The organism is Paenibacillus gyeongsangnamensis (assembly GCF_027533625.1).
Classification (GTDB): Bacteria; Bacillota; Bacilli; order Paenibacillales; family NBRC-103111; genus Paenibacillus_G; species Paenibacillus_G gyeongsangnamensis.
In genome coordinates this window covers 173,015-230,088 of the sequence record NZ_JAQAGZ010000003.1, presented here as the reverse complement: position 1 = coordinate 230,088, position 57,074 = coordinate 173,015, and the positions used below count along the sequence as shown (strand labels likewise).

Here is a 57,074-nt window from a genome sequence, read left to right as displayed (position 1 = left end):
ACTTCTCGGGAATGCCGAGCGCCTTGTTCAGCTTCCGAATCGCCTCGATAAGGCTGTTTACGCCTTCCTCCGTCGTGCGGGCCGGCAGACCGAGGACTCGGGCGATCTCGGCATAGCGCTCATCGGCGACGAAATGCCCGTATTTCGGGAAGGAAGCGAATTTCGTGGGCTTCTGCGCATTGTACCGGATGACATGCGGCATCAGGATGGCATTCGTGCGGCCGTGTGCGGTGTGGAATTCGCCGCCCCATTTGTGCGCCAGGCTATGATTGATGCCAAGGAATGCATTGGCGAAGGCCATGCCGGCAATGGTTGAAGCGTTGTGCATTTTCTCGCGGGCTACCGGATCCCCTGTTGTGTACGATTTTTCCAAATATTGGAATACCAACTGAATCGCCTTGATGGCCAGACCGTCCGTATAATCGCTCGCCATCACCGACACATACGCTTCGATCGCATGGGTCAGCACATCCATCCCCGTATCCGCGACGGCCGTCTTGGGCAGGCTGTACACATACTCGGGATCGACGATGGCCACGTCCGGCGTCAGCTCGTAATCGGCCAAAGGATATTTTGTATTCCCTTTGTTCTTATCCGTAATGACGGCGAACGACGTCACCTCCGAGCCCGTCCCCGACGTCGTCGGAATAGCCACGAACTTCGCCTTGCGGCCCAGTCTCGGATATTTGTACACGCGCTTGCGGATATCCATGAATTTCTGCTTCAGCGAATCGAAGCTCGTATCCGGATATTCGTAGAACAGCCACATCGCCTTCGCCGCGTCCATCGGGGAGCCGCCGCCGAGAGCGATGATGCAATCGGGCTGGAACCGTGCCATCAGCTCGGTTCCCCGGTCCACCGTATCGACCGACGGATCCGGCTCCACATCGCTGAATACCTCGATGTGAACGGGCTGCTTCCGCTTGCGCAAATAATATTCGACCCGCTCGACATAGCCGAGCTTCACCATCATCGGGTCGGTTACGATCATAACGCGCGAGATGTCCGGCATTTTCTCCAAATATTGAGTGGAGCCTTTCTCAAAATAAACCTTGGGCGGCAGCTTGAACCACTGCATGTTGACCGTCCGTTCCGCGACCCGCTTCACGTTCAATAGATTGACCGCCGTTACATTGGCCGTAGTCGAGTTGTGCCCGTATGAGCCGCAGCCGAGCGTCAGGGACGGGAGGTTCGTGTTATAAATATCGCCGATGGCTCCGTGTGTGGACGGCGAATTGACGATGACGCGTCCGGTTTGAAGTCGGGCGGCGAAAGCACGGATGACTTCGTCATTCTTGGAGTGAATGACGGAGGAGTGGCCCATCCCGCCGTAGGCGACCACCTCGGCGGCACGCTGGATACCCGCCTCGGCGTTTCTCACTTTGTAGCAGGCGAGCACGGGGCTCAGCTTCTCCGCCGACAGCGGGTACGCTTCGCCTACGCCCTGAAGCTCGGCCACCAGCACCTTCGTATCCACCGGAACGGCGATTCCGGCCATCGACGCGATCCGGACGGCCGATTGGCCGACGATTACGGCGTTGACGGCGCATTTTTCCGGGTTGATCACCAGCTTGGATACCGCTTCGGTTTCTTCCTTATTGAGAAAGTAGCAGCCGTAACCGCTCATCAGCTTCTTTACTTTATCGTAGATCGGTTCCTCGATAATGACGGCCTGCTCGGAAGCGCAGATCATGCCGTTGTCGAATGTTTTGGACAAGATCAAATCCGTAGCCGCCTGCTCCAGATCCGCAGTCTTCTCGATGAAGCAGGGTACGTTGCCTGGCCCGACGCCAAGCGCGGGCTTGCCGGTGCTGTAAGCCGACTTGACCATGGAGGACCCGCCGGTGGCGAGAACCAGGGCGACATCGGGATGATTCATCAGCAGCTGCGTAGCCTCCACCGAGGGGTGCTCCACCCATTGGATGCAGTATTCGGGAGCGCCGGTGGAAACCGCCGCCGCACGAAGCGTCGCGGCCGCTGCAGTGCTGGAGAGCTGGGCGGACGGATGGAATGCGAAGATGATCGGATTGCGCGTCTTGGCGGCAATCAGCGCTTTGAACATCGTCGTGGACGTCGGATTCGTAACCGGAGTTACACCGGCAATGATGCCGATCGGCTCAGCAACCAGATGGTAGTGCTCATAGGGATTCGTCTCGATAATGCCGACCGTTTTGTTGTTCTTGATGCTGTGGTAAATGTATTCCGTTGCGAAGATGTTCTTGGTGATCTTGTCTTCATACACGCCGCGTCCGGTCTCCTCTACCGCCAGCTTCGCCAGCTCCATATGCCGATCAAGACCTGCCAGCGCCATTTGCTGAACAATCACGTCAACCTGCTCCTGGTTCTTCTCCAGCCATTCCTTCTGAGCTTGCCTCGCCTGCGCAACCAACCGGCCTACTTCCTCCTGAGCCGATACCCTCGTCTCTACCTTCGATTCCTTTACAGCCATGGTCTTCTCCTCCTCCGTCTAACCGTTCCCAATTTATTACATCCTCTATCGTATATGTTCAGAAGACTCCCCACTATGATAAACATCACAGAAAACTATTCCTGCCGGCCGAAAGGATTCGTTCCCTTCACCGTCAACCGGCCGCTTCCCATCAGGTTCTTCATTGGGAATTACGCGGCAATCCGCGCAAATCCAGTTCGTACCCAGCTCCCCTTCTCTGTTCTGCTTACCGCAGGTATCGCAGGTGACCATGGCCGTATCATCTCCTTTGTCTCTTATGAGAATAAACTGTCCAGATCGGTTAAAATTTGCTCGGTCATCGGATACACGACCTCTTCCTCCAGATTCAAATGCTCCGTGAGAATGAGGCAGGCTTGCACAAGATGCGATACCGTTTCCTTGACCGGGATCGGCTGCCCCGCCAAATACCCGTTTACGGACTCCATAAACGATTGGACGAACAGCTCCGCCAGCTGGTGATCCTTCTCCATGACCCAGATGGAAGGCAGGATGGACGGCGCATACATCCGGTGAAAATACCGGGACAGCATCGGAAACAGCTCGCGTTCCTCCCAGTCCGCATGCTGCTGAAGCTTCTTCATCATCGCCGTAACGTCGGAGCGAAGCTCCTGAAGGCGGGCACGGGCGGCAGGGATCGTGCTGGCGGAAGCGACGCCGTTTCCTTTGTTTCGAATGTTGTAGAGAAGGGCTCTTAACTCGTCATGCTCGGCTTTGAGCCGATCCATCGCCTCGACGAACAGGGTAGGGCGGGCGCTTTGCATCATCGGTGACTGCTCTATTGTCATAAGGACTCAGCCTCCTTTAACTTCGGATGACCTTATTGTAATCCTGTATATGCTGGAACGCTGTGAAAATAATCACAAGACGACGCAAAAAAAAGCCTCGCCGTCCGGGTACGATCCCGGGCCGTCGAGGCCGGCACTCACCCGTCTTGACGCTCATTGCTTCTTAAGCAGCTCTTCCTGCGCCATTCGGATCATTTCCCGCACCATCGTACCGCCAATTTGTCCGCCAACCTTGCCTGCCTGCTCCGTCGTCAAACGTCCGTTGTTGCCTTCCTGCAGCGGAACGCCCAGCGTCTTCGCGACCTCGTACTTCACGGCATCGGGACGCGCAGGGTCCGCCGCATAGCCCTCGCGCCGCATCACCTCCGCTTTGAAACGGTCCAGACCGGGACCGGCATTCGGTACGACGGGTCTTCGGTTTCTTCTTCTGGCCATCGAACTTCCCTCCTTTTTACCTTAAACTTGACAATTTATCAAATCTTTATGTATGGCTGCAGCATTGTGGTTTCAGATAAGCTCGGGTATAATAAAACAGGAACATACATTCGTATAACGAAGAGGTGACCGAATGCCATCACGAATGACGTATGCTCCTATGGAGGTAAAGTCGGTACTTAACCCGGTCAAAGCGCCTTCCATGCCCTTCGAATGGTCCATTAATCCTTACCGCGGCTGCCAGCACGGGTGCAGCTTCTGTTATGCCCGCTCAACGCATGCTTTCCTCGGCATGGATACGGACGATACGTTTCAGCACCATATTTTATATAAAGAAAACGCCCGCGAGCGGTTGTCCGCGCAGCTGGCACGGATGAAGAAAAACCAGCGCACGAAGTCGATCCGCCAGATTGCAATCGGCACCGCTACCGATCCATATCAGCCGCTGGAGGCCAAGGCCCGGTTGACGCGGGAATGCCTCGAGGTGCTTGCCGAATATGAAGTATCGGTCAGCATTACGACTCGGTCCCCGCTTATCTTGCGGGATGCCGATCTTCTAAGAACGATGAAGGGAAGCTCCGTGAACATCTCGCTGAATACGCTGGACCGGACCGTATGGCGGCAATTCGAGCCCGCTACCCCATCGCCGGCAAAGCGATTGGAAGCGATCCGGAAGCTGTCGGATGCCGGCATTCCCGTTACGGTGTTTATGGCACCTATTCTCCCACGGCTTACCGATTCCGAAGGGCAAATAGAGTCCGTCGTCAAGGCCGCAGCCCAAGGGGGCGCCGAGCGGATCATGGGGTCGGTGCTGAGGCTGAATTCGAGCGCGGTGAAATCGTGGTTTTTCCAGACACTATCGAACCACTACCCGCATTTGACGTCATCTTATGCCGGGATGTATTCCTCCGGCGCCTATGCTCCCGGCGCATACCGCACCAGCATCCGAGAGCGGCTGCACCGTCTGGTCGAAGCTTACGGCTTGCCGTCCTACGATCCTTACCGTCAGCGGGAAATGGATGAATCTTTAAGCGGGGCGGCGCATCCCCTCGCACAAGAGCAGGAACAGCCGGTACAGCTGACCTTCTCTTTCGACTAGCAGCAGGAACGAAAAAACCTCCAAAACCGCTTCCATGAGCGATGTTGGAGGTTTGTTGTCAACTTGTTATTTCCGTGCCTGCAGCCAGCGGATGCCTTTTTCGCTCAGCTTATCGAGCTCGGCCGACGATGCCCCGTCGTCGGTAATGACGGTAAGCGTCGGTCGCCAGTCCGATACGTGAGCAAAGGCTTGCTGCCCAAACTTGCTGTAGTCGGCAAGCACAAACACTTGATCGGCGATATCGATCATCTTGGTCTTGATCAAGGCCTGCATTTCATTCGATTCGCTAAGGCCCCGCTCCGAATGCAGCCCCTTGCAGGAAATAAAGGCTTTATCCACGTGATAGCTTCGCAAGGAGCGCTCGGCGAGCGGCCCTACGTAAGACAAGGAACGGGAGGACAGCAATCCGCCGGTCGAGATGACCTGCACCTTCTCCTTCTGGCTCAGCTCCATGGCTACCTTGATCGAGTTGGTCAGTACCGTCAGCGGCCAGTCGGGCAAAATCTGCGCCATGTACCAGGCCGTGGAGCTTGCGTCCAGAATAATGCGGTCATTCTCCCGGATTTGCCGGATCGCCTCTTCCGCTATAATCCGCTTCTGCTCCGTATTCATCGTCTCGCGTTCGGGATACGGTATTTCCTGCACCTGCTCCGTCTCCGTGCGGATGCTTACCGCGCCGCCGTGGCTGCGGAGCAACTTGCCTTCGTTCTCGAGCTTATCCAAATCACGGCGGATCGTTTCCTCCGTCACTTGAAAAATTTCGCTGAGCTCCGTAACCCGGATGCTTCCCCGCTCATTGACCAACCCAACTATTTTGTGCCACCGCTCTGCTACCAGCATGGATGCCCGCCTCGTTTCCTTTCATGCTCCTGACAATGCAAGAATGATTTATTCGCCGATGATTCCGCGAAACCGTTCATAAGCCTCGGCCCATCCGTCGACGTTCTCCGGTGAATAGGTTCGTACCGGGAACGAGCTGCGGATGACCTGACGGGCTTCATGCAGCGTATTCCATACGCCCAATGCCATATATTGTACAACAATATTGCCGATCGCACTACCTTCTACCGGTCCGGCCCATACGGGCCGCTGCAGCGCGTTTGCCGTGAATCGGCAGAGCAGGCTGTTCTGAATGCCTCCCCCGACCATATGAAGCCCATCGAACCTCTTGCCGGTCAAACGTTCGGTTCGCTCCAGCACGAACCGGTATTTCAGAGCAAGGCTTTCGAGCACGCACCGTATAATTTCTCCTTCCGAAGCCGGAACCGGCTGACCCGTACGCGCGCAATATGCCTGAATCGCTTCGGGCATATGGCCCGGATTCAGGAAGGCATCGTCATCCGGATCGATGAACGAGACGAACGGTGCCGCCGACTCCGCGGCCTGAACCAGCTGAGGGAAGGATAAGCGGCTTCCCGCCTTCTCCCACGCTCTGCGGCTTTCCTGCACCAGCCACAGCCCCATAATATTTTTGAGCAGGCGGGTGGTGCCTTGAACCCCCCCTTCATTGGTGAAGTTCCAAGTCAGCGCCTGTTCCGTCAAGACGGGAGCAGGCAGCTCCGTTCCGAGCAGCGACCAAGTGCCGCAGCTGAGGTAAGCGAAATCCTTGCCTTCGGCAGGCACGGCGACGACTGCGGAAGCGGTATCGTGTTCGCCTACCGTCACGACCGGGATGGGGGGCACGCCCAGCTCCGCGCATACTTCGGGCGACAGTGTCCCCGCCCGAATCCCGGATGCTTGCGGCGGGAGCAGCAGCGAAGGGGACAACCCTAAATCCGAAAGCAGTCCCGCATCCCAGGTTCGGGTCACCGGATTTAACAGCTGCGTAGTCGAGGCATTCGTATACTCGCTGTGCATTTCGCCCGTAAGAAAATAACGCAGCAGATCCGGAATCATCAGCAGCTTATCGGCCCGGTCCATCAGCCCGGGCTGCTGCGCTTGCAGCGCGGCAAGCTGATAGATCGTGTTAAACTGAAGAAATTGAAGACCCGAGGCCGCGAAGATTCGCTCGCGGCCCAGCCTGGCGCATACTTCCTCCATGACGCCGTCCGTATGATGGTCGCGGTAATGATACGGATTGCCGAGCAGCTGCCCGTCCGTACCGATTAATCCGAAATCGACCGCCCACGAGTCAATGGCGATGCTCCCGAGCCGATCTCCTTCCAGCTGCACGGCCTTCAGGATCGCTTGCTTAATCTCGTGCAGCAAGCGGAGAATATCCCAGTGAAGGTGCTTGCCGACCCGCACCGGGTCATTCGGGAACCTGTGAATCTCCTCCATGCTGAGCCGAAGATCATCCGGGCCCCCTCCCTGCGTCAACCGGCCGATCACCGCCCGGCCGCTGCCCGCGCCCAGGTCGATCGCCAGCACCGATTGCGCCGTCCGGCTCACCAGCTGGCACCGCCCTTGCCGCGGGCGAGAATGTCCTGCCCATAGCTGTCCTCCAGATAAGCCTGCATCGGATCCGCCGGCACGCCCATTTCTTCCCGGACCGCCTGCAGCAACGGAGTGACGTCGAACTCAAACGCCTTGCGAACCGCATTCTCCGCGACCAGCACATCCTGCGCCTCCTGCGCTTCCCGCACCTCGTCCAGATTGATCAGCAGCGCCTTGGCATACTGCGTCTGCACGTTGAGGACCGAGCGGATCATGGCCGGGATCTTCGCTTCGATGTTGTGGCTTTGGTCAATCATGTACGCAATGTTGTTCGCCGTACGGCTCACTCCCGGATCAACGTCCGCAGCCGCATCGAGGATCTGATAAAAAATCAGGAACAGCTCGTAAGGGTTGACCGAGCCGACAATCAGGTCGTCATCCCCATATTTCCGGCTGTTGAAATGGAAGCCTCCCAGCTTCTTCTCCCCGATCAAATAAGCGACGATATGCTCGATATTCGTGCCCTGCGCATGATGTCCCGTATCGACAAGCACTTCCGCCTGCGGTCCCAGCTTGTTCGCCATGTTGAAGGCCATGCCCCAGTCCGCCAAGTCGGTATGATAGAAGGCCGGCTCATAAAACTTGTATTCGATGAGCATGCGCATGTCCGGCGTCATTGCGGCGTACATTTCCTTCAAGCTTTCGTACATCCATTGGACTCTCTTACGGATGTCAGCCTGACCCGGATAGTTCGTGCCGTCCGCAAACCACAGGCTCAGGATGTCGGAGCCTACCGTTTTGGCGATATCTACGCATTCGAGCAGATGCCCGGTCGCTTTGCGGCGGATCGCTTCCTTAGAATTCGTCACGCTGCCCAGCATGTAATCGTCATCCTGGAACAAGTTAGGATTTACCGCACCTATCTTGATGCCCAGATTCGCGACATGCTCCTTCAAGTGCGCATAATCGTCCACCTTATCCCACGGAATATGAACGGCGACGGAAGGACAAATGCCCGTAAATTTATGGACCTGTGCCGCATCCTCCATTTTCTCGTACGTATTGCGGGGCACGCCGACTTTCTGGAACGTTTTGAAGCGGGTCCCTTGATCGGCATAGCCCCAAGAAGGCGTTTCCACTTTTAACGCTTTCAACCGTTCCTTCACTTGGTCCAGATCGATTCCCCGGTTACGCTGCTGTTCTTCGAACAACACATACGCTTTATCGCTCACGGTTAGTCACCCTTTACTATTTAAAATGTAGCCGAGGAACCGGCCCGCAGCCGCGGGCCCCCTCGGAGGATTGCATAATCAGGAAGGAAAAGCGATAACGGACATCAGCGCATTCGCGGGCTGGGTCGCATCCAAACGGCTGTACTGCACGATAATCGGCAGACTGGCCTCTACCTCCATGGCGTAAGGAACCCCCTTCGGAATGGATTCGCCGTCCTTCTGCAGTCCGGCGGTGCGGATATGCTTCGTACGCCGTCCTTCAACCACAACCTCGATCCGTTCGATCGGCGGACGATCCTCGAAGAAGACGGTGATCGCCACCGTTACGTCTTCCTTGTTGCAATTCAGAACGCATACGGATTCATGGCTTTCCAGGCTGCCGGAGCTTTCCGGCGGAATGTACCCGTCCGGGATAAACCATAACGAATGCCCTTTGGGCGCTGCTTCGCGGTTCATGCGGTTCGCGTCCTTTCCTTATATTTATTGGAGCGTTATCGCATAAATGCTGCCGGCACGCCGCCGTCGACGGTCAGCATGCAGCCCGTCGTCTTCTCCGACTTGGAGGAAGCGAAGAACGCGATGGCGTCGGCGATATCCTGCGGATAAATGTTCACGAGCAGCGTTGTCCGCTTCCGGTAATATTCCTCGAGCTGGTCCGGCTCGATTCCGTAAGCCGCGGCCCGTTCGTTCCTCCAGCTGGAGTTCCAGATGGCGGAGCCTTGCAGAATCGCATCCGGCAGCACTGTATTGACGCGAATGCCGAACTCGCCGCCTTCCGCCGCGATGCAGCGGGCTAAGTGCACTTCCGCCGCTTTGGCCGTGCTGTAGGCGGAGGCGTTTTTCCCCGCGTAGACGGAGTTTTTGGAGCCCACGAACACCATGTTACCACCGATCGCCTGTTTTTTCATGATCTTGAACGCTTCTCTCGCCACGAGGAAATAACCGGTGCCGAGCACGTTCATGTTCAGGTTCCATTCTTTCAGCGACGTCTCGTCGAAGGGGCTGGATGTCGCAAGTCCGGCATTGTTCACTACGATATCGACGCCGCCGTATGCCAGCACCGTTTCGCGGAAGGCCGCCACCACTTCCTCTTCCTTCGTTACGTCAATTTTCACGGCAAGCACGCGTCCTGCGCCGTACTGGGCATTCTGCTCCTCCGCAAGCTTCTGCGCTCCCTCGATATTCAGATCGGCGATCACCACGTGCCCGCCGTCCTTCAGGAACTGCTTGACCGTAGCGCTTCCGATGCCGCCGGCGCCCCCGGTAACGAAGGCCACCTTACGGGAAAATTCCGCTTCGGCCGGAGCGAGCGTCAGCTTGTAGAGCTCGAGCGGCCAATATTCCACGTTGTACGACTCATTTTCGCTAAGCGAAACGAACTTGCCGAGCGAAGTGGCGCCGCGCATGACGGAAATCGCCCGATGGTACAGCTGCCCGCTGACGTCCGCCATCGCCCAGCTCTTACCGGTATTCAGCATGCCGATGCCCGGAATGAGGATGACGCGCGGCGCGGCTTCGAACATGCGGTCGCCGTCGTTTTTGTTGCGTTCGAAGTAAGCTTTATATTCTTCCTTATAAGCCGCTATGCCTTCCTTCAAGGCCTGCAGCAGAGCTTCTGCGTCTTGTCCGGCCGGGTCCCATGCGATAAAAAGCGGCTTCATCTTCGTATGCACCAGATGGTCCGGACAAGCGGCGCCCACCTGGGACAGCGCGGCGGCATCCTTGCTGTTGACGAACTGCAGCACGTCGGCTCCGTCATCGTAGGTGACGATCATCTTCTTGCCTTCGCTGACCGCGCCGCGAACGACCGGAAGCACCTGCGCCAGAATGCTGCGGCGGTCTTCCTCCGCCAGCGTCTCGTGCTTCGCTCCTCCGAACAGCGACGCTTCCTGCACCCGTGATTCGATGAAGCGCTCGGCTTCCCCGATGATCGCGAGCGTCTTCAGGTAGCAGTCATGGGAGTTATCGGCCCAGGTGACTAGACCATGTTTCTCCATCAGCACCAGCTCGGCTTTGGGGTTGTTCTTCACGCCTTCGGCGATCATCTTGGACAGCGTGAAGCCGGGACGCACATACGGAACCCAGACAAAACGGTCGCCGTAAATCTCCTTCGCCAGCTCTTTGCCGTTGTCTGCGCAGCAGAGCGAAATAATCGCATCCGGATGCGTATGATCGACATGCTTGAACGGCAGGAACGCATGCAGCAGCGTCTCGATCGAAGCCCGCGGATGCTTGCTTTCGATCATGCAGTTGGCAAGATAAGCGACCATGTCTTCATCGGTCATCGACTCGCGGTCAATCAAGGGACGGATGTCTTCCATCCGAAGGCCTGTGAAATTGCCCGCTTTCATCGTCGCAAGATCCGAGCCGCTGCCTTTCACCCACATAACCTCCACCGGACGGCCGCGGAAGTCGGTCTCGATCGTCTTCATCGACGTATTCCCGCCTCCCCAGTTCGCAACCGAGCGATCGGTTCCGAGAAGATTGGAGCGGTATACGAGCTCTCCTAATCCGTTTCCTGCCTGCGATGCCTTGTCGTCATTCCATAAGTTAGCAACCACTTGTCTGTTTCCTCCCGTTTCCCATTGTTTTGTATGTTTTATCTTTAGATATCATAACACCAATGTCCGTATTTGTATATTTATTTTTGTTTATTTTTGTTTTTAGCCGTAAAATGGACAGTCATGCGGATCGTTTATCTTATGATCAAGGAGGTCATATGATGGATTTGCTTAAGAACATGAATGGAGTGATAAAGTATATTGAAGAAAACCTTACGGGCGATATTGATTTTAAAGAGGTCGCAAGATTGGCTTTCTGCTCCGAATATCATTTTAAAAGGATGTTTTCCTTCCTAGCAGGTATATCGCTATCGGAATACATCCGCCGCAGACGGCTTACTTTTGCAGCGTTTGAGCTAAAAGACAGCAGCGTAAAGGTCATTGACATTGCGATAAAATACGGATACAACTCGCCGGATTCTTTTGCACGAGCTTTTCAAAATTTACATGGCATAACACCGTCAGAAGCCAGAAATAGCGGCCATTCGCTTAAAGCTTATCCACAAATGACCTTCCAGCTATCAATTAAAGGAGGAAGTGAAATGAACTACCGAATTGAAGAAAAAGAGGCATTTCGCATTGTGGGTATTAAGAAAAGAGTTCCTATTATTTTCAAAGGGGTTAATCCGGAGATTGCCTCAATGTGGGAAAGCTTAGATGGTGAAACGATAAATAAACTAAAAAACCTTTCTAATGTCGAGCCTATGGGACTGCTTAATGCATCCGCGAACTTTTCGGAAGGCAGGATGGAGGAAAAAGGGGAGCTTGATCACTATATCGGCGTAGCAACAACTAATGCGTGTCCAGATAACTTAACACAGCTTGAAGTTCCTGCCTCAACATGGGCTGTATTCGAAGCCATCGGGCCATTCCCTGATACGCTGCAAAATGTATGGGGACGCATTTATTCCGAATGGTTTCCGTCCTCAAACTATGAACAAATCGAAGGTCCGGAGATCCTGTGGAATGAGAATAAAGATGTAGCTTCACCATCTTTCAAAAGTGAAATATGGATACCGATTTTGAAAAAATAATAAAATGCTCAAGATGATTAAGAATCCGTGTAACTGCTTCGGCAGCTCTATTTCCATACGATTTTCCGATTACCAGAAAAAAAGAAGGTCGCCCTTAAAGCAGCCTTCAGATTGTTGAGAAACCCGGATATGCAGAAGATGCAAGGGTATAAGGTGGGGTATCCCCCGTAGGAGCGATAGCGTCCGCCTTTGTTATCGGAAAATGACCGCTGCATAGCAGAATAAATTGAAAATTTTCCGATAACAACAACGGCCGAAGGGGGGTACCCCACCGGAGTACCAAGGCAGATCTCTATTTAAGTGTTTCTTTACAGCCTGAAGGCTGCCCTTAAGGCAGCCTTAGCTTCACAGCAAATGCTCCAGCTTATAAAAGCGCGCCGCGTTCAAGCCAAAGATATTGGCCCGCACAGCGGGATCGGAGACCTCGGGCAGCGTCTCCTCCACGATCCGTACCACTTCGTCGTAGCCGGCGGCGAGCAGGCAAACAGGCCAGTCGCTGCCGAACATGATCCGCTCCGTTCCAAAAACGCTCGCGATGTGCCGCACATACCGGGCGAAGACGTCAGGCTCCAGCCGCTGCGGGTCCGCTTCCGTCACCATGCCGGACAGCTTGCAATAAATATTGCCTTGCGATGCGATTTCCTCCATTTGCGTACGCCACGGCTCCCACTGGTCATGCGCAATATCCGGCTTCGCGATATGATCAATAACCCCCCTTAGCCCGGGTATGGCCTTCAGCAATTCCAACGTTTCCGGCAGCTGATGGGAACGCATCAGCAGATCCACAGGCAAGTCCTCGGAGGCCAAGAACCTCAGCGCCTCCACGATGGCAGGCTGCAGCGCTTCCCGGGCATCGGGCATTTCCTGGATCATCAGGCGGATACCGACGAACGCACGGTGCTTCCGAAAGCGCTCGTAATCCTTCTTATAGCCGGGACTTTGCAGGTCGAGCCAGCCTACAACGCCCGCGATTCGATCCGTCCGTTCGCTCAGCTCCAGCATAAATTCCGTGTCGCGCACGGTCGGAGCCGCCTGGACGACGATCGACTTGTCGAAGCCGTTACGCTCCAGCTCCGGAAGCAGATCCTCCGGCAGAAAGTCCCGATAAATCGGTTTCATCTCCGGCGAGATCCAGTCGTAATCCCCGCGTTCCCTTACCCAAAAGTGCTGATGCGCATCGATCCGCATTCCCATGTCCCCTTCCCCATAATAAGCTTCTTCCTTACCCGTGATAGCTGCCGGTCGGTTCGAATAGAACCCATTCCAGAAGCATCATTTTGTCCTCCAAATGATGAATGTCCCGTTCGATCCGCTGCCGCTCCTCATCCGCTTCGGCGGCAGCCAGCCGGGCTTCCGCCGCTTGAAGCTGCTGCTTGAACTCGTTAAGCTTTCTTTGAATTTGGTTCTCGGTTCTCATGTAACGCAGCTCTCCTCATGAATGGTTATCTTGGTTCGGCTATCATGGTAAGTCCGCCGCGAATCCGCAGCGATACGAGGGGCTCCGGCCGGACCGGAGCCGCGTCCGCGCGGCGGAAGCGAAACCTCCGCCCCAGCACGCTCAGAATCAGCGCCGCTTCCATCAGAGCGAAATTCGCCCCGATGCAGCTCCGCGAGCCGCCTCCGAACGGAAAATAGGAGAACCTCGGCCATGGCCCGGCCCCTTCGCGGAATCGTTCTGGACGAAACGCCAGAGGATCCTCGAATACGTTCCCGTTGCGGTGCATGGCGTAAGGGCTGATCATAAAAAAGCTGATCTCCGGAAACCGATGTCCCAGCATCGTAACTTCCCTGTCGCTCTCCCGCAGGATCGTCCAGGCCGGGGGATAGAGCCGCAGCGTTTCTTGGATGATCTGCTGCGTGAAGCTGAGCGACCGGTAAGCGTCATAAGCGCCCTCCGGATCGGCAGCCGCCCTGTCCGCTTCTTCGTGGAACCGCGCTTCCGCTTCGGGGTGCTCCCCAAGCAAATACCAGATCCAGCAGAGCAGGTTCGCCGTCGTTTCATGACCCGCCAGCAGCATCGTCATCATCTGATCGCGGATTTCGGTTTCAGCCAGCGGCCGACCGGCCGTATCGCGCGTATCCATCAGCATTCCGAGCAGCGTCGGATGAAACCGGTCAGGGTCGCTACGGGCTTCCGAAATCACCTCGTAAACCATCGATTCGAGCGTTCGGATTGCGCCTCGATGTACCCGGTTGCCGGGGGTTGGAAAGCTCAGCGGAAGGATGACCGGCGAGAACAGTGTCCGTGCCGTACGTTCGATCGTAGCGTTCACCGCAGCGGCAAGCTCCTGTTTACGGTCTTCCAGATCGGCAGCAAACATCGTACGGGCAATAATGGTCAGCGTGAGCTGCATCATCGATTCGCTGAGCGATACCGGTTGGCCTACAGGCAGCCGCTCCGCCGCTCGTTCGGCTTCTTCTACAACGGTCCTGGCGTAGGCCTGGATCCGTTCCTTGTAGAATGCGGGCTGCAGAAGCTGCTTCTGCTTGTGATGCGTTTCGCGCTCGGTTGTGAGCAGACCGTCGCCTATCGTCCGGCGGAGCACCTGAGAAGAACGCCCTTTCACGAAGGACGATTCCTGGGCTACCAGAATTTCATAAACAAACTCGGGCGAATTGACGATATAGCTCGGCCGTTTGCGGCCGCTGCGCAAGGAGATGACATCCCCATCGTGCAGCACCTCGACCAGAAATCCGAGGGGATCCCGCTGAAACGCAAAAAAATTCCGGATCCGAGACGATTGGATATCCACGACTCGCGACAATGCAATCCCCCTCTTCCACCTTTACCGAAGGTTCGCCAATTCTTTTTTTCCATCATACCTCAACCGAAAAACCTCAGCAAACCCGAACACGGGATCCGCTGAGGAATATCGTCTAACTTATTGGACCGAATGCGGCGAATCCGGCATTAACAGTGCTGAAGGTACCTTTCTTTCATGAGCGAGAGCACTTCGTCGCCGGGACGATCCCAGATGGCCTGATTGAAAATTTCCACTTCGATCGGCCCGTCATACCCTGCGTCCTCGACGGCATGGCGTATTCGGCGGAGATCGATGACGCCGTCGCCCATCATGCCCCGGCCCATCAAGAGGTCCGGCGTCGGGACGATCCAGTCGGACACATGGAAGCCGAGAATGCGGCCGCGCGCACGTTCGATCTGGCTGTAGAGCTCCGGATCCCACCAGACGTGGAAGACGTCGACTACAACCCCTACTTGATTCGGGCTGTACTGCTCCGCAATCGCATTAGCCTGCGCCAACGTGTTAATCACTGACCGTTCGGCCGCATACATCGGATGAAGCGGCTCAATGCCGAGCCTGACGCCGCAGGACTCGGCGTAGGGCGCAAGCTTCGCAATCCCTTCCTCCACCATCCTGCGCGCGCCGGCGATATCCTTATCGGGTGCCGGTCCGCAAACCAGCACCAGCACGTCGGCTCCGAGCTCCGCCGCTTCATCTACGGCCCTGCGGTTATCGTCGATTTTGGCTCTCCGCTCCTCCACCGATGCTGCCGGAAACATGCCGCCCCGGCACAGGCTCGAGACGCGAAGTCCGGCATCCCTTACGAGCCGCCGGCTTTCGGCCAGCCCGGTTTCAGCCACCTTATGCCGCCATAAGGCGATCCAAGGAATATCGGCCCGGACGCTGCCTTCCACAGCTTCCCGCAGGCTCCAGCGGTCCGTCGTAATTTGATTCAAGCTGAGTCGATCGATGGACGTTAACGGTTTATGTTCCATAGCTTCCTCCTTGGCTAGGTTACTGTATACCGGACAAAGCCAGTACATGCTTCATGCGGCGAACCGCCAGCTCCGGGTCGGACAACAATCCGGCTTGATCCGCCAGCACGAACAAGTTCGCCAGATGCACCATGGAACGCGCGCCCTCAGCCCCGCCGATCATGCGGAAATGCGATTGATGGCCGTTCAGGTACGCCATGAAGACGATCCCCGTTTTGTAAGCGAAGGTCGGCCTCTGGAAAATGTGCCGGGACAGCGCGATCGTCGGCTCCAGCAGCGCCACATAGCGCTCCATGTCGCCTTCGTCCATCGCCGCAATCGCCGCCGCCGCCGCGGGGGCAATCGCGTCGAAGATGCCAAGCAGCGCATGGCTGTAGCCTTGCTCGTCTCCCCGGATCAGCTCCGGATAATTGAAATCGTCGCCGGTATACATCTTCACTCCCTCGGGCAGCAGCCGGCGCATGCGGATTTCCTTCTCGGCGTCGAGCAGCGAAATCTTGATGCCGTCCACTTTGTCCGCGTGCTCGCGGATCACCCGCAGACAAACCTCCATCGCCCGGTCGAGGTCCTTCTCTCCCCAATACCCGGCCAGCGCAGGATCGAACATATCCCCGAGCCAGTGCAGGATGACCGGCTGGGAAACTTGGCTTAGGATACGGCCGTATACCCGTTCATAGTCTTCCGGGCTCTTCGCGCAGGCGGCAAGCGCACGGCTGGCCATCAGGATGACTTGGCCTCCGAGCCCTTCAACAAACGATACCTGCTCTTCATAGGCGGCCTCCACCGCCTCCAGCGTCACCTGCGCGCTTGGGGCCAGATGGTCCGTCCCTGCTCCGCAGGCGATCCGGCCGCCGGCCGCGCGGGCTTCGGCGACCGATCGGCGGATGAGCTCCTGCGCCCCGGTCCAATTCAGCCCCATCCCCCGTTGGGCGGTATCCATCGCCTCCGCCACGGATAATCCCAAGGACCAGAGATGACGGCGGTAAGCCATCGTCGCATCCCAGTCGATCTGCGCATTGCTCAGCGGATCCGTATCGGCGAACGGATCGCAGACGACGTGCGCGGCCGAGAAGGCAATACGGCTCGTCAGCGGCCGGGCGGGCGGAAGAATCGGCGCCGCGTGCCGCGGGGTATACACATACAGCTCGCCGCCCGCACGGGGCAGCTGCAATATCGGAATCATGCTCATCCCTCCTACAGCTTCAGCTCTGGCACATCGATCCAGCGGCGCTCGCTCCAGGACTGGAGGCCGAGCTCGGCCATTTGCGTACCCTTAGCCCCTTCGAGCAAATCCCAAGGGAACGGGGAATCCGTCGCTACATGCTTCAGGAACAGCTCCCACTGTACCTTGAAGCCATTGTCAAAAATCTGGTTGTCCGGCACTTCCTGCCACTGCTCCAGGAACTTGAACGGATTCGGAATGTCCGGATTCCATACCGGCTTCGGCGTATTGACGCGGTGCTGCACCTTGCAGTCGCGGAGTCCTGCTACCGCGGTGCCTTCCGTACCGTCCACCTGAATCGTCAGCAGATCGTCCCGGTTGACGCGGACGGCCCAAGAGGAGTTCGCTTGCACGATAATGCCGCCTTCCAGCTCGAATGTCGCATAAGCCGCGTCGTCCGCCGTAGCTTCGTACGGTTTGCCTTGCTCGTCCACCCGCTCCGGAATGTGGGTGACGCCAAGGCAGGAAACCGATTTCACTTCTCCGAACAAATTGTCGAGCACATAGCGCCAGTGCGCGAACATATCGACGATGATGCCGCCGCCGTCCTCCTTGCGGTAATTCCAGGATGGGCGCTGTCCCGGCTGCCAATCGCCCTCGAACACCCAATAGCCGAATTCCATCCGCACGGAAAGAATGCGCCCGAAGAAGCCCGAATCGACAAGACGCTTCAGCTTGATGAGTCCCGGCAGGAACAATTTGTCCTGTACAACCCCGTTCTTCACTCCCGCCTCGCGTGCCAGCCTGGCCAGCTCCAGCGATTCCGCCAAGCTGTCCGCCGTCGGCTTCTCGCAATAAATATGCTTGCCAGCTGCAATCGCTTTCTTAATACTTGCTGCGCGATGCGCCGTCGTCTGTGAATCGAAGTAAATCGTATCGGAATCGTTCGCAAGACAAGCATCAAGGTCCGTGCTCCAGCGGGAGATGCCGTGCTTTTCGGCGAGCGCCCGCACCTTATGCTCCTGGCGGCCCACCAGAATCGGATCGGGCATCAGGATATCCCCGCTTGGCAGCGTCACGCCGCCCTGCTCGCGGATCGCCTTAATCGAGCGGATCAGATGCTGATTGGTCCCCATCCGTCCTGTAACCCCGTTCATAATAATGCCTATGTTATGCGTCGTCATTGGATCGTAATTCCCCTTCCATAAGTTGAAATGCGATAAGCTTACGTTCAGTTTAGACGAGGGCACTCCCCTTGTCTTACGAAAATAAGCATTCGTTTCTCACTATTGGAAGGCATTCGCGATTTCTTGGTGCTGCTGTCGGAATTTGTTGGGAGAAAGACCGACCGTGTTCTTGAACGCCCGGTAAAACGTCGGAACCGATTCGTACCCGACCTCGAAGCAGATCGAGACGATATCTTTGTCCGATTCGACCAGAAGCTTCTTCGCCACCCGAATCCGGGCTTCCGTTAAATATTGCATCGGCGTAATGCCATACCGCTCTTTGAAAATATTGTTGGCGTGCCGCGTCCCCACCCCCAGCTTGAATGCCAAATCATCGGCCGTCAGCGGCTCGTAATAGCGCAAATCGATGTAGCTGTGGATGCGTTCCGCCCGAAGCGCATTGGCATCCGCCGCTTGCGTCGCCCCGCGGGCCCGGGCCAGCAGGAGCAGCAGCTCCTGCACATACAGCTTCATCTGCAGCCCGCTGAGCGGATCCTTCTGGCTCTGCTCGTACAGCAGCTTGCGAAGAAGGAGCCTCAGCTCGTTGGCGCTGAAGGCGTTCAGCCGGAGCAACTCCGATTCCGCGAAGAGCGGACGCGGCGTCTCAGAACAGGCCGGCTCGTAAGGCATGCCGTCGTCAAAGGCAAGTACCAGCACCGTAAGCTGCGCATCCGACGACACCGCATGCTCCGTATAAGGCTGTATCAGCACGGCGTGATCCTGTCCCAGCGGGTGACTCCGTCCATTCAAGAGCAGGCTGCCTGTACCCTCGATCACATAAAGAAACTGGAAATTAGGATGATGGTGGATCCGAAGCGCATAACTCTCCTGATGCTTGCTTTCATACAGATGGATTCCGCTCAAAGGAAAGCACGTCCTTTACGTTTGATCCCCTTCATTATACCTTGGCCCTGCATTGAATTGTACTATTCCGGTTAACAGCAAACCCTTTTTCCAGGAATATATTTCAAAGAAGATCCCTTCGTCTCCTGTTGACCTGTATGAAGAACAATCCCCTGCGCATTAATAAAAGCTTCCGCATTTGGTTAAAGTAACCATGGCGTCATTGCCCAAACCACTTTAACTGTCAAAGGAGCTGTTGTTCCCATGCCGTTCGGCGCACACGAAACCTTGGAAGCTCATGAAATTTTGAATGAAAAGATCAATCTGATCAATCACTTCTCGCTCTATACCCAAATGGTCCAAAACGGCCAAATCCGCAGCATGATCGACAGGCATTTGCAAACCGCCGTCGCATCTTACAATCAGCTGGTCGGCTATACGCACGATTACAGCGCTGCCCGTCCGATGCAGACTTCCGGACCGGGTATCCTTTCCGGCACTCAGCCGCAGCAAATCCAATATGGACTTCGGCAGCCGCAGCCTGTGGCTCCCGTCCTCCAGGGTACGCTAAACGATAATCAGGTGCTCTGCGCCATGCTGTCCTGCCACAAGAGCTCGGCCAAATTGCACATGCAAGCGGCACTGGAGTGTGCGGACCCGAACGTCAGACAAATGCTGCAGCAGGGAGCGAACCTGTGTGCCGAACAAGCTTACGAGGTGTTCATGCTCATGAACCAACTAGGACAGTATCAGGTGCCTACTATGAATGACCACACGGCGAAGACGTTCCTTCATACGTATCAGCCGATGCAGCAGCAGGGCGCAGCCCCCTTCGCCCAATAGCAGCCGACCGAGCATCCAAGTGCAGCCCGCCTGCTCTTGGATGCTTTCATTTTACAGGACGGCTTCCCCCAGACACCGATGAAAATTTTTTTTATTTTCTTTGAAATTTTTTTTGACTTCGACATATTGAGACATCATTTTTAGCAATGTTCCTTTATGATTATTTGTAATCCATATTATGGAATTCCGCGGATTGGGAGTCAACTAAATCATGGTTAGCAATGTGATATTTCAAATTGATGAATCGAAAGAGCGTTGTAAATGTTCAGGACTTGACCCTGATGCCATCCCCAAACCTACCCAAAGATTGTCCGATCGCGAATTGTACATAAGAAAGATGAAGTATGACGAGCTGCTGTCCGTCATGAGCTTGTTCGCAGGCCGCATCATGCATCTCCTGAGCCATACCCCGCTTCTTCTGGTGCTGACCGATGAAGAAGGCTTCGTTCTGGAAATGTACGGAGATCAATTAATTAAAAAAACGATTATGGATCTGGGCATCATCAAAGGCATTCAATACAGTGAAGACGCGATGGGAACGAATTCCGTGTACCTGGCTTCCAAATTGAATAAACCCGTAGCCCTGCTCGGGCCGGATCATTTCCACAAAGCGCTGCACAATTCCGCCTGCTACAGCGTACCTTTTTATTTCGAGACTGCCCTTCCGCTTTCCGGTACCATATCGCTCATGACCAGCCTGGAGCAGAATAACCCCGTTTATCTGACTCTGTTAAGCAACATCGTCGACTCCATTGAACGGGAATTGCTGCTTCGAAGAAACAACCGGCAGTTGGATCTCCTCAACCGCATCTTGATCGATAGCATGAGGCACGGCATTATTATTACGGACAATTACGGACGTATTACCGAATGCAACAATTTTATCGAACAAGCTACCCAGCACAGCAAGTCGGAGCTGATCGGCAGTTCCGTATTTGATATTGAGCCGTTCGGCCGCAAAATGTATGAGGTGCTGGAGCAAGGGAAATCATTCGAGAATCTCGAAATGACCTTCGGCAATCCGCTGAACGGAGGACTCGTCTGCCAGTTCGACAGCTCCGTGATCTATGATAATCAACTGCGGGTCAAAGGCATGTACGCTCAATTCCGCGATATTACGGAGAAGCATATTCTTGAGAAGCAGGTTATCGCTTCGGAGAAATTTTCCGCCATCGGGAAGATGGCCGCCGGCCTCGCGCACGAGATTCGGAATCCGCTTACTTCCATCATCGGTTTTATTAAGATGATCAAGGCCGGCACGATCCCGCAGGAGAAAGAACAACTGTATATCGAAATGGTGTACAATGAGCTGCTGGGGCTGAATGAATTGATTTCGCAATTCGTGATTATGGCCAAGCCCAGCGTACCAGACCGCAAGCAGGTCGACATCCACAAATTGGTGCAAGAAACCGTGAAATTTATGGAAAGTCAATTCATTATGAAGAATGTGAATGTCGGGATCAGCGTTTCTCCGCAGCTGAACAAACAGCTGATTGTAGATGCGGATCCGATTCAGATTAAGCAAGTGCTGATCAATATTTTGCAGAATGCCTTGGAGGCGGTCGAAGAACGGGGCATCATTCAGTTGTTCATCGAAAAAGACCATAAGAACATACGGATCAAGATCCAGGATAACGGCATCGGTTTAAGCGATCATGAATTGAAGCAAATTCTGAATCCGTTCTTCACTACCAAGGAGAACGGGCTCGGTCTGGGGTTATCGGTCAGCTACCGCATCATCGAAAACCACGGAGGCACGATCGACATCAGCTCGATCAAGCATGTAGGATCCACGATGACGATCGTACTTCCTTTGCCTTAGGGCTGCAGCAATCGAATCGTCCAGGATAAACGGCTGCGCCATCCTTGTCTTACAAGGACCAGCGCTTTTAGCAAGGTTGATGCGAAGCTATAAGTTGCGAAAAACTTATAATTTCTTATCAACTAAAAAAAGCCTCGAGGTTTCGCTTAGAAGCGAAGCCGCGAGGCTTTTTGCCATTCTCACACCGGTTGATGGACCGAGATATTCCGCTCCTGATAGATGCGCATCACGACACCCATTGCACTGATCGCCTTGGGAAAACCGACGTAAGCCGAGCAGTGCATGACAAGCTCAACGATCTCTACGGGGGACACCCCTACGTTCAGCGCGGCGTGGATATGAAAGTCCAGCTGATCGATAGCGCCCTGCGTAATGAGCGAGGACAAGGTAATCAGCTCCCGCTGCTTCTCGTCCAATCCCTGCCGAGAATAAATGTCGGCGAAGCCGTTCGCCACGATCATATCGGCAAAATCAGGATAAAAATTGCGGATCGCCTCCAGCGGCGGAAACGAATCCAGCCCCGTCAGCTTCGTCAACACTTGGGTTCCCTTTTGTACTCGATTATCGCTCATCTCTTGTCCCTGCCTTTATTTATGTAGGTTTACGATTCTAAGGTTAACAGACGGCTGAGGATCGGCGGAATCTCCAGAGGATCGACCATGATCTCCAGCACGGTCGCGCGGTCGCTTGTCAAAGCGGCCTGAGCCGCATCTTGAATTTCCTTGACGTTCGTGCAGCGATAAGCAAGTGCCCCCATCGATTCAGCGAATCGGCTTACATCCAGCGGAGCTTGGTAAATAGCACCGACGCTTCGCCCCGTATTATAGGACATGCCCTTATCCACCATATCGAGCCGACCGTTATTGAGCACTACAAAAATCACCGGAAGTCCGTGATTCACAGCTGTGGAAATTTCCGTTCCATGCATCATGACACATCCGTCGCCCGTTAAGCAGACGATCGTACGCTCCGGATCGCCAGCCTTTGCGCCGACGGCATAGCCGATGGCATGTCCCATCGCACCGAAAACATCATCGAAGTGGAAAGTACCCGGTTCCATAATCTCGAAATGCTGAATCGCGTAGAACGTGTGGCTGCCGTCATCCCCGAACAGGACCGCGTCAGCGGGCAATGCCGTGCGGAGCGCTTTAACCGCATCGACTGCCGATAACTCGCCATGTTGCGTTGGCGTCTCTTCTTCAAGCACTTCGGCGGCCGCAGCCGCTTCAAATCCGCTGTGCGAATATTCCGGCAGCAGCTGAAGCAGCCGGAACAAATTTTGTTTGGCGTCCCCGAGCACAAGGCAAGTAGGTACCGGGAGCGCCTTCCCTACGAACGTCGCCTCGTAATCGAAATGGACAACCCGTTCAGGCATCATATCCGGAGTGAATCCGGACAAGGACATGTCGCTGAGCTTCGTTCCGATAACGATCATGACGTCCACGCCCGATTTTAAATATTGATAGGCTGCCTTCGTTCCTCCCAGACCGAAGTTGCCCAAGTTCAGCGGATGGAGAGTCGGGATCACGCCTTTCCCCCCGGGGGTCAGAATGACCGGGATTTGGCAGCGCTCCGCCAGCTCTTTCAGTTCCCCATATGCTTCGGAAATGGCGACGCCCTTCCCCGCAACGATCACGGGCCTTCTGGCTTCCGAGATCACCTGGACAGCTTCCTCCAGATTCGGCGAGATGACTCTAGGCACATGAGTTGGCAGCGACAGTGTGAAAGGCTCAATGGAGGCCGTCAAAATGTCAAAGGGAACGCACAAATGTACCGGTCCACGAATGCCGGTGCACGCCTTCTCCACGGCATGCTGCAAATATCTCTCCAGCAGATCCGGCCGCTCGACCCTTGCGCTGAACAACGTTACCGGCTCGAACATCTTGACGAGATCGGTCCCGAAGGAGCTGGAATCCTGCCCCATCGCCTTGCCGGAGTCTTCAGCCGATGGCTGGCCCGTCAGGATGAGTAAAGGAAGATGATACGCCTTGGCTTGCCCTGCCGCCGTCAGCAGGTTCGTTCCGCCAGGACCGGAAGTGCCGATCGCCACGCCAAGCGTTCGTTTCATCAGCGAATAGCCGGCTGCGGCGAACCCCGCTCCCGATTCATGACGGGTCAACACAAACTCGATTCCTTCGCTGTCCACATCGAGCATCAGCGGAGAAATGGATTTGCCGGGAATGCCGAACACATGTTCAATTCCCCAACGTTTGAAGTTGGCAGCCAATACTTGCGAACATCTCATCATTATTCTATTGCCCCCATTTTGCGAATTGAGTTCGACTGAAGGTATTTCTTCTCGAACTGTTCGGCCGTTAACGGCGAACTGTAGTAATATCCTTGAATCGCGTCGCATCCTTGCTGCCTTAAAAACTCCACCTGCTCTTCCGTTTCGACGCCCTCCGCCACGACATCCAGACCCAGATGATGGGCCATGGACACGATGACACCGACGATTCTCGCATCGCTCTCCTCGGTCGTTATATCCTTGACGAAGGAACGATCGATCTTCAGCCGGTGAATCGGGAAATTCTTCAAATAATTCAGCGAGCTGTAGCCTGTCCCGAAATCATCCATGCTGATCTGTACGCCGATGCGGTTTAATTCGTTCAGAATGTATCTCGTTTTCTCCACATCGGTCGTCATCGTCTCGGTAATTTCAAGCTCCAGACATTCCGGGTCCAGCCCCGTTGCTTTCAAGACCTCTTCGATGGATTGGGTAAAATTGCTCTTGGAGAACTGCGCCGCGGACAAATTCACCGCGACCCGCATCCGGGGATAGCCCGCATCCTGCCACCGCTTATTTTGCATGCACGCTTCCTTCAGCACCCATTCGCCGATCGGGACGATAATACCCGTCTCTTCCGCAAGCGGGATGAAGTCCTTAGGCGGAATGGACCGGCCCTCCGCATCAACCCAACGTATCAGTGCCTCAACGCCAATGACGTCTCCGCTCTCAACGTGAATTTGCGGCTGGTAATGCAGCACCCATTCGTTGCGCTCAACGGCTTTTCGCAGCGCGTTTTCTTTGGCCATCCGCTCATGGGACGATTGGTCCATGGAAGGCTCGTACAGTAAATAATGATTCCTGCCCGATTCCTTCGCCTTGTACAGCGCCCGGTCGGCATGAACGAGCAGCGACTCAGAGTGCACCCCATCCTCCGGGTAATAGGCGATTCCGATACTCGCGGTAATGTGAAACTCCTGGTTGTCGATCGTGAAGCTGGGCTGGAAATTTTTCATAATCCGGTCCGCAATCTTGACCGCGTCCTGCGATTCGGAGCCGGAGGGAATCATAATAATGAACTCGTCCCCGCTCATTCGGGTCAATAGACCGTTGGGAGTCAAGCTCATTCGGAGCCGTTCGGCCACCTCCATAAGCAGGAGATCCCCATTCTTATGGCCCAGAGAATCATTCACCAGCTTGAACCGGTCCAGATCGACATAAAGAATCGAGAACGTGCTTAAATCCTGCTGCTTTGCCGTCTCAAGCCACTCGTTGATTTGTTTGTAAAAGTATCGGCGGTTCGGAAGCCCGGTCAAATCGTCGTGGTAGGCCAAGTGATTGTACTTTTCTTCCGCTTCGTACAGCTGGGTCACGTCCCTGAATTGAGCGTACGCCCCCGTAATGCGATAATGCTCATCGTAGATCGGCATGGCGTCCAGCAGGCAAACAAATTTGAAGAACGTATTCTTCCGGTCGAACATGAGCTGGATATTCTCGTATTTGCTTCCCTTCTGAATGACATCGGAAATATATTGGCCGATCGGCTTGAATTTGGTAATAATCTGAGTGCGTCTCAAGCCTTTGCCCAGCCCTGTCAATTGGGCCGCAATGTCATTGATTTCGGTGATGGTGCCATCTTTATCGGTTACAATGATGCCGCTGTGATTGGAATTCAGCATAATCTGATTAAAGAGATTCAGCCTATGGTTTTGCTTCACGAGCAGAAGCTCGCGTTCGATGGAATCGACGGCCATCTCCAGCATGTTCAAATAGAATGGATTGGCCATGTCTATTGAAGTCATAATCGAGATGCTGCCCAGCTGATAATCGTCCAGGTCTTTATAATGGAACGGTACGGCGTAGCATGCCGAGGTATGTAAATAATGGTGGAAGTGATCGTCTCCGATGAGCGCGACGGAGCTGCCGAACAGGAGACTGAGGTTAATCACGTTGGTGCCGCAGCAATCCTCCGTGAAACGAACGCCTGTCGTGATGCCCAATTGATTGACCGTCTGCTTAATTGTATCGTCTCCGTCCATTTCCAATACGGTGCCCTTTTCATCCGTAACCACGATGAGAATCGGGTTCCCCTTCAAGGAATTGAGCAGCTTCTGAACGAAAAAGCGAACTACAACCAGCACATCCTCGTACTCGTTTAATCTGCCCTTTAATTCTGCTGCGGACATCCGCTGGTCAAACACCGGCAGGATGGCAGGATCAAGCCCGTATCGAAGGGAACGAAGCTTGGACTCCGTAATATCGGAAGACTTAGAGGCGGCTTCGATGATCGCTTTCTGTTCCGAATGATCATATGGCATTCTTTCCAATGAATGATAACCCTCCTAGATCATGTTCTCTATGGGATGGACCCCCTCATCCTATTTTATTTCCACCTCGATCGTGCAAGTTCCTCCCGGATTTCCTATAAAACAAAATTATTTTACAATTTTCTACACAAGGGATCAGAACTCAACATGGCCTTTCGGCAGCATGCGCCATTAGCCATCACTTCATCCGCCACTCCATCAGCCAACAGTCTCTCCGCTCCCCTTCATGCTGCTCATGCTCCGGCAGCCGCTTTAAGATCCGGAAGCCGACCTTTTCGTAGCACGCTACCGCCCTTTCGTTCCACGTTTGAGGATCCAGCATGATGCTCGCAGCCTGGTGCCGCTCCGCCACATGCTGAAGCGCAGAGCTTAACCACATCTGCCCGATGCCTTGGTTCCAGTAAGCGGGCTCGCCGATGAATTGATCCATTCCAAAGGTGATCTCCTCCGTGGCGCGTTCGTTCAGGCCCCAACGGACTCTCGCTTCTTCATCCAACGGATAATATTGCATATACCCGATCGGCTTGTCGTTATGCTCCAGAATACAACGAAAGATGTCATCATCATCCGGATTATAGTACTCCCGGACCATGGCAGGGGTATGAGGGCGGTCTCTCCCCTCGTAATACCGGAGTACTTCCGGGTCATTCAGCCATTTCAGCAGCAGCGGCGAATCGGCCAGCGTCATCCTGCGCACGGTCAGAGGGTTGCTGCGGAATACGATTCCGCTACGGCCGAGCATCACCATATCCAGCAAGAATCTCCGGTCCTCCGGGTAAGTCAAAGCAAGCGTCTCGATGTCCTCGGCGCTTTTCCACCCAACATCATGTATCAGCCCGTCGGGATCCTGGATCGAAGGCGCCCCGCCTGTGATCTCGGCCTCATAGTAGTTGACCTTGTACAACGTTCCCCGGCTCACGCCGCTCTTCTGATGCAAGTAACTGCCGATGTTCACGGTGTAGCCCGTCTCCTCCCAGACCTCCCGTGCACAGCAAGCCTCGTAAGATTCCTCGTCGTTCGCTCCGCCGGACGGGACGGACCAACGCTTCTCCTCCCCCGGCCTGCCTTGCAGTACCATGAGCAGCTCGTTTCGGTCATTCAAACAAATCGCTGCCGCTCCGCGCCAACTGTTCATCTTTTTTGCTCCTTCGTTAAGCGTAGCTGCGCTCAGACTTAATCCGATTATAGCTCGAACTATTTTCCATTTCTACCCATTTTTATTGTTTTTTACATTTTCTTTAGCTGTTTCTCGACAGAGTGGACTTTTTTTTGTCACAATTAGACCGGAGTCTCGCCGTTTTCCGCTAATAAATGCGGTGCACCACTTCCTCAAACTCCGGTTCCTCCATATGCACATCCGAAATCGCCACCCAAGCCTCTATAAGAAACGAGGACCATCGTGGATTAGTTGATATAGTAGCTAATTCACACTTCTGTTTGCTAATGCCCAAATTCACCTGTAGAGGTGTTTTTTTATTTTCATGAAGTTCATTACACCAGGATAAACGGCTACGCCGTCCTTGTCTTACAAGGACTAGCGCGTTTATCAAGGTTGATGTGAAGCTATAAGCTACAAAATTTATAAAGTCATATCAACAAATAAAAACAGGCCGCCTTCACAACGAAGACGCCTGTTTTTTGTTTAAAACATTCGTTCCCGGCTCATCCCGAAGGGCTGATCGGTTGATTATCCGTCCGAGGCCGCTTGGCTTCGGAGAACGAAGGCAGATAACGGCTCGCTACATAGAAACCGGCCGTCGAGACCGCCGCAATGATGACAAGCAGCACAAACGCCAGATGGAAGCCGAAGCTTGCCGCATAGAGTCCCCCAAGCATGCCGCCGATGATTTTGCCGACGCTCAGCTGAATGACCGAATTAAGCATTTGCCCCGTGGCTTTCAGCTCGAGGATGACATGCTTGTTCACATACTCGGCGAGGCACATGTAGAATAAGATGTACGTTCCTCCGTGCAGAATCCAGCTGATCACATAAGTGACGGGAGTCAGGCCAAAGGCATAGAGCGCCCATCGGAGCGTATGGACGAGTCCCGAAACCAGCAATATGTTGCGGATGCCGAAGCGGTCGTAGAAGCGCTGGAAAAAAATCATGAACGGAAACTGGCTGAACGAGCCGATGGCCAGCCCGATGCCGATCACTTCCATGCTGATGCCCTGCTCTTTGCTGTAAATGGCCTGAAACGACCACAGGAACCCCATGGTAGTAGACAGCAGGAGCGTAAAGGCATACAAAACGACAAGCTGCTTGTCTTTGAAAATTTCCGTTATGCGGACCTTCTTCTTGCCGCTCTGATGCCCCTCTACCTTCGGTATCCCGATAGACAAGGCAAAGCACCCCATCATGATGACCGAGGTGACCAGAAAGATCGAATCGATATGCCGTGCGAACAGCCATCCCGCTGCGACGGAAATGAGAGCATAGCCGACGGAACCGAAGGTCCGGATGTTCGAGAACTTCACGATACCTTTGGAGGAAAGCTCAAGCGTAATCGCATCGCTGAGCGGATTGATCGGCACCTGAAACAAGCTGAACAGCGCCATGGCGAGCAGTAGCGGAAGGAAGAAGGTACCGGCCCAAGGTACGAGCCATACCGTCAGTCCCGAGCACAGCGTACAGATCATCAACACGCCGTTCTTCGTTCTCGACCGGTCTCCTGCCAGTCCCCACAGCGGCTGAGCGATCAGTCCGATGACCGCACCGATTGATGTAAGCACCCCGATCTCGGTATGACCGATGCCCACTTCTGTGAAATAAACCCCGATGTACGAAGAGAACGAACCGGTGCTCATATAAATAAATGCGTAAAAAGCAGCAAGGATCGCCACACTCTTGTTCTGCATATCGTATATTCCGCCTTGATCTCTCGTTTTCCATCATTATACTCCATGAGGATGGCTCCGGCATACCCCTATTCCAATGATTTAAGGAAAAGAAAAACGGGTAACCTCAAACGTTGACCGCTAAATCAACGAGAAGAGTTACCCGTCTTTATACTCCGCAATATTTTCTGAAATCAACTATCTGTTAACTAAATTAGCACTCCTGGCAAGAATGGTCCTCAACACTCGAGCTGTATGTCCTTTTTTCTTCAATGCTCTCAATTTCATACGAATCGATCGCAATGACCTTTTGTATGCTTCCGGCCGTTTTCTTTTTGCAAATTGTTCGGCTGCAATTCGCAGCGTGTTTTTCATCAACAGGGCAGTGGATCGTTTAGACTTTGACTTCATTCCCCGACTTAAAACACGAAGCGTGTCTTTGTAATTTGCAACATCCTCCCATGCCGGCATAACGGCGAATAAGTTCAATTCCGGATCCATGAAGCCATGCGTTTTGTACATGATTCTCAAGTTTTCTTTATTTCCCATTTCCCCTCTATAAACATTCGGATGTTCCTGATGATACCCGAGAACCCGCCTGATGCTGTGAAAACGAATTTTCATTCGATGCAGCCTGTAACCAAGCTCCCAGTCTTCAAGCCCATATTTGACAAATTTTTCGTTGAAGCCGCCAATCCGAGTCAAATAAGTGCGTGGTATGGAAACACAGCGAGTAATCAGCATAAGCCACGGAGCCACGTCCGACTTCGCAAATTGAATTCGAACATTCGGATGGAATCTATCTCGAATGACAAGCTGCGACAGTCTCCCTGTCCGATTGATCAGGTCATCCGGGGTGAGGAGCGGGACGATACGATCGACCGTATCGAATTCGTCATTCCACAAGCCGACTTGTACGAGAACTTCACGGCACTTTTGCTTTTCGACGTTGGAAAAATCAGGGTGGAAATGGGTATAGGCATCGTCCCATGAATTAGGAATGCCGGATAGTACGGCTCTCGGATAAGCTCGATGATCATCATCCAGTACTTGAAAAAATTCAGGAAGAACGATAAAATCAGCATCGCAAAAGACCACATATCCCCCCTTCGCATGTCGCAGCCCCAAATTCCTGGTGACGGACCTCCCTCTTTGCACCTCATTCGCAAAATAGTGAAGACGGAGTCCTGACCGGAAGCCCTTAACCAGCTCTCGGGTTCCATCAGTAGAACCGTCGTCTACTACAATGATTTCGTATTGATCCTTCAGATAATTTACTCTATCGAACGAAACGAGAGTAAGCAGTAGCTGCTCGGCTCGATTAAAGGTTGGAATAATGACGCTGTATCGAACAGCCATAGTTGAACTCCCCCTTTCCGGCCCTTGAATGGGGATGCGTCTCGGAAGCTTATGTTATTGTATTCAATGCTTAAATACCAAGCTTAGACAAACACCTGGTAGGCGCAAATAATTGTCGATCTGCCGGAGCGGTAACGGCGATGGGCAGAATGACAAAAAAAGCTCCTGCTTTGGCAAGGAGCTTTTCGCTAAAGCTTTCCAACTTTTTACCGGAACTGGCCGGTCCAGGCACGATCGGAGCCTGCCTGTGCCGCGTTACGTGGCTTCATAGGCCTGCTTTAGCTTTTCAATATCGATCTTATCCATCTGAAGCATGGCCTGCATCACTCTTCCCGATTTCACAACATCCTCGTCCTGCAGCATCTCTCCCAGAACCGTAGGGACAACCTGCCATGACAGCCCAAATTTGTCCTTAAGCCAGCCGCATCTTTGCTTCTCTCCGCCTTCGGACAGCTTCTCCCATAGTTCGTCCACTTCTTGCTGCGTCTCGCAATTCACGAAGAACGAGATGGCCGGCGAGAAGGTGAAATGCGGGCCGCCGTTGATTGCCATAAATTGCTGTCCGTTAAGTTGAAATGTACAGGACATTACCGTCCCCTTCGGTCCAGGCCCTGCTTCTCCGTAGCGAATCACACTTTCGATCTTTGCATTTTTGAAAATGGAGGTATAAAAATTCATCGCTTCTTCCGCATTGCCGTCGAACCACAAGAATGGGCTGATGGTTTGCATAGGATCGCCTCGCTCCTTTTTTTTAACGCACCGGCTCGACCGCCGCCACCACCGCAGTGAAACCCAACCTTCTTACCGCTTTTGTACGCTTCTACAACATGATTAATCGCCTTCAGGTACAGTTCTTCTTGCGGACCATCCGCATTGTCGCCGAGGGGGATGTTGATCCACTCTACATGGGCATCCGGATCGGCGCATTCCGTTGCTTCGCCGCGCAAATCCACGATAACTTCAACGCCTTCATGCTTCACCATATCTTTGACGTCCGCGGCACCGCCAAAAAAGATTTTATTATCAACCAGGCTTTGGTAGTTTTTAGGCATCTTAGTCCTCCATTTTTTTCTTAAAGGATGTAAATTCAACAGCCACCGGAGCAGCAGGCGGCGCGCAGCAAAGGGAAAGATCCCTTGCATCGCCGGCCGACTCAAATTCGCTGTCCGCGCTGGTATAGAAAACCTCCCAGGCGTTGCCGTCCGGATCATACACCCATACCTTATCTTGAACCGCATAGCAGCAGGTGGTGTTCATCTCATCGATTAATAGCAGTCCCGACTTGCGCAGCCGATCGCCCATTGCGAGTACTTCTTCGGTATTGTTCACTTGAAATCCAAGGTGGTTAAGAACGCCTTTTTGCTCGAAAGGACGTACGTTTAACGAAAAATGCAGCGCCGGATCGTCGAGTTCAAACTTGGCGTAATTCTCTTTGACCTTGGTCGGCTCATTTCCGAAAAAAGCACGGTAAAACTCCAGCGATTTCTCTAAATCCGTGCAGTTCAATGCTACATGCATCCGTTTGATCATGAGAATCAGCCTCCTTATTTACCTTCTTTTACAAATTGCTCAATGCGGCGTTTAATGGAATCCCGGACTTCTCGGAACTTCGCGACAATTTCTTCCTCCGTGCCTGTCGCTTTGGCCGGATCCTCAAAGCCCCAGTGCCACTTCATAACGTTCTTATTTGATATCGCGGGGCAATGCTCATCCGCATGGCCGCAGAGGGTAATGACATAATCTGCGCGGTTTAACAGTTCAGGATCGATTGTGTTGGAAGTATGGGATGAAATATCCACTCCCGCCTCCTTCATGATTTGAACCGCGCGCGGGTTTAAGCCATGCGCCTCAAGACCGGCACTTTGTACTTCGTATTGTTCACCGCCCAACGCTTTTAAAAATCCGTCAGCAATCTGGCTTCTGCATGAGTTCCCTGTGCACAAAAAGTAAACGAGTGGTTTTTTCTCCATGAGGATTAAGCTCCTTTTATTAGCTCAAGATTGAATTAAGCTCCTTGATGTACTTTTTTGGGTTGTTTTTTTCCAAGCATGGCTTTGATCACCATGGCTATCGCCGCAATAACAAAGCCAATGACCACAATCGGCAGCCATACGCTCACTTGTAAGGTTTGGATGAAATACAGCCACAAACAAAGACCTGTCAGCGTGATGAACAAGGTTGGGACGGTGAGCAGTATCCCGATTTTGAAATAATAGCCCCAGCCGATGTTGACGCCTTTGCGGGAGAGAACGTGCAGCCACAGCAGGGTTGCCAGGGACCCGATCGGGGTAATCTTGGGACCCAAATCCGAGCCGATCACATTGGCGTATACCAGCGCCTCACGGATCACGCCTTGCGTCTGCGTCCCCTTTATCGCAAGCGCATCGATCATGACGGTCGGCATGTTATTCATGACGGACGACAAGATTGCGGCAATGAAACCCGTTCCGACCGCAGCAGCGAAAAGTCCTTTGTCCGCGACCGCTTGAATCACACGGCCAAGGGCATCAGTGAGCCCCGCATTTCGCAGCCCGTAAACGACCACATACATTCCAATGGAGAAAACAACAACCGCCCACGGGGCGCCTTTCACGAGCTTCCATGTATGAATGACGGGGCTTTTTCTCGCGGCGAGAAGAAACACAACGGCAACGATCCCCGCGATGAGGGAAACAGGGATGCGGAACCATTCACTGACGAAATATGCAGCCAGCAGAATCGCTAAGATCACCCAGGATAATTTAAACAGCCGTACGTCCTTAATCGCATCGTTCGGCTTTTTTAGCTGCTCAAGCTTGTAGCTTGCCGGGATGCTCTTGCGAAAATACAGATACAGCACGAGCAGACTGGCAATAATGGAAAAAAGGTCCGGAACGATCATGCGGCTTGCGTACTCTGCAAATCCGATGCCAAAATAATCGGCAGACACGATATTCACCAGGTTGCTGACTATAAGCGGCAGCGAGGACGTATCGGCGATAAAGCCGCTTGCCATAATGAAGGGCAATACCATCCTTTCCTCAAGCTTCAACGCCCGGACCATCGCCAGAACGATGGGCGTTAGAATAAGCGCCGCCCCGTCGTTAGCAAAAAGGGCTGCAACCGCCGCACCAAGCAGAATGATGAAAACAAACATCAGTAAACCGTTTCCGCGCGCCAACAGCGCCATATGTAAAGCAGCCCACTCAAAAAATCCGATCTCATCGAGCACCAGCGAAATCAAAATAATGGCGACAAACGTCAATGTGGCATTCCATACCATGCCGGTTACGGTCCCGACATCCGCAAAGCTGACAACGCCGAAGATCAAAGCAAGTATCGCCCCGCCGCTTGCGGACCAGCCGATATTCAATCCTCTAAGCTGCCAGATCACGAACGTTAAGGTCACTAAAAAAATAATAAATGCTATCGTTGCCATGTAGTTCCTCCAAGCTTAATCGCAGCAATGATTTTGGTTTTCAAGCTTTTCTTTCAAGGAAGGGATGTACTCTAATAGCTCCTTGACATACGGTTTGTCATCCAAACTTAAAGAATAGTAAATCCACTGGCCTTTTCGTTGTTCATTCACAAGTCCGCCATCCTTTAACTTTCGCAGATGCTGACTCACTCCGGGCTGGGAGATCCCTACCGCTCCGACGATGTCGCATACGCAAAGCTCTTTTTCCTTTAGGAGAGCGACAATGGTCAGCCTTGTTTTATCGCCTAGCAGTTTAAACATGTCGGACATTTCGTGTATTTGTTCTATATTGTTTTTCTCCGTTATCATCATGTTGTTATCCTCCCCCCTCAAATCACCTCTTAAAATCAATATATAATAATTCAATTATATAATCAATCGATTATATTATGTATAGCTGAGTTAGCTCATAAAAAAACGCCGCTACGATAACGTAGCGACGTTTTCTTCATAGAGCCAAGTGCTTATTCAACGAGGATTTCATTTAACGAACAAATCGATCAGCATCACGGTGCCGAAAGCAATGAACGATAGCATTGTCTCTAAGACGGTCCACGTCTTAAAGGTTTCTTTGACGGATAGCCCCATATATTCTTTTACCATCCAGAAACCCGCGTCATTGACGTGCGAGAACATTAACGATCCTGCACCCGTTGCGATGACGAGCAGTTCCAGGTTCACGCCGGTCATATGCTCCACGATAGGAGAAACAATGCCCGCCGCTGTCGTTAAGGCCACGGTCGCCGAGCCTGTCGCAATCCGAATGAGCCCGGCAACTATAAACGCGAGTACAATCGGTGAAAGCGAAATCTGTTCGGACATTTGCGCAATGGCTGTACCGACGCCGCTTGCTACAAGGATTTGTTTAAAGCCTCCGCCGGCACCGATAATTAGAATAATCGAACCTACCGGCAATAAGCATTCTTCCGTCAGCTTGTAAATAAAGTTTTTATTCATTCCCTGACGAATGCCAAGGAAGTAGAACGCCGCAAATACCGAGATGAGAAGCGCAATGACCGAGTTTCCGATAAACGATAAAAATTTCACCATTCCGGCAGGCAACGGCATGTAAGGGGCAGCCACCGACAGTACCATCAAAAAGACGGGCAACAATATAATGAAGAATGAAATGCCTGTGCCGGGCAAGGTTTGCGCTTCGGGACCCGAGCTGAGCAGCGTCGGCTCTCCTTCCGGAGTCACGCGCTTGCTCACCCATTTTGCAAACAACGGACCCGCGATGATGGCTGCAGGCACCGCAATGATAAGCGAGTAAATCAGCACTTTTCCTAAATCGGCTTTATAGATGCCTATCGCTGTCATGGCCCCCGGGTGCGGCGGTACAAGACCATGTACAATTGATAATCCGGCGATAACCGGCAATCCGATCAATAAAATGTTTTTTCTCGTTGTTTTGTAGATTGAAATGACCAGCGGCAGTAACATGACGACACCTACGTCAAAAAATACCGGAATCCCGATAATAAAACCGGAGAGCAGCATAGCCCATGGCAGCCGTTTCTCGCCAAAGACGCGGATGAAGAAGTTGGCCACTTGTGTGCCTGCGCCTGAGTCGGACATCATTTTCCCTAAGATCGTACCTAACGCAAGAATCCCGACCAAATGGCCTAAAACGCTTCCAACTCCCGTCTCATAGGAGCTGACGATTTTGTCCATCGATAAACCGGACATCAGCGCCAAGAACAAGCTTGCAACGGTTAAACTGATAAACGCATGCCATCTCCACCAGGCTACTCCTAAAATGACAATTACGATCGCCAAAAATGTAACCATCAACAGGTACATATTCATATGAATTCTCCTTTTCCATTGTGAAGTAAGCGTTTTCATGTAAGTGTGGCGAGAAAAGGAAAGTACCTTCTCACGGTTCCATTATGCGTCATAATGAATGACGTAATTTCCCATTTGCGTATTGTAATACCCTTTGCTGTATTCGATCACTACACCCCTGTCGTCATAGGAGTAACGCGATCTTTGCAATAAGGCGGTTCCATTCGGCACGCCCAAGATTTCCTCCACATGAGCAGGAGCTACTGCGACAGCAAACTCATCCCGGTACTTTTCCAAAGAGATATCATGATCTTCAATGAGACCGTATAAGGACTCCTGATTCAAATCCGACAGCTCCGCATCTTCCAATAGGGTTGTAAGATAATGTATATAATGGATATAGGGCTTGCCGTTCAACCGATAAATCCGTTCGATGAGGAGACACCGCTCTCCGAACAAGCGGTATGGTTCCGTCCCCTCTTCATTGGATACGACTTTCGCCTGCAATAATTGCTTTTGAATTTGGTGGCCTTCTTCCACCAACACTTCCGTGAACCGCTTCCATTTGGACAGCTTTGAAGCGGAAGTATTTCGGATCACCTTTGTTCCTTTGCCGCTGCTTTTTTCAAGGTATCCTTCTTGAGCAAGTTCTTTGATCGCGTTTCGGACGGTAATTTTGCTGACGTTGAATTCCGTTTCCAATTCCGGTTCCGAAGGGATATTCATGCCAAGAGGATATACGCCGTGCAAAATTCGATCCTTTATAATATTTTTAATTTGCAAATATAACGGCCTGCTGCTCCGAGACAATTTCATATCGGTATTCACTACCTTTCTACATCACCCAATGATTCTGTCATGGCCCGGAGAATATCGCTCTCCGAGGACATCGGGGTGTCGCCTACAACCGTATGCGCAAGCATTCCTGCCGCCGCCGCAAAACCGACCGTCTTGTCCGGTGAGTATCCTTCCGTCTCGCCATAGACGATCCCGCTTGTGAACGCATCTCCCGCTCCTATTCTATCATAGACCGAAAACGTGAGCGATTTCGAAAAAGTGAACGTTCCGTTCTTAAACATAAACCCGCGCAATGAATGCGTATTGTCGCCGTTGATGGAACGGTGGGTGCCTGCGATGACCGGAATATGATATTTCCCGGCAACCGCCGGAATCAGATCCGTCAACTGCTCCTCACGCGTTTCCTTCTCTGTTGTCATGCCAAGGACATGGATGGCGTCTTTCTCGTTCATCATGACGATATCCGCCAAATGCAGCATGTCTTCAACATGAGGCTTCGCCTTTTCGTAGCCGTTCTCACCCCAGAGGGATGGACGATAATTGCAGTCGAAAACAACCGTGCCGCTATGTTCCTTCACCGCCTTGGCAAACCGCTTCATGTGCCGCCGCACGGAATCGTTCATGGCCAGTGTAATTCCGCAAAAATGAACGATATCCACATTTTTTGCAATCTCATTAAAATCATACGTTTCTTCCGGCGCCGTATTGAAGCTGCTTTCCTGCCGATTGGTATAAGTAACGCGGCTTGGCCTCACACCGAAACCATTTTCCAAAAAATACATTCCTACGTAGTTTCCGCCGCGGACAATGTATTTTTGTGTGATGCCCAGTTTGCTAATATACGATACGGCCGCATCCCCTACTGGATTGGCCGGCAATCGGGACACAAGGAATCCCGTATGTCCGAAGCGAGCAAGAGCCGATAACACATTCACTCCCGTACCGGAGAATGAATAATTCAAGGTGCCGGCTTGGGACAGCAATTCATATCCCGGCACCTGGAGTCGCATCATGACTTCGCCGAAAGCGGCAATCCTCTTAGCCATGATGATCGACCAGCTTCTTCATCGTGATCAGCAATTCGCGCACATCACCAGCGTTGGTTTTCCCCGTTTCTTTGTCGATAATCGAGGAATACACGTGAGGAATGACCTGCGGAACGTTAGCTTCCAGAGCAATACGCAGGATGGCCTCGAAATTCTCTTTATCGATGCCGCCGGTCGGCTCCAGCGCAAAGCCCGCTTCGCCGCACGCCTGCGCCACAGCCCTGAGCTCATCTTCGCAGGCTAAGCCTTTCATCGGAAAGTATTTCAAGGCATTGCCGCCCATGTCGCGTACAAGCGCAATAGCAGTTTTGACAGGTACAATTGCATGCTCGTCTTGAGCAGCGCTTACAGGGCCTGTCGAAATATTCACATAACCGACGCGTCCTGTTGGAGACACCAAGCTGTTAATCCAGCTATCTTTGCCGCCTAGATTGGCGCGGGTTGCTCCTACTGCAGGAAACACTTGGTTGATATGACTGCCGGAATAGTGCTTCGCAATCTCCGCTACAACAGCAGCTTGACGATTGTCGCCGGCGCCTAATCCGATCGATACCGCTTCGTCGATTTCTTTGCCATATTGTTTCATTGCGGCGATGGCCGCTTCGACCGTCGGATAGTCTTTAGACAGTACACCGACTAAAACATGGCCTTCCGCGGCTTCAAACACCTCTTTGGCATTCTCTATGCTATTAGCCAGTACATTTAATGCGGCCCGGTTTTTATAAAATCGCTTTGCAATCGTTGACATCTTATTTTCCACCTGCCAATTCACGTATTCTGGATGCGATGATCTGAATGTCATCCCCCTGAAGCGGACGGGGATCGATATCGAAATAGCCTTGTCTTACGCCATAATCACGCGTATAGATGGCAATCTCGCCTTCACGCAATCCCTCCACGACTTCCTTCGCGGTCGTTTTCGCCTGCCCCGGATCAATTTGGATACGGGCACGGAATATGGCTCGCCCCGCTTCATCCTGAACGATGGTTACCTTGACGCCATCCATTACACCAAGCGGCATTAACGCTTGCAGCGCCGCTTTTTCCTGCTCGCTTTTATCTTCCTTTACGCCGTATTCATCGAGCGCTTGAAGCAAGCCGAATGTCGTTTCTTTCCCTACTTTCATGCTGCGTCCGATGCCATGCAATTGAACCTTTAACCATTCAATGTAGGTTCGCTTCCCGCCGACTATTCCAGACGTAGGGCCTTCAATGGCCTTGGAGCCGCTGTAAATCGCCAGATCAGAGTACTTCACATACTTTTGAATTTCTTCTTCTGCAGCGGCATCTACGATAAGCGGAATATGATGACGTTGTGCGATCTCCCATGCTTCCTCGACGGAAATCATATTTTTTTGGACGGCATGGTGCGATTTTACGTAAAGAATGGCGCACGTGTTTTCGGTAATCGCTTCTTCCAAATGCTCCGCTTTGCCTTCGTTGGCGTAGCCAACTTCAACGAGCTTCCCTCCGCCCAAATAAACCATGGTTTCAACGGGCGCCCCGTATTGGACGTTATGGCCCTTCAGTATAAGGATTTCATTATTTGGAATAGGCTCTTGATGCAGCCGTTCGCTCTTGCGGCGATTTCCCCTGGTAACAAGGGCCGCAACGGAGAGCGCAATGCCGCTGGAGGCCGAGTTCACAATGACGGCTGCCTCCGACCCCAGGATCCGCGCTACATAATCTCCGGCTTTATCGACCAGATCCGCAATCTCCACGTAGCTTTGTCCGCCATGCTTCATGGCATCCATGACCGTATCCGTCGGAGCCGACACCCCCAGGATACTCATGCGTCCGCTGGCATTGATAACGCGTTTCAGTCCATACTTAGCATTCAATGAACTCGCCATTGACAACAACTCCCCATGCTTCGATTGTTCTTTCCGCCACTCGCGTCTCCCCTTCGGAATCAAGGAGTGTAAGCGGTTTATTACTAACGGTAAAGAGCGTTAAATTAGCAGTATCGCCAACCTGTACTCTGCCAAGCTCCGGCTTCTGAAGCCAACCCGCTGCGTTGATGGTGACGGCTGCAATCACTTCTTCAAGCGGATATCCTAAATATAAAAACTTCGATAGAACATTCGCCATGCCGTATACCGGGCCGTTCAACCGATTCCCGCGGTAAATGTCCGTACTGATCGTATTTAAAGCGATACGATGCCTTTTGGCTGCTTCTGCAATTTGAAAAGAAAAGCTTGCCGTGCCGTGACCGACATCCAAATGCACACCTCTTTTAATCGCATCAAGCAATACCTGGAGCGGTTTTCCATCATCTTCAAACAAATTATTTTGTTTCCCGTTGAGGTAATGAGTAATGATATCTCTTTTTTGCAGGAGCGGTACGATATCCTCGATGCTCGGAGGTCCGGAACCGATATGCACCATTAACGGAAGTGACGTTTCGTCGGATAGCGTTCTTGCGATACGGAGCGGTTCAATTCCGCTATCACGGACAACACTTTTGCTGATGCGCGCCTTCAAACCGACAATAAATCCCTTATAATCTTTTACTGCTTGTACGACCTTATCTTTATCCAACCAGTCCAGATTGGATAATTCATCGACTCTCGATAAACCGATTCGTGAAATATTCAAAAATGCGAACAAATTTGTTTTGGCCCGTTCTTTGCTGGCCGCCAGCTCCGCAATTCGGTCCGCTCCGCAGCTTCCGGCATCTACGATGGTGGTGACGCCTTGTTTTACACCAATCTCATCCATTTCATCGCCGTACGGATCAAAAGCAGGAAATGCATGGACATGCAGATCAATCCAGCCGCTCGATACAAAAACGCCTGAGCAGTCTATAACACGCTGAGCTTGGCCGCTTCCCGCCTTTGCCACCTCTGAAATGCTGCCATCCTTGACGACGATATCGACCGTTTGTCCATTCACGAGATTTGCATTACGCAAAACGAAGTTTTCCTTCATTGAGCTCACCATTTTCTATAGCGTTGAAACATTATAACGTTATACATTTAAAATAACACAGAAACTCAACATTGTAAATATAACGTTATAATGTTCTTAGTAGATACCATTGTCTAATGACGAACCGGACGACTTAAAAAGAAAACGCCACTACGAATAACGTTGTGACGTCAGATTGACGAGTAACCCGGATATGCAGAGAAATGCAAACATTTTCCGATAACAACAGCCGCCGGAGGAGGATACCCCACCGATGTACCAAGGCAGATTTCTCTATTTCATGGGTTTCTCTACAGCTCCTCTATCTGCCACTCCGGATTCCAGACTACTTCCCACAAATGGCCGTCCGGATCCAGGAAGTGGCCGGAATAGCCTCCCCAGAAGGCTTCATGCGCGGGGTCAGTTATAATAGCTCCTGCCTTTTGGGCATGTTCCATGATCTTATCCACTTCTTCTTTACTGCCAACATTATGACCAATCGTCATTTCGGTCGAGCTCGGCGCTGTCAGGGGAACCTTGGCCTCATGGGCGAGATCCCGACGATTCCAAATAGCGAGCTTTAAACCAGCTTGCAAGTCGAAAAAGGCAACCGCTCCATGTTCGAACTCTTTACCTATTATCCCTTGTGTCGGCAAACCCAATCCGTCCCGATAGAAAGTCAACGACCTTTCCAAATTATCTACTCCCAATGTGATTACGGAAATACGTGGTTTTATCATCATTTGTCCTCCATGAATTATTAATTTTTATACGCTTGATGTATATGATCGCTTATTCCAGTCCATTAATATCCGTGAAATGAGATTTGGGCCAACCCCAAGCTCGTTCTAAATTGCGGAAATAATTTACACAAAATGCAAAAAGCCCGCCGTTGACGGCGGACCAGTTGCTTTCTCCTTAGATACGAGAACCTATTTACGATTCATGGTATCCCGCCACCTCTTGAACGAACCTTTCCAATGCGGTGACATCCGTGATGTTCTTGTTGCAAACGTCGCTGTTCACACACAAATAGTTGCCGATCGCTTTATAGTAATCAGGTGAAGCGTTAGCCGGTTTCGATTTCGAGACTGCTGTAAATAACGCGACGTCTTCATGCCGGTTGCACAAAAAGCATACGCCTTTATTCGTCGGGGTATATCTTCCTTCGATGCCGACGAATTGCCCGTTTAGATGATAAACGAGGAACAATCTATTTGTCGCGATGTCGACCCAGCCAACATAAGTGACATAGCGGTAATCGATAGCGGTTAAATCGGGAGCCTTCAGTTTTTTGATTTTGGGGAACAGCTTGTTAAGCTGCTTTCCCGTTAATTCCGAAAATGGTGCCATGTAAGGTTCCAACGAATGCAGATAGTTCTGGAATTCTCCCGGCGTACGTAACGCCGCAATCTGCTCTAACGTTTGTTTTTGAAGCTCCGTGGTATCCGGAAACGCTTCTATAATTTTAGATTGAGCGCTATATCTTACCGATTCCACCACTTTCGGATCGGAAACGGTATTGCAGGCATTCTGCAGCAGACCGACCTGCTTTTTGATTAAGTTATATTGATGGTTTCTAATAAATGGTTTGACCATTGCTTTCAGCTCCTTATTTTTTATAAAAACAAAAATAAGTGCAAAGCCCATTATTAGAAACGATATAAGCTCTCTCAGGCGACAATGTTAACGAAAACTGTCCGCCCATGCAAAGTATCGCCCTAATGCCAGGCCTTGCATGAGCCGCTTCTTCTTCCGGCAAAATGATTTGCCATCTCTACCGACCTCCATTCACCAATTATTATAAAAGCAATTCTGCGTTCACTGCAAACCCAAAATCAAATTTAAGGAATATTTACCTCTTATTAAACGCAAAAACACGCCGCATTGGGCGTGTTCGGTTAATATCGTATAGTGGCATCAAGTTTTTGCTAAATTACCTCTCACTCTAGCCAATAAATTCTTGAACCCACTCGCTGTTATAGTAAGCTATTCCAATTTGGGTATAGCTGTTATTCAGGATGTTGGCACGATGCCCAGGGCTGTTCATCCATTGATTCATCACTTCCGTTGGGCTCGTCTGGCCTTTAGCGATATTTTCTCCCGCTGAACTATAGGTGATCCCGTATGACTTCATCATATCAAACGGGGATCCATAAGTCGGAGACTGATGATCAAAATAATTGTTGTTGTACATATCCTGTGCTTTGTCCATGGCCACTTTCGAGAGACTGCTATTCATGCTAACGGGCTGCAAGCCCGCATTCGTTCTTTCTTGATTCACCAAGTCCAATACTTGCTTCGCAAATTGGGATGTATCGGCCGGCTGTTGCGGATTTACAGGCTGACCATCCGCCGGGTTTAACAAATTCGAAACGCCATCGGGTGCTTGTTTCATCTTGATCGATGATACTTTCCCTGCATCCGTTGTAGAAATGGATGATGCTTGTGTTAAAGCTCGCGTTGGAGCAGCTGTACGGGATTGAGTTTCAACCCTTGTTTGTTTAGGAGTCATTTGCTTGTTTGTTAAATTATTGCCCGAACAACCTGCAACGAGTAATAGTGCTGCGATTACGATAAATTGTTTGATAACAATACCTCCTTCTTGAACGTCAAAGTAACGACCCTATCGAACAAAGGTTTTGCAAAGTGGCTTTGAATTATACAGACTTCATTTCAAAATCATTTTGTCAACCCTAGCGGTAGGATTCAACGCCGTGCTCCTCCATCGCCTCCCTCACCCCAGGATAAACGGCTACGCCGTCCTTGTCTTACAAGGACCAGCGCGTTTATCAAGGTTGAATGCGAAGCTATAAGCCTTCGAAAACTTATAAAGTCTTATCAACAAAAAAACGCAACCTCATCAGGTTGCGTGCTGTGCTTCGTTAGGTTTAGTTATCATGTTCCACCGTGATGACCACGTTTCCCTTTTTGTGCCCTTGTTCAACATATCGATGAGCTTCGGGAGTTTGTTCCAGCGGATAGCGTCTATCTATGACCGATTTTATCTTCCCCGTCTCCATAAGCTCTTTGAGGAAAATTAAATCTTCCGTACGCACCTTTGCAATCCCTTGCCCATCAACTGTCACGAATGTCCCGTTCGGCGTCAGTGCTTTCTTGCCATTGGATTTCGAGCTTTTTCCAACTGCATCAAAGATGATATCGTAACGCTCTTCTCTTTTCGTATAATCTTCTTTTGTATAATCCACGACCTTATCGGCTCCCAGAGACTTCACCAAATCAAAATTCGCGCTGCTGCATACCCCGGTAACTTCTGCCCCAAAATATTTGGCAAGCTGTATCGCGGAAGACCCTACCGCTCCGGAAGCTCCATAGATCAGAACCTTTTGTCCGCTCCGGATATTTCCTTTTCTAAGAAAATGCAATGCTGTAGTTCCCCCAAAAAGAACGGCAGCGGCTTCCTCATAGGTTGCATTCGCCGGTTTTAATGTCACCAACCCGTCTTCAGGCAGACATAAGTACTCGGCATGAGCACCAAGCCGCATCCCAGTGAAAGCAAAAACCCGGTCACCTTTCTTAAATCGCTTTACATCTTTGCCTATTGCTTCGATTTCCCCGGCTAGCTCCGTCCCAAGAATAGATTTTCTCGGTTTTCTGAGACCAAAGATGATTCGCAGTGGAATCCAATACAAGGTAGGACCTTCGAAATTTCGAACTCTACAGTCCCCTGATGTTACTGTTGTCGCATGAACTTTTATTAGTACCTCATTGTCCTTGGGAGCAGGTTTTTCTACTTCTTTGAGCTCCAGAACATCCGGCAATCCGTATTTTGTGCATACAATTGCTTTCATGGGTTCCCTCCAAACCTCAATCTGCAATAAGTATATCTGCAGCACGGTATGGACATATAGATACTAAAGTATTGTTTAAAAAAATCACAACAGACCCAGCATGCGGGCACGCGCTACAGCTTCGGTGCGCCGTTTTACCTGCAGCTTGTCAAAGATCGTCCGGTTATGCCCTTTAACCGTAGGGAGCGCGATGAAAAGCCGCTCGCTAATCTCACGATTCGAGAGCCCTTGGGCGATGAGGTGCAGTACTTCCAACTCCCGCTCGCTCAGCGGCTCGATAAGGGGCTTGGTAGGCTGGGCTGGGCGCTGATCCGATTCGACTTCACTTTTCAGTCCCTCAGCTTCAAATTCAGCCAGCAACTTGCCTAGATAGTCCGGCATCATTCCAAGAGCAGCTGCTTCCCGCAACAACTTATACATTGAAATACCTTCGTCGACAAAGGTACGGATGAAACCGCCGGGCTCGGCCATCGTCAAAGCGTCTCTCAGTGTTTGCACGGCCTCGACCTTGTCACCATGTGCATGCAGAGCAAACGCCAGTAGAACCATGATCTTGAGCCGTTCATCCTCTAGGCTCATTGCCTCCGCCTGCCCGCGCAATGGCCCCAGCACCGCCAGCGCTGCGGACGTGTCTCCCTGTGCCAAGTGTACCCTAGCCTGACTGATATGAAGCTCGTGCTTCTGCGCCAGATGAGCGGCGGCTGCCAGATTGCCCTGGCAAAGCAACACAAACACCTGTGCGGCAGCGACATGGGGGAATTGGTGAACGAATTGCTGCCGGCGAGCGTAATGGTCAGCCTTAGCTATAATAGCGGCCGCTCCGCTCACATCTCCCTGCGCAAGCTTCAGCCTCGTGAGAAAGACCTCACCCGCAACGACTCTATCCGTATGTTCAAACTGCTTCGCCAGCCGGACGGTCTGTTGACCGTGGTGCATTGCGGCATCCAAGTCGTTCCATTCATAACATATACGGGCTAAGCCTAGGTGCGCTTCGCAAGCAACCGGCAGCGGCGGATCACCTGCCATCTTCAATACGCTCCGATAGGTCTCAGCCGCCACATAAAGCTGGTTTTCCGCTTCCTGTGTATTCCCTAGGCCGAGTGTAGCCAAAATGGTGATCATGACATGCCCTATCATCTGACTGATCGATAATGCTTCGGCATAGGCCTTGCCGGCCGCGGCACGATCCCCCTGAAGCTGGTAAGCATATCCCAGCGCCCAGGTAGTGGCTGTACGGACAGGCAGGTTGTCCGGGCGCAAATATTCGAGAGCACGACGCGACTCGGCAATGATGGTTTCTGCCTGGTGCTTGCTGACAGCCAGAGTGGCGTGTATGGCGGCAATATGTCCGATAAGATCATAGGTCTTATCGTCTTGCTTAGCACCTTGCAGTGCTTTTTCAGCAGCTTGCAGTTTATGTTCAACGTCGGTCATTTGACCCGCCATCAGCAATGCAGAGGCATACATGACCCACAACGAAGGCCTTGCATCCAGTTCCTCGTGCGGCATTGAATCCAGCCAATTCAGTACAGGGGTCACCGCTCCACGAAAGAGCAAGGGCATCCCCTCTCCCTCTATCAAGCGAGCGGCGCGCGGGACATCCTTAGCGGCAGCGGCATGGTGAAAAGCTTCAATCGCAAGTCCATTGTCTTCATACCATATGCTGGCACGTATATGTAATTCAGCCGTGACCCTCTCATCATCCGTGCTCTGATGCAGCTGTTTCCGCAGCAAATCAGCAAAAAGATGGTGATAACGGTACCAACGCCGCTCGTTGTCCAGCGGGACGACGAATAGGTTCGCTTGCTCGAGATATTCCAAGGTTTCTTGCCCGGAAGTTGAGGGGGTGAGGTGTTCCTGGGCTCCCTTGCGAAGAACGGCATCGCAAAGAGGGCCGCACAACCGGTCAAGGATGGATGTGTGCAGCAAGAAAGTCTGGATGCTTTCGGATTGCTGTTCTAGCACTTCTTGGGCCAGATAATCCAGTACGAAATGGTGGCTGCCGGTGAAAGCTTGGATGAAGCGGGCGGGATCTTGCTGTCCCTGCATGGAAAGCGCAGCTAATTGCAGGCCGGCAACCCAGCCTTCCGTGCGGGATTCCAGAAGGGCAATTTTTTCCGATGAAAGGCTTAGCCCCATCACCTGGACCAGAAATTCGGCCGCTTCGGAGGAGGTAAAGCGCAAGTCTGCAGCGCGCACTTCAATCAATTGGTCTCTGACCCGTAACCGTGCCAAGGGTAGGCGCGGATCCTCGCGGGTGGTGATGACCAAATGCATCTGTTGCGGCATGTGCTCGAGCAGAAAGGCGACGGCATTGTCAATCGGTCTGGCATCAATAACGTGGTAATCGTCAAGGACGAGTACGAAATTGTCCGGAATGGCGGTGATTTCATTGAGCAAAGCCGTTATCATCGATTCGATTGGCGGCGGTTGAGGGGATTGGAGCAAACCAAACAAGCCTTCTCCAATATTCGGCGCAATTGTCCGCAAAGCAGCGAAGAGGTATGTCAGAAAACGTGCGGGCCTGTTATCTCCCTCTTCCAATGACAGCCAGGCGGCTGGTTGCGAGCAACCGGCGAGCCATTCGCTGACAAGCGTAGTTTTACCATAGCCGGCGGAAGCGGAGATGAGGGTCAGCTTGCGATGCATGCCCTCGTTCAGACGCTCGATCAGGCGGGGGCGGAGGACCAATTTAGACCGAAGCGGGGGGATATATAATTTAGTGGATAAAATTGGTGCAGACATGATAACCACCGTTCTACGCTGTCATTTGCAGCGGTTTGATACGTGTTATTATTATGTTCGACAGTTTAACTGTAATTCCCTTTTGCGTCCATTTTCGGTATACCGGTGAATTATCATTCGGTTGAGCCGATCGCTTGCGGGGTGGTTCACTTATTGAAAATTATGCCTTTGCGCGCAGCTGCTCCTGGCTGATCGTCGGAGCGGAAGCGTTATTGCTTCCGCCTCCGACGCATCCGGCGTTATTTACTTATCAAGCTATTTCTTAGCGGCAGAATCCCCGTTATCAAAATAAGAAGTATCTAATATTCTGGCATAAATATACGGGTTCAAATTGGGACTTTGCACATGGATTTTGACTTTTTCCAGACCTTCGACATTAAATACAAGCTGCTTTACGTTGTCTTCCGGACTAATTTTATGCTTTTCCAGAACCGTAAGGGCTGCGTTTCCTGCAGACCCCCCCGCGTTATACAGCGAAAATTCTACATTTTCTTCTCCGGGGCTGACAACGGCGGCATCCAGGATGAGCCGCTTGAACTTGCGGTCAACTGTAAAAGTAACATCTCCGTATTGGTCGATCATTAATACTTCCTGGTACTGTTTATTTTTCACTAAACGTATCTTTGGCGTCTCTTGACAAAATCGCATAAATATTATCGATTTCCATCGGTATGGCAAAAATCGGCGTCTTCTCCCCGGGCTTGCCGCCAATGTAAATTTTTTGAGTGACAGCATCATAGTCGATCGGTACTTTTAGTCCTTCGGCCAAAGCCCGGACCGGCAAATAGTTGTTTCCGTTATAAAATATAGCCGTAAGCGGTTTGCCGTCTTCGTCTTTGGGCTGCCATAATTCGCCTTTCAATACGAACGATACGCCCCGGTTAAAAAAAGCGTTGATCGGCTCCAAATTGGCCGCCGCATAGGCGGATCCAAACGAGCTGGCCAGTATCGCAGCAACCAACAGGACAACCTTAATCGATTTCATTTTCATAAAATTCATCTTCAATCCAATCACCCTTTCGTTAATTATTTATCAGTCCGTTCTAAGACATTCTAAAGAAGGGAGCGCTTCAAAAGCGTTTCAAAATTTCACCAACCATCACTTTAAATTCCTGCGCCCAGTCTCTTTTGCCGATTCCCTCCTCCCCTTTCCATATCAGCATCGCGCTTTTGCCTGCCGTTACCTGCTTCCAAGTGTTCAGAAAGTGCCCCATTTGGCAGTTCTGCCGATCAGCTTGTTTTGCGCGGCCGTCGAAGGTTCGAAGCCGTTCTGCATAAGCCTTTCCAGCAGCTGCACGGTTTCCTCCGCAGGGCCTATCCCTAGTTCCTCTTGCCATGTTCTATGCATTCGGCGATAAATTTGGGCAACACCCGCCATGTCTTTATTCAAGGCATGCAGCCGCATCAACATGCGGTACGTTTCCTCACTTAGTTGATTCCGGACCAGCAGCTTGTTCGCGTAAAATATAGCCGACGGGTATTCCCGCTGGCTTTCCAAAATAGAAATGAGCTTATCGAGCATGTTCAAATACGTTTGCGCCAGCTGTTTCCGCCTGGCATCGAGCCATTCCTCGTTAAACCCGGGAAGAAGCTCTCCCTTGTACAGTTCTTCCGCTTTGCGAAGCTCGCAGAGGTGTTTACCTTTCGCCGCCTGTTCAAACTCGCGCACATCCGAAATAAAGGGCAGCTCATCGTTCCAATGAATGTATGATGGAGTGATCTTGAGATATCGGTCGATTTTCGGGTGGCATCCTCGCAGGTTGTGAAGTAGTTTCCGCAAATTGGAAAGGGTTTGTTTCTCGGTGGAATCCGGCCAGAAGTCAAAGGCAATTTGTTTCCTGCTTTGCGGCATGTCAAAAGTTAGAAGCAAGTATGCCAGCAGCTTGACCTTACTTCCTGAAAAAACCGTCGTTAACTCTTTGTCATCTATAGTAATTTTCAAACAGCCTAACAGTTGAATGCAGTTGTCTGCCAAGCCATCCTCCCCCATCGCAAATCTGATTCTAATCAGCTTAGTCTCCTTTTGTAATATATTGGATTTTCTATGTGAAAATGTATAAAAGAAAAATGGGCATGTCGTTTACGTTTAATGTATTCGTGGAGCCAAGGGAGATGTTGAAAAAAAAGGGTTATCCCTTAAGCAGCCTGTTCGACTACCTGCAGAATAACCCTCAATGCGCTATCCAGATGTACTCCTTCGCCGACGCTTCGTGCGCGCGGGCAAACCACTGACCTCATTTTAACGAAACCAAGCTCTCGCTTCTGAGCTGTTTAATCTCCAGATGACGATGATCGGCAGGATAACGCCCAGCAAAAATCCGATGTTGTGCCAGACAGCGAACTCGACTATCCGCAGCGCGATTAGAATGCCGGAAAGAACGATCGCCGCGTTGCGTCCGGATGCATTTGGATTGTTCAGACAAGTTGCAATATAAACGGCCGCTACACCAAAGATAATCATGGCAATGCACAATGTTTTCTTGACCATTCCCGCACTGCCGAGCGAGAAGACCCCATTAATCACATTTAAAATGGCCGCAAGATAAATCAGAGCTTGGGCGAACCTCACCACCGTCGGTTTCATTGAACGGATACCTTTGTTGTGGAGGTGCACTGACTTGAGTTTCATCTAAAGCAACTCTCGATTAATCCGTAATCAAGATCGAATCTCCGGGAGAGAGTGAATGAATGCCTTGATATCGCTCTCCAGCAAGTACAGCAGCCACCTCATCCGTCAATGATTTCTTTCCATGAACAAGCACAGTATACGTGCTGTCTAGCGCATCGATCATTCTCCTTGCATCATTGATTCCTTGATGAACCTTATACCGGATCCATTCCACCCGGCATTCCGCATCTGCTCCCTCTTCCAGCAGCCTGCGTGCGAAGCTTCCGGGAGCTAAATGACCAGTTAGAATTACGGTATTACGCCCATTGCTGCGCAGTTTGTTATAGTACCATTGGGCCAGTGCCGATTGCATCATCCCGTCGACAGTAAGAATGGCGCATGGACCTTCTTGAGCGAGAAACGCTTGGCGCTCCGCAGGATTAGCTGCGACACAGATTCTATTGTCCTCCAAAAGCTCTCGAATGCTCCGCTCTGCCCCCGGCTTCAACCAATCCGTCCAATGCAGCATTTGTTCCAGAGCGTCTGCAATCTCCTTTTCCGCCATAACCCTGATATCTGGAAAAGTGATCGTAAGCCAGAGCAGCAAATCCTGCCCTCTTCCGAACGGAGGGACGGGTAGTAACAGCTTGCCGTCTTGTAGGAACGTTGTTTGTGCCAGTTTCTCAAGGCAGGCCAGTTTTGCCTCTTGCTTCTCCGTTTCAATTCCGTATGCAGCATCAATCAGTGACAACTCAACCTTCCGTTGGCTCGGTACCGGAAAATTGGATGGCCAATCCGCGGTCAGCAAGTACGATTCGACGGAGTAGTCCCCAGAGAAAAATACTAAGACACCTTCCATGTCAAGCAGCAGCCAGACCGATCCTAACAAATGACCGCTTTTCCCCCATAGTACACGTAGTCCCGGCATAATATCGAGCCACTCGCCTGGCGGAACCTCTTCATCCAAATACGCGATCCGGATGGAACCAATATGCTCTTCTTGATAAGGCAGCTCCGCCGAATGGGACTCCACATAATTGCGCCAAGAAGTAAAGTAGCTGGGCAGCTGCTCTGCTGTCGCCCGGGTCATCCAGACCTTCCCTGTGTACCCCAACTTATACAAAAAAGGGATTGCCATAGAGTGATCCTCATGGGCATGTGAAAGGAAAACGGCTTGGAGCTCCGCTACATCCTCCTCCAAAAGCAGCGGATAGCTGCCTGCCCCTTCCTTCTTCACTCCGCAATCGAGAAGCACACTCAAACCATCTTGTTTCAGAAAATAACAGGAGCGTCCATGTTCTCCTGCGCCACCCCAAACAGCAGCCTCTAATTTGTAATTGTTATCTTTCATTAAACATTCCACTTTCTTTTGGAGCTTAAGTAATTAATGCCCAGCAGCATAATGGTCGTAAGACCTACGGTCACAACCGCCATGGCCATGCCGAGCGAAACTTTGCCATCGCCGATCCGAATCTCACCTTGATCGGGAGTCTCAAGACCTGCAATCATTCGGAGCAGCGTCGTCTTGCCGCATCCTGACGGTCCCAGAAGGGTCGTAATCTGCCCCTTGCGGATGCATAGGCTGGTAGGATGCAGAGCTTGAACCTGATCGTACTTTTTCTCTAACCCCTGGGTAATGACATCCATGAAAATTCACCTTCTTCCATTTGGGAAACTAGGATCATTGTAAATTTTGAAAATCATGATAATGTTATCCCGAAGTTAATACTATGTAAAAAATATCAATGAATATTGTTATTCATCATAGAAATTATCTATAATGTATCTTGAGAAACGGTTCTACTACTCCCTGGGAGGAAGCATATATGAATGTTCATTTGCAGAAACTTGAAATTATCGAGCTGCTTGATCAGCATAAAAAAATAACGGCAGTCGCGGAGACTCTCGGTTTGAAGCAGCCTACCGTTACATTCCACATGAAAAGCTTGGAACAGGAGCTTGGCGTCCAATTGTTTGAAACGCGCTCCGGTAAAACGATGCTTACCGATGCCGGTCAAGCCTTCAAGCATTATGCGGTCAAAATCAATGCGCTCGCAAGAGAAGCGGAGCGAGTTGTAAGAGAATTTCAGGAATTGGGCCAAGGTACGCTTCGAATCGGAGCCAGCTATGTGCCCGGAACTTATATCCTTCCGAACCTGATCAGCCGCTTTGCCAAATCTTATCCGCGAATTACTTTATCCTTGTCCGTCAAGACGGCGCCCGTGATTCAAGAGAAGCTGCTGAACCACGAAATTGACCTTGGCCTTTTCTCTACGGAACCGTTTCAGCTTCCGCCGCTTTCGGCGCATGCCTTGTGCGAGGATGAGCTCGTGGTCATCTTCGCCCCTACTCATAAGCTGAATGAGCAGCCGCAATTATGCACGGAAATGCTGGCCGGGGAACCGTTCCTGATGCACAGTCCGGAATCGAGTACCAGAGGAATGACTGAGAAATGGGCACGGACAAACGGCGTTCGTCTGAATGCCGTGATGGAAATGGATTCCCTTGAAGCGATCAAGCAGGTCGCAATGAAGGGTGAAGCAATCTCCTTCTTATCCAGGTTGGCTGTACAAAGAGAGGTTGAACGCGGAGAACTCGTATACCGCCCCATTCCTCAAAACGATTACAAACGGTATATCTATTATGCTTATAACCTGAATCGCCACTCCTCCTCGCTTCTGGATGCCTTCATTGACCGGCTTTCGGAGTTGCAATAACAACATTCCGTATGGAGCTCCGATAGCATAACACTGGCTATTATGTTGTAATACCATATGAATCCGTCGGTTGAGCATGGTGCTGCTTCGATTGTATTCCATTACGAAAGTCATCATGAGGTCGGTAGATGATCACGATTTCCAAGAAAAACAAAAACGGCAGCCTGCGGATCGGCTGGGTGGAGTGCAGCAAAAAGTATGGAGGCAAGGATTAAATCCCCGTACAAACCGGCTCAGCGCGAAATGGATCGAGGACGACGAAAAGAGTGTTGTACAGCGGCTATGAGGAAATATACCGCGAGATTAAAAACTTTGGCACCCTAGAAGATCCGCATGACTGCGGCGGTACAAATGGGTTAGCTCGGCCCGGGGCGTGCTGGAAGGAAGCGGTAGGTGGTACCTAGATGAATGGGGGATAAATGGATACTGGATCCTTTTATTTCGGAAGATATCGTGGAACAGCCTACGGATATACTATTCTAGCTACAGCGGTACCGTATGGGTCCCGGAGAAGCCGCTGACGGAATGAAGGGCTGCGGAAACCGAAACACAGGAATTATAATAACAGGCGCGTATATCCCCGGGGTAAAACCTGCACCTTCTGTATACGGGGTTGTTATCCTTCATCGTTAGCCAATATGCGGAAATGCTTCAGTCATCCTTAGGGCTTCGCCAAAATAAAAAAGCAGCCATAACGGCTGCATTGTTATATATTTGTATGGAGCCTAGGGGGATCGAACCCCTGACCTCATCGCTGCCAGCGATGCGCTCTCCCAGCTGAGCTAAGGCCCCGTATTTTATTTGCCTTGCGGCGACAAAAACGATCATATCACAGTGCCCAGGGGCTTGTCAACGTTTTTTATCAACCAGCTCGACTGGCGGGCGGAGCTGGTTATTTCCCCATATCTCCGCCGACCTGGTTCTTGCCGAGCAGCTCGTTCAGCTCTTTCATAAACATGTTGATGTCCTTGAATTGACGGTACACCGATGCGAAACGAATATAGGCGACTTCGTCGACCGGATACAGCTCGCTCATAAGAATTTCACCGATCTCCCGGCTGTCCACCTCGGCCTGGGCCGTGTTGCGCAGCTGCTTTTCGACTTCGGAGACGATCATCTCCAGACGCTCCATGGAGACCGGCCGCTTCTCGCAAGCCCGTATCAGGCCTCGAAGAATTTTCTCGCGGCTGAACTCCTCCCGGCTGCCGTCCTTCTTAATGACGATCAGCGGCGTCTCCTCCACCATCTCGAAGGTGGTGAACCGCTTCTGGCACTTCTCGCACTCGCGGCGCCGGCGGATCGATTTGTTCTCGTTCGCGGAACGGGAATCCAAAACCTTCGTTCCGGGATAATCACAATAAGGGCACTTCATTAGCTTACTCCTTCTCATAAATTGCCATTGTATCGGTGTAATGAACAGCGCGGAAACGCGCATAATAGATTTACTAACGACAAGGAGGTGAAAAGATATGGGTGCAGGACAATCCCGTAGCAGCAACGTATTGGTTGTTCCTCAAGCAAATGCAGCGTTGGATCAACTGAAATACGAAGTAGCCAACGAATTGGGTATTGCTATTCCCCAAGACGGTTACATGGGTAACATGGCTACTCGTGATGCTGGTGCGATCGGTGGTAACATTACTCGTCGCCTGGTGCAAATCGCCGAGCAATCGCTGGCTGGTCAATTCAAATAATAACACGTTTTAAGGAATACGCAAGAAGTATTGGACAACCGCTTCCTTAAAGAAGCATGTCCAATACTTCTTTGCTTTTGCCCCCTCGGGCTTACCGTTAACGGGCATCCCATTCCTGTTTATAAAACTTCACATATTTATCGTGATAGTACATGACCCGCTGTACATAATGCCTGGTTTCCCCGTATGGGATGGTATCCGCTCCCTTGAGGGTACCGTCCCATTCGCGCTCCTGAAGCCAGCGGCTGACCTTGCCGTGCCCTGCGTTGTAGCCCGCGATGACGGCGATCATATTGCCGTTGAATTGCTTTTGCATCCAATCCAAATACCAGGCGCCCAGCTCGATGCTTACGGACGGGTCATGCAGCTGATCCCTATACTTATCGGAGAAACGAGCCTTGTCGATGATCCAATCGGACGTATCGGGCATGAGCTGCATGAGGCCATAGGCGCCCTTCTTGGATACCGTTTGCAGCTTATAATTCGACTCGACCCGGATAATTGCCGCAATCAAGAACGGATCCAGTTGGTACTTGTCCGCCATTTGGCGAATTTCCTTATCGTACCGAATCGGGTACATAAACCGGCCCACCGCAGAGCTGCTTAAAAAAAGAAAAATGACAAAACCGATCAGCAAAAGTGCGAATACGCGTTTCTTCCGCCAGAAGCTCATCCCAGCCCCCTCTCCGTCCAAAAAAGCTCGATCTGACGCTCCGTCTCGTCGAGCGATCCCGAATTATCGATAAGCACATCCGCTCGCAGCTTCTTCTCCTCGATCGGTATCTGCGACGCGAGACGCTTCTCGGCCTCTTCCGCTGTGAGGCCATCCCGCTCCATTAACCGCGCCAGCTGGACGCCGCGCGGCACATAGACAACCAGCACCTCCGAGAACATCGCTTCGAGCTTCGACTCATACAATAGCGGCACATCCACGATCACCAGCTTGTCCGGATAACGGGCTTCATACGCCTCCATCCGGCTTCGCATGGTCGCACGAATCGGAGGATGCAGGATTTGCTCCAGTGCCCGGCGCGCTTCCGGATCGCCGAAGATGCGCTCCCCCAGCTTCTTCCGGTGAAGCGACCCGTCCGGCAGGAGCAGGTCTTCGCCGAATCTGGCGATGACCTCAGCCAGAACGGGGGTGCCGGGTTCGACGACCTCACGCGCGATCCGGTCCGCGTCTACGAGCAGCGCGCCCCGGCGGACCAGCATGGAGGAGACGGTGCTTTTGCCGCAGGCGATTCCCCCGGTTAATCCGATATTCATGCCTTAAGCTCCTAACCATATAGATTAAAACAATTTCATGATACCCATAATAATCAAAACAAATCCGGGAAGGACAGACATTTTACGCAGCCATTTCATTCCGGCGTACCGGAATCCGACGTTCAGTCCAATGCTAAGAAATGTGCCGCTGGCTAAGGCTATGACCGAAGCCGTCAGCCAAGGGGTATATCCAAGCAACGCAGCGCCGATTCCCGCTCCGAAAGCGTCAAGGGACAGCGCAAGTCCCAGCAGGGTAGCTTCATAAGGAGAGATGTAGCCGGAGCGATCCATATCGGCGATCGACGGAGTCTTTAAGATCTGAATGACCAGGCCGAAGCGTCTCAGCTCGATATTGATGATCTTTCGGGCGAAAGCCTCCGTCCCGATCGGAGCTGAAGCTGCACCCATGTCCAGCTTCACATTCTCTGAAGCCCCCTCTTCCTTCTTCCCGGTGATGATCTGATAGAGCGCCCACAAGCCGATCCCCATCAAAATGGAGGCACCGATGCTTTTGGCTGCAGCCGGCGATACGAAGCGGCTCATCAGAACCCCGACCTGCATGGAGGAGAAAATGATAAGTCCCGACCAACAAGAGATAATGGCTACGGACGGCAGCGGAATCCGGATTTTACGCAATCCGTACATTACGCCGACGCCGAAGCCGTCCAAACTTACGGCAAATGCCAGAAACAACAGGGATAAGAAGTGCAGCATTACGAATACCTCCTTAACCGGTAGCTCACCCTCTACTATATGGGCGGTTAAGGAAGGATGTGCAATAAATCAGGACATTATACGGAGTCTGAGGCTGTTAACCTTTGGCCGCGCGGCGGCGTTTGCGAGGCTGGCACTTCGGACAGAAATGCGTGCCGCGGCCCCCGACGACGGTCTTCTCAATGGCATGTCCGCACTGCTGGCAGGCTTCGTCCTTGCGTCCGTACATCTTCAGTTGATGCTGGAACATCCCGATCTCTCCCTGGCCGTTGACATAGGATTTGACCGACGAGCCTCCGGCCGCCACCGCCTCCTTCAGCGTAAGCACGATCGCTTCATGCAGCCGCTTCAGCTCCGGTCCGGTCAGAGTATTCGCTGCCCTCTCGGGATGGATCCCAGCCAGGAAGAGGGACTCATCCACATAAATATTCCCGATGCCGACAATGTATTCCTGATTGAGCAGGAGCGGCTTGATGCGAGTCGTCCGATGGGCGACCGCCTTCCGGAACGCGTCCAGTGTAAAGGCATCGTCCAAAGGCTCCAGGCCGAGCTTTTTGAGCGGCAGCTCCTGAAGGTCCTCGTCCCGCGGAAAAATATGCATCGTTCCGAATTGCCGTACATCTTTATAGCGCAGCTCGGTTCCATCAGTGAAATGAAAGATGACATGGGTATGCGGCTCCAGCGGCTCCTCCGCCTCATATACCCCGTAGCGTCCCTCCATCCGAAGATGGGAGACAAGCGTATAATGATCGAACATCAGCCGCAGAAATTTGCCCCGGCGTTCCACCGACGTGATCGTCTCCCCCTGCAGCAGCAGGCTGAAGGCTTCGATATCGTCAGGCCGTTGTATGATTCTGGGCAGGCGGACGGTAACCCGTTCGACGGTTTTGCCGACTACCAGCTGCTGAAGTGTTCTCCGGACCGTTTCTACCTCGGGTAATTCCGGCATGATGTCTGTCTCCTTTGCTTACCGATGAACTAAACGTTATTTGGCTTCGTACCAATTGGCGCCGTCGTCTGCTTCGACCTTCAGGGGAACGTCCAGCTTCAGCGCGTGCTCCATTACTTCGGCGACCATCGCCCGCATCAGCCCGAGCTCTTCCTCCGGCACCTCCAGCACCAGTTCGTCGTGCACCTGGAG

General features: G+C 52.0%; 57 protein-coding genes, 1 tRNA gene and 1 pseudogene (2 of these 59 running past the window's edge). 7 read left to right on the top strand and 52 right to left on the bottom strand.

All coding sequences use genetic code 11. The features are described from left to right. The 3 genes from adhE to O9H85_RS05925 form a co-directional block, all read right to left on the bottom strand. Nucleotides 1-2,449 carry the 5' portion of a bifunctional acetaldehyde-CoA/alcohol dehydrogenase gene (gene adhE, locus O9H85_RS05935; protein WP_269880361.1) on the bottom strand. The gene continues 164 nt to the left of window position 1, outside the view, so only the first 2,449 of its 2,613 coding nucleotides appear in the window; it begins with the start codon at nucleotides 2,447-2,449; its stop codon lies beyond the left edge, outside the window. Between the two features lie 275 nt (nucleotides 2,450-2,724). Continuing rightward, nucleotides 2,725-3,255 carry a hemerythrin domain-containing protein gene (locus O9H85_RS05930; protein ID WP_269880360.1) on the bottom strand — a complete coding sequence of 177 codons (531 nt, stop codon included), beginning with the start codon at nucleotides 3,253-3,255 and terminating at the stop codon, nucleotides 2,725-2,727. Between the two features lie 153 nt (nucleotides 3,256-3,408). Then, nucleotides 3,409-3,690: an alpha/beta-type small acid-soluble spore protein gene (locus tag O9H85_RS05925; protein ID WP_269880359.1), complete on the bottom strand. Its 282-nt coding sequence runs from the start codon at nucleotides 3,688-3,690 to the stop codon at nucleotides 3,409-3,411. A gap of 133 nt (nucleotides 3,691-3,823) precedes the next feature. Here O9H85_RS05925 and O9H85_RS05920 point away from each other — a divergent pair, with 133 nt between their 5' ends. Then, the gene (locus O9H85_RS05920) at nucleotides 3,824-4,789 is read left to right on the top strand and encodes an SPL family radical SAM protein (protein ID WP_269880358.1); all 966 of its coding nucleotides are present in this window, start codon (nucleotides 3,824-3,826) and stop codon (nucleotides 4,787-4,789) included. 66 nt (nucleotides 4,790-4,855) lie between these two features. Here O9H85_RS05920 and O9H85_RS05915 read toward each other — a convergent pair whose 3' ends face one another. The 5 genes from O9H85_RS05915 to O9H85_RS05895 form a co-directional block, all read right to left on the bottom strand. Further along, a complete protein-coding gene (locus O9H85_RS05915) occupies nucleotides 4,856-5,629 on the bottom strand; it encodes a DeoR/GlpR family DNA-binding transcription regulator (RefSeq protein WP_269880356.1) in 774 nt (257 codons plus the stop codon). A gap of 48 nt (nucleotides 5,630-5,677) precedes the next feature. After that, nucleotides 5,678-7,183, bottom strand: coding sequence for a rhamnulokinase (locus tag O9H85_RS05910; protein ID WP_269880536.1), 1,506 nt, complete (start codon nucleotides 7,181-7,183; stop codon nucleotides 5,678-5,680). Then, nucleotides 7,177-8,397 (bottom strand): L-rhamnose isomerase, encoded by a 1,221-nt coding sequence (gene rhaI / locus O9H85_RS05905; protein WP_269880355.1) that lies wholly within the window; start codon nucleotides 8,395-8,397, stop codon nucleotides 7,177-7,179. Before rhaI ends, O9H85_RS05910 begins: the two co-directional genes overlap by 7 nt. Before the next feature lie 78 nt (nucleotides 8,398-8,475). Continuing rightward, nucleotides 8,476-8,853: a sensory rhodopsin transducer gene (locus tag O9H85_RS05900; RefSeq protein WP_269880354.1), complete on the bottom strand. Its 378-nt coding sequence runs from the start codon at nucleotides 8,851-8,853 to the stop codon at nucleotides 8,476-8,478. A gap of 35 nt (nucleotides 8,854-8,888) precedes the next feature. Continuing rightward, nucleotides 8,889-10,958, bottom strand: coding sequence for a bifunctional aldolase/short-chain dehydrogenase (locus O9H85_RS05895; protein ID WP_269880353.1), 2,070 nt, complete (start codon nucleotides 10,956-10,958; stop codon nucleotides 8,889-8,891). A 161-nt stretch (nucleotides 10,959-11,119) separates the two neighbouring features. Here O9H85_RS05895 and O9H85_RS05890 point away from each other — a divergent pair, with 161 nt between their 5' ends. Next, a complete protein-coding gene (locus tag O9H85_RS05890) occupies nucleotides 11,120-11,992 on the top strand; it encodes an AraC family transcriptional regulator (protein ID WP_269880352.1) in 873 nt (290 codons plus the stop codon). Nucleotides 11,993-12,337: 345 nt separating this feature from the next. Here the strand turns inward: O9H85_RS05890 and O9H85_RS05885 are convergent, their stop codons facing one another. The 7 genes from O9H85_RS05885 to O9H85_RS05855 all read right to left on the bottom strand — a co-directional run bounded on the left by O9H85_RS05885 (nucleotide 12,338) and on the right by O9H85_RS05855 (nucleotide 18,983). Then, nucleotides 12,338-13,186, bottom strand: coding sequence for an amidohydrolase family protein (locus O9H85_RS05885; protein WP_333474168.1), 849 nt, complete (start codon nucleotides 13,184-13,186; stop codon nucleotides 12,338-12,340). A gap of 28 nt (nucleotides 13,187-13,214) precedes the next feature. Further along, nucleotides 13,215-13,409: a hypothetical protein gene (locus O9H85_RS05880; protein WP_269880351.1), complete on the bottom strand. Its 195-nt coding sequence runs from the start codon at nucleotides 13,407-13,409 to the stop codon at nucleotides 13,215-13,217. Nucleotides 13,410-13,434: 25 nt separating this feature from the next. Further along, nucleotides 13,435-14,757, bottom strand: a complete 1,323-nt coding sequence (locus O9H85_RS05875; protein ID WP_269880350.1) for a cytochrome P450 — start codon at nucleotides 14,755-14,757, stop codon at nucleotides 13,435-13,437. Nucleotides 14,758-14,903: 146 nt separating this feature from the next. Beyond that, nucleotides 14,904-15,731 carry a sugar phosphate isomerase/epimerase family protein gene (locus tag O9H85_RS05870; RefSeq protein WP_269880349.1) on the bottom strand — a complete coding sequence of 276 codons (828 nt, stop codon included), beginning with the start codon at nucleotides 15,729-15,731 and terminating at the stop codon, nucleotides 14,904-14,906. A gap of 19 nt (nucleotides 15,732-15,750) precedes the next feature. Beyond that, nucleotides 15,751-16,914, bottom strand: a complete 1,164-nt coding sequence (locus O9H85_RS05865; RefSeq protein WP_269880348.1) for a dihydrodipicolinate synthase family protein — start codon at nucleotides 16,912-16,914, stop codon at nucleotides 15,751-15,753. A gap of 11 nt (nucleotides 16,915-16,925) precedes the next feature. Continuing rightward, nucleotides 16,926-18,077 (bottom strand): Gfo/Idh/MocA family protein, encoded by a 1,152-nt coding sequence (locus tag O9H85_RS05860; protein ID WP_269880347.1) that lies wholly within the window; start codon nucleotides 18,075-18,077, stop codon nucleotides 16,926-16,928. Nucleotides 18,078-18,179: 102 nt separating this feature from the next. Further along, a complete protein-coding gene (locus O9H85_RS05855; protein ID WP_269880346.1) occupies nucleotides 18,180-18,983 on the bottom strand; it encodes a helix-turn-helix transcriptional regulator in 804 nt (267 codons plus the stop codon). Between the two features lie 243 nt (nucleotides 18,984-19,226). On the opposite strand from O9H85_RS05855, the gene O9H85_RS05850 reads away from it, so the two are divergent. After that, on the top strand, nucleotides 19,227-19,805 hold the full coding sequence (locus O9H85_RS05850) for a spore coat protein (protein ID WP_269880345.1): 579 nt from the start codon (nucleotides 19,227-19,229) through the stop codon (nucleotides 19,803-19,805). A gap of 211 nt (nucleotides 19,806-20,016) precedes the next feature. After that, nucleotides 20,017-21,627, top strand: coding sequence for an ATP-binding protein (locus O9H85_RS05845; protein ID WP_269880344.1), 1,611 nt, complete (start codon nucleotides 20,017-20,019; stop codon nucleotides 21,625-21,627). 179 nt (nucleotides 21,628-21,806) lie between these two features. On the opposite strand, the gene O9H85_RS05840 is transcribed toward O9H85_RS05845, so the two are convergent. The 30 genes and pseudogenes from O9H85_RS05840 to O9H85_RS05695 all read right to left on the bottom strand — a co-directional run. After that, entirely contained in the window at nucleotides 21,807-22,199 is a 393-nt protein-coding gene (locus O9H85_RS05840) for a carboxymuconolactone decarboxylase family protein (RefSeq protein ID WP_269880343.1), read from the bottom strand. Between the two features lie 29 nt (nucleotides 22,200-22,228). After that, nucleotides 22,229-23,875 (bottom strand): thiamine pyrophosphate-binding protein, encoded by a 1,647-nt coding sequence (locus tag O9H85_RS05835; RefSeq protein WP_269880342.1) that lies wholly within the window; start codon nucleotides 23,873-23,875, stop codon nucleotides 22,229-22,231. Further along, nucleotides 23,875-26,172, bottom strand: a complete 2,298-nt coding sequence (locus O9H85_RS05830) for an EAL domain-containing protein (RefSeq protein ID WP_269880533.1) — start codon at nucleotides 26,170-26,172, stop codon at nucleotides 23,875-23,877. The genes O9H85_RS05835 and O9H85_RS05830 overlap by 1 nt, the downstream gene beginning before the upstream one ends. A 187-nt stretch (nucleotides 26,173-26,359) precedes the next feature. Next, entirely contained in the window at nucleotides 26,360-27,316 is a 957-nt protein-coding gene (locus O9H85_RS05825) for a GNAT family N-acetyltransferase (protein WP_269880341.1), read from the bottom strand. A gap of 527 nt (nucleotides 27,317-27,843) precedes the next feature. Continuing rightward, nucleotides 27,844-29,040, bottom strand: coding sequence for an MFS transporter (locus O9H85_RS05820; protein ID WP_269880340.1), 1,197 nt, complete (start codon nucleotides 29,038-29,040; stop codon nucleotides 27,844-27,846). 177 nt (nucleotides 29,041-29,217) lie between these two features. Further along, nucleotides 29,218-30,378 carry a glycosyltransferase family 2 protein gene (locus O9H85_RS05815; RefSeq protein WP_269880339.1) on the bottom strand — a complete coding sequence of 387 codons (1,161 nt, stop codon included), beginning with the start codon at nucleotides 30,376-30,378 and terminating at the stop codon, nucleotides 29,218-29,220. Between the two features lie 255 nt (nucleotides 30,379-30,633). Further along, complete coding sequence (locus O9H85_RS05810) at nucleotides 30,634-31,107, bottom strand: VOC family protein (protein WP_269880338.1); 474 nt, start codon at nucleotides 31,105-31,107, stop codon at nucleotides 30,634-30,636. Next, a complete protein-coding gene (locus O9H85_RS05805; RefSeq protein ID WP_269880337.1) occupies nucleotides 31,053-31,430 on the bottom strand; it encodes a protein-tyrosine phosphatase family protein in 378 nt (125 codons plus the stop codon). Before O9H85_RS05805 ends, O9H85_RS05810 begins: the two co-directional genes overlap by 55 nt. A gap of 1 nt (nucleotide 31,431) precedes the next feature. Further along, nucleotides 31,432-31,908: an ArsI/CadI family heavy metal resistance metalloenzyme gene (locus O9H85_RS05800; protein ID WP_269880336.1), complete on the bottom strand. Its 477-nt coding sequence runs from the start codon at nucleotides 31,906-31,908 to the stop codon at nucleotides 31,432-31,434. A 14-nt stretch (nucleotides 31,909-31,922) separates the two neighbouring features. Then, a complete protein-coding gene (gene arsC, locus O9H85_RS05795) occupies nucleotides 31,923-32,348 on the bottom strand; it encodes an arsenate reductase (thioredoxin) (RefSeq protein WP_269880335.1) in 426 nt (141 codons plus the stop codon). A 35-nt stretch (nucleotides 32,349-32,383) separates the two neighbouring features. Continuing rightward, entirely contained in the window at nucleotides 32,384-33,796 is a 1,413-nt protein-coding gene (locus O9H85_RS05790; protein ID WP_269880334.1) for an arsenic transporter, read from the bottom strand. A 15-nt stretch (nucleotides 33,797-33,811) separates the two neighbouring features. Further along, nucleotides 33,812-34,147 carry an ArsR/SmtB family transcription factor gene (locus O9H85_RS05785; RefSeq protein WP_409348110.1) on the bottom strand — a complete coding sequence of 112 codons (336 nt, stop codon included), beginning with the start codon at nucleotides 34,145-34,147 and terminating at the stop codon, nucleotides 33,812-33,814. Between the two features lie 168 nt (nucleotides 34,148-34,315). Further along, on the bottom strand, nucleotides 34,316-35,644 hold the full coding sequence (locus tag O9H85_RS05780) for a GntT/GntP/DsdX family permease (protein WP_269880333.1): 1,329 nt from the start codon (nucleotides 35,642-35,644) through the stop codon (nucleotides 34,316-34,318). An 81-nt stretch (nucleotides 35,645-35,725) separates the two neighbouring features. Further along, nucleotides 35,726-36,439 (bottom strand): GntR family transcriptional regulator, encoded by a 714-nt coding sequence (locus O9H85_RS05775; RefSeq protein ID WP_269880332.1) that lies wholly within the window; start codon nucleotides 36,437-36,439, stop codon nucleotides 35,726-35,728. A gap of 11 nt (nucleotides 36,440-36,450) precedes the next feature. Beyond that, nucleotides 36,451-37,467 (bottom strand): sugar kinase, encoded by a 1,017-nt coding sequence (locus O9H85_RS05770; protein ID WP_269880331.1) that lies wholly within the window; start codon nucleotides 37,465-37,467, stop codon nucleotides 36,451-36,453. After that, nucleotides 37,460-38,215 carry a 2-dehydro-3-deoxy-phosphogluconate aldolase gene (dagF, locus tag O9H85_RS05765; RefSeq protein WP_269880330.1) on the bottom strand — a complete coding sequence of 252 codons (756 nt, stop codon included), beginning with the start codon at nucleotides 38,213-38,215 and terminating at the stop codon, nucleotides 37,460-37,462. The genes O9H85_RS05770 and dagF overlap by 8 nt, the downstream gene beginning before the upstream one ends. A gap of 1 nt (nucleotide 38,216) precedes the next feature. Continuing rightward, nucleotides 38,217-39,320 carry a DgaE family pyridoxal phosphate-dependent ammonia lyase gene (locus O9H85_RS05760; protein WP_269880329.1) on the bottom strand — a complete coding sequence of 368 codons (1,104 nt, stop codon included), beginning with the start codon at nucleotides 39,318-39,320 and terminating at the stop codon, nucleotides 38,217-38,219. After that, on the bottom strand, nucleotides 39,298-40,398 hold the full coding sequence (locus O9H85_RS05755; RefSeq protein WP_269880328.1) for an amidohydrolase/deacetylase family metallohydrolase: 1,101 nt from the start codon (nucleotides 40,396-40,398) through the stop codon (nucleotides 39,298-39,300). Before O9H85_RS05755 ends, O9H85_RS05760 begins: the two co-directional genes overlap by 23 nt. A 290-nt stretch (nucleotides 40,399-40,688) precedes the next feature. Next, nucleotides 40,689-41,114 carry a VOC family protein gene (locus O9H85_RS05750; RefSeq protein ID WP_269880531.1) on the bottom strand — a complete coding sequence of 142 codons (426 nt, stop codon included), beginning with the start codon at nucleotides 41,112-41,114 and terminating at the stop codon, nucleotides 40,689-40,691. Nucleotides 41,115-41,313: 199 nt separating this feature from the next. Then, nucleotides 41,314-41,976 (bottom strand): FusB/FusC family EF-G-binding protein, encoded by a 663-nt coding sequence (locus O9H85_RS05745; protein WP_269880327.1) that lies wholly within the window; start codon nucleotides 41,974-41,976, stop codon nucleotides 41,314-41,316. A 349-nt stretch (nucleotides 41,977-42,325) separates the two neighbouring features. Beyond that, nucleotides 42,326-42,967, bottom strand: a complete 642-nt coding sequence (locus O9H85_RS05740; RefSeq protein WP_269880530.1) for a CAP domain-containing protein — start codon at nucleotides 42,965-42,967, stop codon at nucleotides 42,326-42,328. A 301-nt stretch (nucleotides 42,968-43,268) separates the two neighbouring features. Then, nucleotides 43,269-44,189: an NAD(P)-dependent alcohol dehydrogenase gene (locus O9H85_RS05735; protein WP_269880326.1), complete on the bottom strand. Its 921-nt coding sequence runs from the start codon at nucleotides 44,187-44,189 to the stop codon at nucleotides 43,269-43,271. Between the two features lie 84 nt (nucleotides 44,190-44,273). Continuing rightward, nucleotides 44,274-46,934: a LuxR C-terminal-related transcriptional regulator gene (locus tag O9H85_RS05730; RefSeq protein ID WP_269880325.1), complete on the bottom strand. Its 2,661-nt coding sequence runs from the start codon at nucleotides 46,932-46,934 to the stop codon at nucleotides 44,274-44,276. 255 nt (nucleotides 46,935-47,189) lie between these two features. Continuing rightward, nucleotides 47,190-47,516: a hypothetical protein gene (locus tag O9H85_RS05725; protein WP_269880324.1), complete on the bottom strand. Its 327-nt coding sequence runs from the start codon at nucleotides 47,514-47,516 to the stop codon at nucleotides 47,190-47,192. A gap of 19 nt (nucleotides 47,517-47,535) precedes the next feature. Beyond that, nucleotides 47,536-47,934, bottom strand: coding sequence for a hypothetical protein (locus O9H85_RS05720; RefSeq protein ID WP_269880323.1), 399 nt, complete (start codon nucleotides 47,932-47,934; stop codon nucleotides 47,536-47,538). A 70-nt stretch (nucleotides 47,935-48,004) separates the two neighbouring features. Further along, on the bottom strand, nucleotides 48,005-48,148 hold the full coding sequence (locus O9H85_RS05715) for a hypothetical protein (RefSeq protein ID WP_269880322.1): 144 nt from the start codon (nucleotides 48,146-48,148) through the stop codon (nucleotides 48,005-48,007). Beyond that, nucleotides 48,133-48,909, bottom strand: coding sequence for an AfsR/SARP family transcriptional regulator (locus O9H85_RS05710; RefSeq protein WP_269880321.1), 777 nt, complete (start codon nucleotides 48,907-48,909; stop codon nucleotides 48,133-48,135). The genes O9H85_RS05715 and O9H85_RS05710 overlap by 16 nt, the downstream gene beginning before the upstream one ends. Nucleotides 48,910-49,173: 264 nt before the next feature. After that, entirely contained in the window at nucleotides 49,174-49,518 is a 345-nt protein-coding gene (locus O9H85_RS05705; protein ID WP_269880320.1) for a hypothetical protein, read from the bottom strand. Between the two features lie 61 nt (nucleotides 49,519-49,579). Further along, nucleotides 49,580-50,893, bottom strand: coding sequence for an MBL fold metallo-hydrolase (locus O9H85_RS05700; RefSeq protein WP_269880319.1), 1,314 nt, complete (start codon nucleotides 50,891-50,893; stop codon nucleotides 49,580-49,582). A 107-nt stretch (nucleotides 50,894-51,000) separates the two neighbouring features. Continuing rightward, nucleotides 51,001-51,189, bottom strand: a pseudogene (locus O9H85_RS05695) (ATP-binding cassette domain-containing protein); the annotation flags it as partial. Between the two features lie 179 nt (nucleotides 51,190-51,368). On the opposite strand from O9H85_RS05695, the gene O9H85_RS05690 reads away from it, so the two are divergent. Together O9H85_RS05690 and O9H85_RS05685 are read left to right on the top strand one after the other, a co-directional pair. Further along, entirely contained in the window at nucleotides 51,369-52,259 is an 891-nt protein-coding gene (locus tag O9H85_RS05690) for a LysR substrate-binding domain-containing protein (protein ID WP_269880318.1), read from the top strand. Nucleotides 52,260-52,329: 70 nt separating this feature from the next. After that, the gene (locus O9H85_RS05685) at nucleotides 52,330-52,545 is read left to right on the top strand and encodes a hypothetical protein (protein ID WP_269880317.1); all 216 of its coding nucleotides are present in this window, start codon (nucleotides 52,330-52,332) and stop codon (nucleotides 52,543-52,545) included. 433 nt (nucleotides 52,546-52,978) lie between these two features. On the opposite strand, the gene O9H85_RS05680 is transcribed toward O9H85_RS05685, so the two are convergent. Beyond that, nucleotides 52,979-53,051: transfer RNA gene (locus O9H85_RS05680), tRNA-Ala, on the bottom strand. A gap of 100 nt (nucleotides 53,052-53,151) precedes the next feature. Further along, entirely contained in the window at nucleotides 53,152-53,631 is a 480-nt protein-coding gene (gene nrdR, locus O9H85_RS05675; RefSeq protein WP_269880316.1) for a transcriptional regulator NrdR, read from the bottom strand. 97 nt (nucleotides 53,632-53,728) lie between these two features. Between nrdR and O9H85_RS05670 the strand changes: the two genes are divergently transcribed. After that, nucleotides 53,729-53,953 (top strand): alpha/beta-type small acid-soluble spore protein, encoded by a 225-nt coding sequence (locus O9H85_RS05670; protein WP_269880315.1) that lies wholly within the window; start codon nucleotides 53,729-53,731, stop codon nucleotides 53,951-53,953. A gap of 97 nt (nucleotides 53,954-54,050) precedes the next feature. Here the strand turns inward: O9H85_RS05670 and O9H85_RS05665 are convergent, their stop codons facing one another. From O9H85_RS05665 to polA, 5 genes are all read right to left on the bottom strand, one after another. Further along, a complete protein-coding gene (locus O9H85_RS05665) occupies nucleotides 54,051-54,626 on the bottom strand; it encodes a lytic transglycosylase domain-containing protein (RefSeq protein WP_269880314.1) in 576 nt (191 codons plus the stop codon). Continuing rightward, nucleotides 54,623-55,219, bottom strand: a complete 597-nt coding sequence (coaE, locus tag O9H85_RS05660; RefSeq protein WP_269880313.1) for a dephospho-CoA kinase — start codon at nucleotides 55,217-55,219, stop codon at nucleotides 54,623-54,625. Before coaE ends, O9H85_RS05665 begins: the two co-directional genes overlap by 4 nt. A 24-nt stretch (nucleotides 55,220-55,243) precedes the next feature. Beyond that, nucleotides 55,244-55,933, bottom strand: coding sequence for a sporulation membrane protein YtaF (gene ytaF / locus O9H85_RS05655; protein WP_269880312.1), 690 nt, complete (start codon nucleotides 55,931-55,933; stop codon nucleotides 55,244-55,246). 97 nt (nucleotides 55,934-56,030) lie between these two features. Further along, nucleotides 56,031-56,882, bottom strand: coding sequence for a DNA-formamidopyrimidine glycosylase (mutM, locus tag O9H85_RS05650; RefSeq protein WP_269880311.1), 852 nt, complete (start codon nucleotides 56,880-56,882; stop codon nucleotides 56,031-56,033). Between the two features lie 36 nt (nucleotides 56,883-56,918). Continuing rightward, on the bottom strand, nucleotides 56,919-57,074 hold the final stretch of the coding sequence (polA, locus tag O9H85_RS05645) for a DNA polymerase I (RefSeq protein WP_269880310.1). 2,535 nt of this gene lie beyond the right edge of the window; 156 of the gene's 2,691 nt are visible here — the last part of the coding sequence; the start codon falls outside the window, past its right edge; its stop codon occupies nucleotides 56,919-56,921.

Excerpts from the sequence above, each read along its gene's own strand:
- O9H85_RS05930 (WP_269880360.1), bottom strand. The coding sequence starts at position 3,255 with ATGACAATAGAGCAGTCACCGATGATGCAAAGCGCCCGCCCTACCCTG.
- O9H85_RS05925 (WP_269880359.1), bottom strand. The coding sequence starts at position 3,690 with ATGGCCAGAAGAAGAAACCGAAGACCCGTCGTACCGAATGCCGGTCCC.
- O9H85_RS05920 (WP_269880358.1), top strand. The coding sequence starts at position 3,824 with ATGCCATCACGAATGACGTATGCTCCTATGGAGGTAAAGTCGGTACTT.
- O9H85_RS05915 (WP_269880356.1), bottom strand. The coding sequence starts at position 5,629 with ATGCTGGTAGCAGAGCGGTGGCACAAAATAGTTGGGTTGGTCAATGAG.
- O9H85_RS05900 (WP_269880354.1), bottom strand. The coding sequence starts at position 8,853 with ATGAACCGCGAAGCAGCGCCCAAAGGGCATTCGTTATGGTTTATCCCG.
- O9H85_RS05890 (WP_269880352.1), top strand. The coding sequence starts at position 11,120 with ATGGATTTGCTTAAGAACATGAATGGAGTGATAAAGTATATTGAAGAA.
- O9H85_RS05885 (WP_333474168.1), bottom strand. The coding sequence starts at position 13,186 with ATGGGAATGCGGATCGATGCGCATCAGCACTTTTGGGTAAGGGAACGC.
- O9H85_RS05880 (WP_269880351.1), bottom strand. The coding sequence starts at position 13,409 with ATGAGAACCGAGAACCAAATTCAAAGAAAGCTTAACGAGTTCAAGCAG.
- O9H85_RS05870 (WP_269880349.1), bottom strand. The coding sequence starts at position 15,731 with ATGGAACATAAACCGTTAACGTCCATCGATCGACTCAGCTTGAATCAA.
- O9H85_RS05865 (WP_269880348.1), bottom strand. The coding sequence starts at position 16,914 with ATGATTCCGATATTGCAGCTGCCCCGTGCGGGCGGCGAGCTGTATGTG.
- O9H85_RS05860 (WP_269880347.1), bottom strand. The coding sequence starts at position 18,077 with ATGACGACGCATAACATAGGCATTATTATGAACGGGGTTACAGGACGG.
- O9H85_RS05850 (WP_269880345.1), top strand. The coding sequence starts at position 19,227 with ATGCCGTTCGGCGCACACGAAACCTTGGAAGCTCATGAAATTTTGAAT.
- O9H85_RS05845 (WP_269880344.1), top strand. The coding sequence starts at position 20,017 with ATGGTTAGCAATGTGATATTTCAAATTGATGAATCGAAAGAGCGTTGT.
- O9H85_RS05840 (WP_269880343.1), bottom strand. The coding sequence starts at position 22,199 with ATGAGCGATAATCGAGTACAAAAGGGAACCCAAGTGTTGACGAAGCTG.
- O9H85_RS05835 (WP_269880342.1), bottom strand. The coding sequence starts at position 23,875 with ATGATGAGATGTTCGCAAGTATTGGCTGCCAACTTCAAACGTTGGGGA.
- O9H85_RS05830 (WP_269880533.1), bottom strand. The coding sequence starts at position 26,172 with ATGCCATATGATCATTCGGAACAGAAAGCGATCATCGAAGCCGCCTCT.
- O9H85_RS05825 (WP_269880341.1), bottom strand. The coding sequence starts at position 27,316 with ATGAACAGTTGGCGCGGAGCGGCAGCGATTTGTTTGAATGACCGAAAC.
- O9H85_RS05820 (WP_269880340.1), bottom strand. The coding sequence starts at position 29,040 with ATGCAGAACAAGAGTGTGGCGATCCTTGCTGCTTTTTACGCATTTATT.
- O9H85_RS05815 (WP_269880339.1), bottom strand. The coding sequence starts at position 30,378 with ATGGCTGTTCGATACAGCGTCATTATTCCAACCTTTAATCGAGCCGAG.
- O9H85_RS05810 (WP_269880338.1), bottom strand. The coding sequence starts at position 31,107 with ATGCAAACCATCAGCCCATTCTTGTGGTTCGACGGCAATGCGGAAGAA.
- O9H85_RS05805 (WP_269880337.1), bottom strand. The coding sequence starts at position 31,430 with ATGCCTAAAAACTACCAAAGCCTGGTTGATAATAAAATCTTTTTTGGC.
- O9H85_RS05800 (WP_269880336.1), bottom strand. The coding sequence starts at position 31,908 with ATGATCAAACGGATGCATGTAGCATTGAACTGCACGGATTTAGAGAAA.
- arsC (WP_269880335.1), bottom strand. The coding sequence starts at position 32,348 with ATGGAGAAAAAACCACTCGTTTACTTTTTGTGCACAGGGAACTCATGC.
- O9H85_RS05790 (WP_269880334.1), bottom strand. The coding sequence starts at position 33,796 with ATGGCAACGATAGCATTTATTATTTTTTTAGTGACCTTAACGTTCGTG.
- O9H85_RS05785 (WP_409348110.1), bottom strand. The coding sequence starts at position 34,147 with ATGATGATAACGGAGAAAAACAATATAGAACAAATACACGAAATGTCC.
- O9H85_RS05780 (WP_269880333.1), bottom strand. The coding sequence starts at position 35,644 with ATGAATATGTACCTGTTGATGGTTACATTTTTGGCGATCGTAATTGTC.
- O9H85_RS05775 (WP_269880332.1), bottom strand. The coding sequence starts at position 36,439 with ATGAAATTGTCTCGGAGCAGCAGGCCGTTATATTTGCAAATTAAAAAT.
- O9H85_RS05770 (WP_269880331.1), bottom strand. The coding sequence starts at position 37,467 with ATGGCTAAGAGGATTGCCGCTTTCGGCGAAGTCATGATGCGACTCCAG.
- dagF (WP_269880330.1), bottom strand. The coding sequence starts at position 38,215 with ATGTCAACGATTGCAAAGCGATTTTATAAAAACCGGGCCGCATTAAAT.
- O9H85_RS05760 (WP_269880329.1), bottom strand. The coding sequence starts at position 39,320 with ATGGCGAGTTCATTGAATGCTAAGTATGGACTGAAACGCGTTATCAAT.
- O9H85_RS05755 (WP_269880328.1), bottom strand. The coding sequence starts at position 40,398 with ATGAAGGAAAACTTCGTTTTGCGTAATGCAAATCTCGTGAATGGACAA.
- O9H85_RS05745 (WP_269880327.1), bottom strand. The coding sequence starts at position 41,976 with ATGGTCAAACCATTTATTAGAAACCATCAATATAACTTAATCAAAAAG.
- O9H85_RS05735 (WP_269880326.1), bottom strand. The coding sequence starts at position 44,189 with ATGAAAGCAATTGTATGCACAAAATACGGATTGCCGGATGTTCTGGAG.
- O9H85_RS05730 (WP_269880325.1), bottom strand. The coding sequence starts at position 46,934 with ATGTCTGCACCAATTTTATCCACTAAATTATATATCCCCCCGCTTCGG.
- O9H85_RS05725 (WP_269880324.1), bottom strand. The coding sequence starts at position 47,516 with ATGATCGACCAATACGGAGATGTTACTTTTACAGTTGACCGCAAGTTC.
- O9H85_RS05720 (WP_269880323.1), bottom strand. The coding sequence starts at position 47,934 with ATGAATTTTATGAAAATGAAATCGATTAAGGTTGTCCTGTTGGTTGCT.
- O9H85_RS05715 (WP_269880322.1), bottom strand. The coding sequence starts at position 48,148 with ATGGGGCACTTTCTGAACACTTGGAAGCAGGTAACGGCAGGCAAAAGC.
- O9H85_RS05705 (WP_269880320.1), bottom strand. The coding sequence starts at position 49,518 with ATGAAACCGACGGTGGTGAGGTTCGCCCAAGCTCTGATTTATCTTGCG.
- O9H85_RS05700 (WP_269880319.1), bottom strand. The coding sequence starts at position 50,893 with ATGAAAGATAACAATTACAAATTAGAGGCTGCTGTTTGGGGTGGCGCA.
- O9H85_RS05690 (WP_269880318.1), top strand. The coding sequence starts at position 51,369 with ATGAATGTTCATTTGCAGAAACTTGAAATTATCGAGCTGCTTGATCAG.
- nrdR (WP_269880316.1), bottom strand. The coding sequence starts at position 53,631 with ATGAAGTGCCCTTATTGTGATTATCCCGGAACGAAGGTTTTGGATTCC.
- O9H85_RS05670 (WP_269880315.1), top strand. The coding sequence starts at position 53,729 with ATGGGTGCAGGACAATCCCGTAGCAGCAACGTATTGGTTGTTCCTCAA.
- O9H85_RS05665 (WP_269880314.1), bottom strand. The coding sequence starts at position 54,626 with ATGAGCTTCTGGCGGAAGAAACGCGTATTCGCACTTTTGCTGATCGGT.
- coaE (WP_269880313.1), bottom strand. The coding sequence starts at position 55,219 with ATGAATATCGGATTAACCGGGGGAATCGCCTGCGGCAAAAGCACCGTC.
- ytaF (WP_269880312.1), bottom strand. The coding sequence starts at position 55,933 with ATGCTGCACTTCTTATCCCTGTTGTTTCTGGCATTTGCCGTAAGTTTG.
- mutM (WP_269880311.1), bottom strand. The coding sequence starts at position 56,882 with ATGCCGGAATTACCCGAGGTAGAAACGGTCCGGAGAACACTTCAGCAG.